This is a genomic window from Azospirillum thiophilum (assembly GCF_001305595.1).
GTDB lineage: Bacteria > Pseudomonadota > Alphaproteobacteria > Azospirillales > Azospirillaceae > Azospirillum > Azospirillum thiophilum.
The window spans coordinates 906094-961789 of record NZ_CP012401.1 but is presented as its reverse complement, the minus strand read 5'-3'; the positions used below and the strand labels follow the sequence as shown (position 1 = coordinate 961789).

Here is a 55696-nt window from a genome sequence, read left to right as displayed (position 1 = left end):
TATGAACTAACCGAGCGCATTAACTTTTCATTAACAAGCAACCGCGTGCAAGGCACTCTCCAGTCAATTCGGAGTTGTTGTAATTGTTCATGGTCTGGCGAATCTAATAGTGAAAACCCAAAAGGAATATGCTATCTCCTTTTTGCAATGAGGATTGACCGCAATGAGTCGAGCCAGCGACGTTTCATGCCGTCGTCGCCTCAGCTTGCGGTTCCGTGCAAAGCCGGCAGCACAGATGTGAAAGGGAAGCGCGATGATGGACGAACGACGCGACGTGGCCATGGCCATCAAGTCTTGCCTGGACAGCCTGTTGAGCGACGCGGCGCGTTGCGATCTGGATGACCTGGCGCGTTTCATCAGCCTCGCCGCGCTTGCCGCGGAAGAGGCGGCGGTCGCCCACGATCCCAAGACGATCCATCTGAAGGCCCTGATGGCCAGCGGCGCCGGTCACTGCTGACCGGCGTTTCCGCGATTTGGAGCCTTACAGTATTTCCGCGTTGCGGATGGCGTCGTCGATCCGGCCCAGCATCTCGGCGCAGGATTCGTCGCCATCCATCAACCCGGGCAACGCAAAGCTGAACATGGCGACCGCGGCGTCGTCGGAACGGTCCGCCCCGATCAGCCACAGGTAATGTGTTTCGGCCCGGCCATCCTCCAGCGTGCGCATCATCGCCTGGGCGATCACCGCACCATCGGCCCGGCTTTCCACGGACCGGTCGCCTGCCCGCGGGTCCTGCGGCCGGACGAAACGCACTGCCATTTCCCGCAGGGTGCCGGCCACGCCGCCGGAGTCCGGACGCGGCACCACCCGGTCGGTCACGAGGCGCAGCACCCCGGCGGCCGGCGGGGGCGGACGGAAGGTGCCGACGGGCTGTCCCTCATGCTCCTCCACATCCACAGCCCAGCCGGGCGGCAGGCGGAACCGCACCGTATCGGCCCAGCCGATGTCGGAGCCCGTCCCGTCGGCTCCTCCACCTGATCCCCCTTCTGCTCCAGGCGTGTCGTGCGCCATCGCTCGCTCCCGCGGTTGCCGCGCGCCTCGCAGAGGCGCGCCAGGGCCGGCACCATAGGCGCCGGCACCGGCCCCGCCAATGCCATAGGCAGCATCCGGCGCTGTGATTTCACGCGATCCGCCCGGAACCGCTCTGGGGAACCGGTCCTGGAACCAGCCGGAAGTCGCGGTTCAGGCCGTCATTCGGGGATCAGGAACTGCACGCCCAACCAGCGCCAGCGTCCGTCCGCGGTCGGCAGGGTGCAGTTGACACGGGCGCGGCCCGGTGGGAAGGCGTCCTTGATGCGGACCTCCACCCGGTCGTCGGCGATGCGCTCCAGTGCGGTACGGCCCTGGCCGGCGGCGAAACAAGCCAGCTTGGAGCTGTCGCCCACCCCGTCGGCGATGGTGAAGCCCAGCGGCGGCGGGTTGACGGTGACCAGCGGATCGTCGGGTGTCAGGTCCGACACCGGCAGCGGCAGGGCGTTGGCCGCCAACTCGAACCGGTCGGCGCTGCCATAGGTCTCGTTCATGACGAAGCGCGGCAGTCCCCAGGGGTCGGCCTGCGGATGCAGCACGCCCGATTGCTGGCCGAAGGCGGCGGTGAAACCCTGGTCCATCACCAGCTGGCGCACGGCAAGCGAATATTCGCCCTGCGGATAGGCGAAGACCGTCGGCCGCCGCCCCAGCTCCGTCTGGAACCGGTCGGACATCCGGCGCAGGTCGGCGGCCAACTGATCGGGGCTGCGGGCGAGCATCGACTGGGTCGAGGTGCCGAGCGCGCCGATGGTGACGCCGGACGCCGCCAGCTGCCGGATTTCAGTCCAGGTCATGTGGGCGGGGGAGCCGCGGTCGACCGCGTCGGTGGCGACGAAGAGGGTGAAGGGCAGGCCGGCGGCCTTCAGCCGGGGCCATGCCTCGGCGTAGGCGGACCGGCTGGCCTCGTCGATGGTGATCGCGACCGTGCGGTCGGGCAGCGGCTTGCCGGTGCGCAACGCCTCCAGGATCGTCGGCAGCGGCAGGACGCGGTACTCGCCGTCGGTCAACTCGTCCAGATGCGCCTCGAACTGGTCGATGCGGATGCTGATGGACGGGTTCTGGTCCTCGCCGAAGCGATCATAGGCGAAGACGACCGCGCTTGCGCCGGTCGGAGAGGCGGCGGCGGCCCGAGACGCCGGCGCGAGCACGGTCCAGACGGACAGCGCGGCGGCGGCAAGAACCCTGACGGCACGACGGAACGGCATGGCGGCCTGTGGAAACGGCTGGCCGGGGCGACCTCCGTCCCGACGCAAAGGATGTGCCATACTCCCCGCCGCTCGAACAAGCGCGGACCGCCGCTTTCCGGCTGAGGGCTGCGATGCGATGCGCGCGTGCAACAATGGACTGCCGCCACGGCGGAAAACCGCCCGGTGGCTGCTGCCAGCCGGCCCCTTTCCGGCGAGATCGGGGAGCGGTCCTACATCAGCCTCCCGCCCGCGGCGGCATCGGTCAGCAGCGGGTAGCGTTCGGCGTCCGGCAGCTGATAGTGCCACCATTCCGATGGGTAATGCTCCCAGCCGGCAGCGGTCATCACGCCCAGAAGCAGGGCGCGGTTGCGCTGCTGGTCCGCCGTCAGGTCGCTGCGGCCATGGTGGGACCGCTCGGTCATCGCATCGAACCCGGTGCCCATGTCCAGCGGCGTGCCGGCGGCGTCGACCAGCGTCAGGTCGATTGCCACGCCACGGGTGTGGTTGGAGCCCAGCCGCGGGTCGGCGATGTAGGTCGGGTCGGGAAAGGCGTGCCAAAGCCGCCATTGCGCCTCGGCCGGGCGGAAGGCATCGTACACCCGCAGCCGGCAGCCGATGCCGCGCGCCAGCCGGATGGCGTCGGCCAGCCGGCGGGCGGCGTCGGGATGCAGCAGGCACACGGGCGCGCGGTAGATCGGGGCGCCCGACAGGTTGTCGGCGGTGGCGTAAAGCAGCTCCAGATCGATGTCGAATGCCGGAGGCACGATTTCGGTCAGCATGGAATGGGCAGCCGTCGGCGTATTTATCGGGATGGCCGTCGTCTAGCATGGCTGCGGAGCCTTCTGCCATGGTCGCGGGGCTGCCATGCCCGCTGCGGCCTGCGCTGCGGGATTGTGCCCGGTCCGGGTTCTGTGATGAAGGGATGCCGCGGTTTGAGCGTTTGGGAAGATGGGGCGATGAAGGTACTGGGTCTGGATACGGCGACGTCCGGCTGTTCGGCCGCTCTGTGGGAAGGGGCTGCTGAGGGCGCCGGCCTGGGACGATCCGCGCGGGTGACCGTGCGGCGCAGCGCCCCGATGGCGCGCGGACAGGCGGAGGTGCTGGTGCCGCTGGCGCAGGAGGTGCTGGCGGAGGCCGGCGCCGGCTTCGCCGATCTCGATCGCATCGCCGTCACCATCGGACCCGGCGCCTTCACCGGGCTGCGCATCGCGCTGGCCGCGGCGCGCGGTATCGCCGTCGCTCGGGACATCCCTGTGGTCGGCATCACCAGCTTCGACGCCATCGCCCATGGCGTGCCGGAAACGGAACGCGCCGGCCGTCCCCTGCTGGTCGCCGTCGACAGCCGGCGGGCCGAACCCTTCCTGCAACTCTACGACGGGGCGCTGGCGCCGCTGGGCGACCCGGCGATGCCCGACCCGGCGGCGATCCCCGACTGGCTCGCCGCACTCTGCCCGCCCGGGCCGCTGCTGCTGGCCGGCGATGCCGCCGCGGCGCTGGCGCCGCTGCTGACCGGCCGCGCGGAACTGGCACTGGCCGCCGGTGACGGACTGCCGGATGCCGCTGTGGTGGCTGCGCTCGGGGCCTGCCGCCCGGCAGGGCTTCCGGTCGACCCTTTCTACCTGCGTCCGCCCGACGTCACGCTGCCGAAAGCGGGTGCGCAAGGCGGGAGAGCCGGGGCATGAGCGCCCATTCCGTCCCTGCCCCGCTCCCCTGCCCCGCCGCCATCCGTCTCCATTGCGCCGGTCCGCTGGAGGCCGTGGTGGTGGCGGCCCTGCAGCGGGCCTGCTTTCCGGAAGACCCGTGGGACGACGCCTCGGTCGCTACCCTGACCGCCCCACCCACCGGCTTCGCCGTCATCGCGCTGGATGGGCAGGAGCAGCCGGTCGGTTTCGCGATGGCCCGTGTCACGGCGGAGGATGCGGAGATCCTTGCCATCGGCGTGCTGCCGCAGGCCCGGCGGGGCGGCATCGGCCGGTGTCTGGTCGAGGCGGTTGCCGCCGGGTCGCATGGACGGGGAGCGACTGCGCTGTTTCTTGAAGTCGCCGAAGACAACCAAGAGGCTTGGACTCTATACAAGGTCTGTGGCTTCTTTTCGGTCGGCCGACGTCCCGGATACTACAGGCGGCGCGACGGCCGGGTTGCGGCGCTTGTCCTGCGCCGCAATCTCGACGGGGCATAGGGGTTAATTTTTCCGCACGATCAGGCGGTGGATACCCTCCGGTTCATCCTTTCGTTCGGGTTGGACAGACAGAATGCTGTGTCCCAATTCCGACAAGGATCGTGGAACGTTTTCCAAGGGTTCACCCGCATTGAGCCGGACTTCGAGGGTCTGCCCCGCGTCCATCCGTTCCACCATCAACTTGGTCTTGACGAAGGTTAACGGACAAACCTGCGAGGTGATGTCGAGAAACAAGTCTGTGGAGCTTTTTTCAGCCACCGATTCCTCTTTGTTTCAAAGGATGGATATTGCACGCGGCAGAAAACCTCTTTATATGGAGAGGTACGAATGCCGCGGAGCAAGCTTACATGAGCAACGGGTCCCCTTCCAACGCGCTGTTGTCTCTGACCACGGAGATCGTGGCGGCGCATGTCTCCAACAATACAGTCGCACTGACCGATCTTCCGACACTGATCGAACAGGTCTACAAGTCGCTGGCCAACGTCGGCACCGAACCGGTGGTGGCGGAAGAGCGGCCACAGCCGGCCGTGCCGATCAAGAAGTCGGTCACGCCCGACTATATTGTGTGCCTGGAAGACGGCAAGAAGCTGAAGATGCTGAAGCGCCATCTGAAGACGGCGTACAATATGACCCCAGAAGAATATCGCGATCGCTGGGGCCTGCCGGCCGACTACCCGATGGTGGCGCCGAACTATGCCCGCCAGCGCAGCTCGCTGGCCAAGCAGATCGGCCTCGGCACCCGCGCCCGCCGCGGCGCCTGAGCTTCGAAGCCGGCCGCCAGGGGCGGCTGCATGGCGGCCGGGCTCCGGAACGGGTTCCTTGCTCCATGCCCGCTTCCCGCCCGCCGCGACTTCCGGCGGGCTTCCGGCTGTTGAGGCATCCCTTGCGGCAGCGTGCCTTGTGTGGCGGCAGGCATGACCGGATCGAGACGCTGCATGATGCCGGTTGACCGGCAACCGGCGGATCGTGTTATGCCTTGCGTTGCGTGCGACGCAGATCGTTCCGACGCGGCCGCCCCGGCCCGGCGGCGGCCGGCGTGGCGCATCGTCCCGAACCATCGCAGCGGACCGTCGACATGGCTGATGCAAGCTTGGACCAGCCGGACCTGACCCGGACGAGCCCTGAGCGTGGCGAGGAGTCCGTACCGGAGGCTCTTGGCGCCAAGGTGACGGACGGCATCCGGCTGGGCACCCTGGAGGTGCGGCTGGCGCAATCCGCTGCTGAGATCGACTGGGCGCAGGCTTTGCGCTATCGCGTCTTCTACGAAGAGATGGCGGCGGTCCCCTCTCCGGCGATGCAGGCTGAGCGCCGGGATTTCGACGATTACGACGGCGTTGCCGACCATCTGCTGGTCATCGACCACGCCCGCGGCAACGGTCCCGACATGGTGGTCGGCACCTACCGCCTGATCCGGCGGCCGGCCGCCGAGAAGGTCGGGCGCTTCTATTCCAGCGACGAGTACGACATCGGCCCGCTGCTCGCCTACCCCGGCGAGATCCTGGAGCTGGGGCGGTCCTGCGTCGATGCCGGCTACCGCTCGCGCGGCAGCATGCAGCTGCTGTGGCAGGGCATCGCCGCCTATGTCTTCCAGCATGACATCGCCCTGATGTTCGGCTGTGCCAGCCTGCCGGGTACCGATCCCGATGCCCTGGCCGAGCCGCTGGCCTACCTGCACCATCATCATCTGGCCCCGCCGGATCTCCGGGCAAGGGCGCTGCCGGAGCGCTATGTCTCACTCGACCGGATGGCGAAGGATCGCGTCGACCCGAAGCGGGCTCTGAACGTGCTGCCGCCGCTGATCAAGGGCTATCTGCGCCTGGGCGGCTTCATCGGCGACGGCTCGGTCATCGACCACCAGTTCAACACCACCGATGTCTGCATCGTCGTGAAGACCGATCTGATCACCGACAAGTATTTCAAGCATTACGAACGTCGCAGCCGCGACAGTCAAACCGGCTGAGGACGTCATGAACCGAACCGCGCGCGCCCTCGGCTCGTCCGGACGCGGGGCTTTGCGCCTGACGCTGTACCTGGTGTGGACGCTGCTGCTGATCCCGCTCCAGGCGTTGGCGGTTGCGCGGGGCTGGCGGCTCTGCCGCACCCTGCCGCCCTTCTATCACCGGATCTGCACCCGGTTGATGGGGCTGGACGTGGTGGTGCGCGGCGAGCGGGCGGCCGGGGGGCCGGTTCTGTTCGTGTCCAACCATTCCTCCTACCTGGACATCACGGTGCTCGGCTCGCTGATCCCGGGGTCCTTCGTCGCCAAGACGGAGGTCGGGAGCTGGCCCTTCTTCGGCGTGCTTGCCAGGTTGCAGCGCACGGTCTTCGTGGAGCGCAAGGCGCGCTCGACGGTCGACAAGCAGCGCGACGACATGGGTGGGCGGCTCGATGCCGGCGACAGCCTGATCCTGTTCCCGGAGGGCACCTCCAGCGACGGCAACCGTACCCTGCCCTTCAAGACCGCCCTGTTCGCCGTCGCCGCCCGGCGCATCGACGGCCGTCCGCTGACGGTGCAGCCGGTCAGCATCGCCCCGACCCGGCTGGACGGCATCCCGATGGGCATCGCCTTCCGCCCTTTCTATGCCTGGTACGGCGACATGGATCTGGTGCCGCACCTGTGGCAGGCCTTCCGCCTGGGCGGCATGACGGTGGAGGTGGAGTTCCATCCGCCGGTGACCATCGACGGCTTTTCCAGCCGCAAGGCGCTGGCCGACCATTGCCAGCGCGTGATCAGTCAGGGTGTGGCCCGCGCCATATCCGGCCGTACCGACGTTCAGCCCCCTGCCAAAGGAGCCGCGCCGCCCGCTCCCGCTCCCGCTCAGCCCGCCAGGGATCCGGCGCACGGGAGTGCTTGATTCCGCTCTTGTGTCCGCCGGGGCAGTCGCCTATAAACAGCGGGCGCGCGGGTGTAGCTCAATGGTAGAGCAGAAGCTTCCCAAGCTTACGACGAGGGTTCGATTCCCTTCACCCGCTCCAGATGTCGCGCTGACCTGCGGCTTTTTCCTTCTCTTGAAATTTTGTGCCGAAAAAGAGCGGTTCGCGCCGATGGGCGTGAATGGGCGCTCTCTTTTGCGTTGGTGTCTTCTCCGATGGGGCGGTTGCCGGGGGTGGGCAGGATCGCTGAGGCTGGGTGGGGTCGTCCGCCGTCCGGAAGGCCGCCATCCGGAAGGGAAACACCCATGCCGCCCATCGAACGAGCCCGACGCCTGAGCCGGTCCCTGCAGGCGCGCTTCCGCATCGACCTGTTCTCGGCCCTGGTGGAACGGGATTTCGAACGCCGGCTGGCGGAAGTCATCCTGGAGGCCGAGCGCGAGGCGTATCGGCGGGGATGCGAGGCGGCCTTGGCCGGAATGGCCGGCCCCGCCACTGCCAATCCCGGGGAGGATGCGGCGGTCAATCCATCTCCGGCAATGGATAAGGGTGCGCGGGCGGCTGGGATGCCCATGACCATGTGAGGCCGGCCCGTTCGGCGCAGCCGTAATGCCAGGGGCGCTGGTCGCCGTGCCCGGCCCAATGCGGGTCGCCGACACGGATCGGCCGCCCGCAGCCACAGCAGGGCGGGCCACTCCGCCCGGTCCGTCCGCCGGATGCGCGCACAGCCCCGGTCTTCGCTGGCTTTGGTTCCCATCCCAGGGACGCGGGATGCCGTCCATACAGCGCCATTCTCGAATTCCCCGTTTTCGACGATCCTCCGATCTCGACCCGAACACATCGATGACAATGCGATCGTGGCGGAGTGAGAATGCCTATGCGAGGCCATATTGCCAACGGCAAGGATGGACAGGATCCAACCCGAAATCGCCTATCCGGTTCGTTATCAGGCGGTGTCTTCCTGTGGCCGGATCCGGAACGGGCCGAGAGTTAGAACAATAATCACGGCGTCTTTCGTGTGACCTTCCGTGATCGATCGGTCCGGCCGTCGAAGATCCGGCTCCAGTCGTCTTTCGGTCCTTTTCCAGTCATACAACTGTCACCACCCGGTCGACGGCTCCGGCCTTGTGCCCGCCCTGCCCCCTGCCCTGGCCGCTCCCGCCGCATGGCGAAGGCCGGGCCTGTCCCGATTGCCCCCGGCGACCGGCGGGAACATTCGGGCCGGCGTCCGGGTTGTGGCAACGACGGGGATGCATGGGAGGACCTGCCGCTATGGAAAAAGACGCGATCGTCGATACGCTCAACGATCTGATCCGCATCGTCGAGGACAGCCACGAAGGCTACCGGCAGGCGGCGGAGTCCGCCCAGGACGAGGACCTGAAGGCCTTGTTCAACGATCTTGCCGCGCAGCGCGGCGCCATCGTGCGCGAGATCCAACGGCTGGTGGCCGAACAGGGCGGGGCACCCGACATGGGCGGCACCATGATGGGCGGAGCCCACCGCTTCTTCCTCGGGTTGAAGTCGGCCGTTCTCGGCCATGACCGTGCCGCCATCATCGCCGAGGTCGAGCGCGGCGAGACGGAGTGCCTGCGCCGCTATGACGAGGCGATGGCGAGGGAGCTTCCCCTGCCCATCACCGCGGTGATCGCCCAGCATCTCGACCGCATCCGGGTCGACCGTGATCGCATGGCGGCCCTGCGCGGGGTGGTGGCGTGATGGTGCGTCGCAGCATTGCCGGGGGTCGGGAGCGGGCGTAGGCTTTCCCGGTGTGGTCCTGCCACAGCACCACCGCCCATCCGGCTTTGGTGGCCGGATGCCGGTTCCACCTGGACATGGATTGATGAACAGCGAAAAACCGAACACAGACCCGGTTGCCAACGAACTGGTCACGAAGGGCGCCTTCGCCCTCTACCACGCCGAAAACGCCCACCGCGTGGCCGAGTTCAAGAAGTCCAAGAATGCCGAAGCGGCGATCGCCGCCGATTTCGACGCCTACCGCTCCCGCTATCTGCGGAAGTTCAGGGACGTCTTCGACAGCCTGTCCGAACAGGGCCTGACCGTCACCCGCGCAGTGTGATCCGGGGCCAAGCGCGCCAGTCCGGCCCCGTTCGTCCCGGCCTCATTCACCCTGACGTCCCGGCCCCCCGATCCCCGCCGCTGCCGCACGGCGCCGGTCCGCCGCGGCCAGCACCGCGAGGCGCCCGGCGGGGTCGAGCACCCTCCAGGCGATGATGTCGTCGAGCTTGCGGTAACAGCCGACGCAGACGTCCGACTGGTCCAGCGTGCAAAGCCGGATGCAGGGGGACGGCACATGGTCGCCGGGCGGCGTTTCAGGCGGTGCTTGCATCATGGCGCGACTGTGCCAAAGAGCGCGCCGTCGCGGCAAGCCCTCCGCACCCAGTTCGAAATCGAATGGGAAAGCGGCCGGCTGGCCGCTATACTGCGCGCCATGGCCCGCATGCTGTTCCTTCGCGACATCGACGCCGACGTGCAACTGCGCTGTTGCGCCTGTGGGCATGGCGGCGTGCTGCCCCGTGCCATGCTGGAACGGCGTTTCGGCCCCAACTACCCGGTGTTGTCGATCGCGCCGCATTACCGCTGCTCGCGGTGCGACTCCCGCGACACCGAAAGCCGGCCGATCGTGGCCGAACCACCGGCCGCGGCGAACGGGGAGCCATCCTTCGACGCTCCGCTGGCAGCGCTGAACGGCCTGCTCGCATCGCTGCGAGGCGAAACCGGCGATGCCGAGCCGGAGGCGCCGCGCGGCAAGCCGGCCCACCCGCTGTCCGACCTTCCACTGTCTGACCTGGTCGCCGACGGCCCGGCCGGGGATGGGGCCGATCCGCTGTGGGAACCCGTCTCGCTGGCCGACATGGCGGCCCGCCTGGGGGATGCCCGGCCCTCCGACGAGGATGCGGCAGGTTGGGACGATCTCCCGGCCAAGGCGCCCGTGCGGCACATCTCGAAGGCCGCCGCTGCTGCTGCCGACGACGAGGACGAGGCACTGACGGCGATGCGCCGGTTGCTGGATCAGGCCGATTGGTCGGACGAAGCGCCGGACGAACGGGACGTCGCTGACGGCCCCTTCGGCGGCGAGGATGCCGGCGAGGAGCCGCTGGCGGCCTTTTCGCACAAGGTCCTGGTGCGCAACGATTTCGAGGATGAAGCGGCGGACGAGGACTTCGCTCCCTGGCGGAGGATGGTCGCCGGCGGTGTCCCGGACGAACCGGAAGAGGACGATCCGGAGGACGAACACGGCGACGACGAACATGACGGCGAAAACGGCGAGGACGAGCCGTCCGATGACGATATCCTGTCCTTCGCCATCCGCGACCCGGAAAGGCCCGTGCAGCGCCCGGCCGGGCCGGTGGGGAAGCCGCCTGCGCAACGACCCGGCGCCGGTGAACCGCTCGACTTCGACCAGCACCGCGCCGAACGGCGCGCCCAGCGCCCGCCCCCGCCACCCGAGGACGAGGGCGGCTTCGACCGGACACTGGCGGCACTGCGGTCGATGATCGAGGATGCGGCGAACGATTCCGACGACGAGGCGCCTCCCATGCCGCGCAAGATGCGTGGTGCCGGGAAGACGGCCGATAAGGCAGCCGGAAAGACGGCTGGCCGGGAGGAGGCTGACCGGGGGAAGGCTGATCGGGAGGAGGCTGGCCGGGAGGACGGGGAAAGCCTGCGGCCCGGCCGGGATGCCGCCGGCGATGGCTGGCCGGTGGCGAAGGCCGATCCGGAACCGGAGGAACTCCCCCCGGAGCCGGCGCCGTCCGGCCGCCGTTCCGCCCAGGAACGCGAAATCGAAGAGGCGATGAGGGCTCTGCGCGGGCTGATCGAGGAAGAGATGCCGCTGGAACCGCCACCGCCGCCGCCGCCGGCACCGTCGAAGCCCCGTGCCGGCAAGCAGCGCCCACCGGCCCTCCCCGAGCCGACGATGACGGAGAATGATGTTCCTCCGCATGGCGGCAAGCCGGCCGCCGAACCGACTCCCCTCAGCAAGACCATCGCCGCCCTGCGCGGCATGCTGGAACTGGACGGCCGCCGCAAGCGGTGACACCGGCAGGCGCCGGCCGGTAGGTGGTTCCCTGAAAGTTCTGCCGGGCCTGCGGCAGAGGACGGCCGTTCACCTCCGCAGGCGCTTTTCCTGCATGATCTCCAGCTGGAGCTGCTGGATTTCGGTCAGGCGCTGCCATTGGCGCTGGATCAGGTAATCCATCTTCTCGTGCAGGTGCCGGATTTCCAGCTCGGCCTTCAGATTGACGCGGTAGTCGTTTTCGGAGCGCAGGCGGTCCTTCGATTCCTGCCGCTTCTGACTCATCATGATGACCGGAGCCTGGATGGCGGCGAGGCAGGACAGCACCAGGTTCAGCAGGATGAAGGGATAGGGATCGAAGGCCCGTGTCTCGCCTTCGATCATGTTGACGATCATCCACAAGCCGAGGAAGAAGCCGAAGGAGGTCAGGAAGGCCCAGCTGCCGCCGAAGCTGGCGAGGCCGTCGGCGAGCCTTTCGCCCAGCGTGCGGTGGTCGTCATATTCCTCTTCCGGATTCTCGGCCAGGGTGTCATGGCGGGCGAGGCTTTCGGCGACCTCGCGGTCCAGCTCGCTCAGCTCGCCATGCTCGGCCTGCAGCAGTTCGGCGACATAGAGTGAGCGGTAACGCGCCAGCTCCTGCCGGCTGATCTGGGCGTCAGGCTCAAGATGCGGGTGGTCGAGGCGGATGCGGTCGGCCAGGTTGGGGCGCAGGGCGTCCAGCGCGATCAGGTCGCGCTTGGGGCGCCGCTTGCCGCTGACTGCGCAGGACTGCCGCTTGGACAGGGTGTCGGCAGCATCCTCGTGGTTTTCGGCAGCGAGGTTCGGCACGACGGATTCATCGCCGTCCTGCGGTGGATCCTGATGATCGGTCATGATGTCGCCCCCCTGGCATGTGCGATCCGGCGCGGGCGACTTTATGCCCGATCATTTTGACAAGCCGGTTAAATCGCTGAAAGACAGCGGAGCCGGACCAAGGGAAAAACTATTGGGAAGGCTGGGGACTCGTCCCGCCGCTGGAACGGCCGGCCGGCCGGCTGCCGGGAAAGGATGACGGCGCGTTCATCATCGCCCGCCAAAGGAAAAAGGGGCCGCCTTGCGGCAGCCCCCTATCCTTACCTGTGTGGTGTTTTCCGGCCGGGACCGGTGTCAGCCGATGCGCCAGACATCCGGGCTGGTTTCCAGACGCTTCAGGACGGCCACCCGCTGCTGCTCGATCTCCTCGGGCAGACGGTCGCCGAAGCGGTTGAACAGCTCCTCCTGGTCCTTCGCCTCGGCTTCGGCCTCCTTGCGGTCGATGTCCATGATCTTGGCGAACTTGTCGGCTGGGAAGTTCAGGCCCGACCAGTTCAGATCCTGGTAGCGCGGCGAGTAGCCGAAGGGCGATTCGGCGACGTCGCCGGCCCGCCCGCGGACGCGGTCGACGATCCATTTCAGGACGCGCATGTTATCGCCGAAGCCCGGCCAGACGAACTTGCCGTTCTCGTCCTTGCGGAACCAGTTGACGCGGTAGATGCGCGGCAGGTTTTCCACCTTGTCTTCCATCGACAACCAGTGGTTCCAGTAATCCGCCATGTTGTAGCCGCAGAAAGGCAGCATGGCGAACGGGTCGCGCCGGATGGCGGCCTGGCCGACGGCGGCGGCGGTGGCCTCCGAGCCCATGGTCGCGGCCCAATAGACGCCCTCGCGCCAGTTGTAGGCCTCGAACACCAGCGGGAAGGTCTTCGACAGGCGGCCGCCGAAGATGAAGGCGCTGATCGGAACGCCGGCCGGATCCTCCCAGGCCGGGTCGATCGACGGGCACTGTGCCGCAGGCGCGGTGAAGCGGGAGTTCGGATGGGCGGCGGGACGGCCGGACCCCGGGGTCCAGTCCTTGCCCTGCCAGTCGATCAGGTGTTCCGGCGCCTCGTCCGTCAGGCCTTCCCACCACACGTCACCGTCGTCGGTCAGCGCGACGTTGGTGAAGATGACGTTGTGGTCCAGCGTCTTCAGCGCGTTCGGGTTCGACTTGACGCTGGTGCCGGGGGCGACGCCGAAGAAGCCGGCCTCCGGGTTGATGGCGCGCAGCGTGCCGTCCGGCTGCGGCTTGATCCAGGCGATGTCGTCGCCGATGGTGCGGACCTTCCAGCCCTCGAACTCCTTCGGCGGCACCAGCATGGCGAAGTTGGTCTTGCCGCAGGCCGACGGGAAGGCGGCGCCGACATAGGTCTTCTCGCCGGTGGGGCTTTCCACGCCCAGGATCAGCATATGCTCGGCCAGCCAGCCCTGTTCGCGGCCCATGGAGGACGCGATGCGCAGCGCGAAGCACTTCTTGCCGAGCAGCGCATTGCCACCATAGCCGGAGCCGTAGGAGACGATGCGGTGCTCTTCGGGGAAATGGACGATGTACTTGTTCTGCGCGTTGCAGGGCCACGGCACGTCGGCCTGGCCGGGCTCCAGCGGGGCGCCGATCGAATGCAGGCAGGGAACGAAATCGCCGTCGCCCAGGATGTCCAGCACCTTCTGGCCCATGCGGGTCATCAGGCGCATGTTGACGGCGACATAGGGGCTGTCGGAGATCTGCACGCCGATATGCGCGATGTCGGAGCCGAGCGGACCCATGCTGAACGGCACCACATACAGGGTGCGGCCGCGCATGCAGCCCTCGAACATGGCGTCCAGCTTGGCCTTCATCTCCTCCGGGGCCATCCAGTTGTTGGTCGGACCGGCCTCCTCCCGCGTGCGCGAGCAGATGTAGGTGCTGTCCTCGACACGGGCGACGTCGCCCGGATCGGAGCGGCAGAGGAAGGAGTTTTGGCGCTTGGCCTCGTTCAGGCGGATGAAGGTGCCCGCTTCCACCATCTCGTTGCAGAGACGGTCATATTCCTCCTGCGAGCCGTCGCACCAGTGAACGCGCTCCGGTTGGCATTTCAGCGCGATCTCCTCGACCCAGGCCAGGAGCTTCTTGTTCCGCGTCCGCGTATGTCCAGTCATGTCGTCCCTCTCGAAGGCTGGGCCGGTATCGCCGCGCCGGGCGCGCCCTCTGCGGGCTCCCGCAGCCGATCCGGCCGTTCTTTCGTCCGTAGTCGTGTCAGATGGAAAGCAGTCGCCGCGTCAGCGCGGCGCCGGTCCGAACGGGCGGCCGGGCCGGCAGCCCGCCGCGGCCCGCGGCACCGGAAGGGCGCGGTGACGATACGGTGCGAAAGGCGGTCCTGAAGCGACAGGTCTGGGGGCCGATGGCCCGGACGGGAAACGGGTCGATCCGTTATGGTCCACTGAAGTGTTCTCCTGGTTGCGCTGGTCGCACGCCGCTTTCTTGTTTTTGGTGCGGCGTCCGTGAGATGTCGAAGCGACCTCTCGGCTGGTCGTTCGGGCTGACGGTTGGCTGCTCGTCTCTCTCGGTCTTCGGTTCTTTTTTCGTCGGCCGTTCTGTCGTTTCTTGTCGGTCGGCGTTTTTTGTCGCTTGCCGTTTCTTGTCGGTCACCGGCCCCGGTCACCGGCCTTGGTGGCGGGGGCCGTCAGGGCCCTCCGTCTCCCCGGCTGTTGCGATCCCGGATGTTGCGTCTCCGGTTGGTCCCGATCCGTCCTGCGGCCCGGCCAGCAAGTGCAGCGCCAGTTTAGCCGATTCGGGGTCCTGGATTCTCTGCTCAAAATCGACGCGGGCGACGTACCCCCCGCGTCGCAGGTCGCATCCCTCCGGATCCACGCCGGTCACGCTCCAGCCGTCCGCCGCTCCGTTTGCGGAGGGGGCCAGCCGGGAGCCGTACCCCTCGGCATTCAGGCGGCCGATCAGATCGGCCTCCGCCGCCGCCAGGGCGGGAGCGGCGCCGGGGAAATCCAGCTCGGCAGCGGACAGCCAGTGGATGCGGCCGAAGCCGGCGACCAGATGGGCGCGTTCCACCGAGACGCGGTAGATCGCGAAGTCGGCGAAGCCGGCATAGAGGGCGGCATCGGGATGGCGTCGCAGGTAGCGGGCGCGGTGTGCCGGATCGTCCGACCGGGTGGCCCGGCCCAGCACCGACAGGCGGGCGCCGGTCAGCGGCCGCTCCAGCCCGGCGGTGCCGTCGAACAGCAGGCCGACCCGGTCATCGGCCAACAGGTTGCGCGTATGGTCGGCAAGCGTCGACAGCAGAAGCAGCGGGCTGCCGTCCTGGTCGAGAGCCACCAGGACCAGCGAGGGGTAGGGCCAGCCGGCGGCATCGGCCGGGCTGTCCACATCGGCCGGGCCGTCCGCCGTCCGCTGCGCGGTCGCCAGCGCGGCGCGGTCGCAGGCGCGCATCAGGCGCCGGGCGCGCTCGGCCGGTGACGGGCCGGCAGGCAACGACGTCGCGCCCTCTCTCCCGTCGGAAGCAGTGCCGGACGGAGATGAGGCAGGAAGGGCGTTCGAAAAACTCATGCCGAAACGAGTGCGTTCTCCCGAGCAGCGCCGTTGTCCGGTGCCGCATTGACGCCATATTGGACCATGCAAATGCTGCGGGAAAAGAGAAAACTGCCGCTGCAGGCCGGACTCTGGCATAAGTATTGGAAAGACCACTCGTCCTATGCCTGATGTTTCCGCTAACATTACTGGCTCCTCCCGCAACCCTCCCTTCCCGCCCCATCAGGAACCCATTACGACCATGGCCCACACCGTCGCCCTGGTGGATGACGACCGCAACATCCTGGCCTCGGTCTCCATCGCCCTGGAAGCCGAAGGATTCGACGTGCGCACCTATACCGACGGCGCCGAGGCGCTGCGCGGCCTGACGCAACGCCCCCCCGACCTCGCCGTGCTCGACATCAAGATGCCGCGTATGGACGGGATGGAGTTGCTGCAACGTCTGCGTCAGACCAGCCAAATGCCCGTCATCTTCCTGACCAGCAAGGACGACGAGCTGGACGAGCTGATGGGCCTGCGCATGGGCGCGGACGACTACATCAAGAAGCCCTTCTCGCAGCGCCTGCTGATCGAGCGCATCCGGGCGCTGCTGCGGCGCGAGGCGCTGCGTGGCGAGACCGCCGACGCCGATCCAGGCCAGATCGTCACCCGGGGTCCCCTGCTGCTGGACGGCGCCCGCCATGCCTGCAGCTGGAACGGCCAGCCGATCGACCTGACGGTGACCGAATTCCTGCTGGTCCGGGCGCTGGCCCAGCGGCCGGGGCATGTGAAGAACCGCGACCAGCTGATGGACGCGGCCTATGGCGAGCATGTCTATGTCGACGACCGCACCATCGACAGCCACATCAAGCGGCTGCGCAAGAAGTTCAAGGCCGTCGACCCCGACTTCGCCCAGATCGAAACGCTCTATGGCGTCGGCTACCGGTACAAGGAGTAGCGCGGTGCCGGCGGCCGGCGGCGGCCGGTGGCGGCGCGGCGTGTCGCCGCTGACGCTGCGCATCCTGGCGGTCAACGTCCTGGCGCTGCTGGTGCTGCTGGCAGGCCTGCTCTATCTCGGCCGCTACCAGGACCGGCTGATCCAGGCCGAGACCGAGGCGCTGGCGACCGAGGCGCGCATCTTCGCCTCCGCGCTCGGCGAGGGGGCGGTGAACCGCATCCTGACCGCCCCGTCCCCCACCGGCGACGAGAGCGGCGAACGGTTCGAGCTGGCGCCCGAGCTGGCCCGGCCGATGATCCGCCGGCTGGCCGAGGCGACGGCGACCCGGACCCGGCTGTACGACATCGAGGGGCACATGCTGTCCGATAGCCGCGTGCTGGTCGGATCGCAGGGGCGCATCGAGATCCGCGAGCTGCCGGCCCCCCCGGCGGGCGACCCGGTGTCGCGCGCGATCAACGACCTCTACACCCGCTTGATCGACGTGGTGCCGAGCCGCGAAGGGCTGCCCGCCTACCGGGAAGCGCCCGGGCAAGCCAACCCGGACGTGGAGCGGGCGTTGGGTGGCGAGGCCGCAGCCACCGTCTGGCAGGTGGAGCGCGAAGGTGCCGGCGACGGGGTCGGGCCCGAACTGCTGCTGACGGTGGCGGTGCCGGTGCAGCGCTACCGCGAGGTGTTGGGCGCGGTGCTGCTGACCCGCGGCGGCGGCGAGATCGACCGCGCCATCCGCTCCGTCCGCTTCGACATCCTGCGGGTGTTCGGGGTGGCGCTGCTGGTGACGATCGCGCTGTCCTTCTATCTGGCCGGCACCATCGCCCGGCCGATCCGCAGGCTGGCCCAGGCCGCCGACCGGCTGCGCACCAGCCACGGCCGCCATGCCGGCATCCCCGACCTGACCCGCCGCGGCGACGAGATCGGCGAGCTGTCCGGCGTGCTGCGCGAGATGACCGACGCGCTGTGGACGCGGATGGACGCCATCGAACGCTTCGCCGCCGATGTCGCCCACGAGATCAAGAACCCGCTGACGTCGCTGCGCAGCGCGGTCGAGACCGCCGGCCGCGTCAGCGACCCGCGTCACCGCGACCGGCTGATGGCGATCATCGCCGACGACGTGCAGCGGCTGGACCGGCTGATCAGCGACATTTCCAATGCGTCGCGCCTCGATGCCGAGCTGTCGCGCGCCGAGCCGGAACCGGTGGACATCGGCTTGCTGCTGACCATGCTGGCCGAGATGCGCCAGACGATGGCGGAAACCGTCGATGACGCGGCGGACGGCGGGGCCGGTGGACATCGGCTTGGCCCGCCGCCGGCGCCGCGCGTGGTGGTGGAGGTGCCGGCGGGCGAAAAGCTGGTGGTGCCGGGGCTGGAAGGACGGCTGACCCAGGTGTTCCAGAACCTGATCGACAACGCCCTGTCCTTCTCGCCGCCCGAAGGCACCGTGCGGCTGAGCGCAAGGCGCCATGGCCGGACCGTCACGGTCGTGGTGTCGGACCAGGGGCCCGGTATCCCGGCGGGTAAGGAAGAAGCGATCTTCGACCGCTTCTATACCGAGCGCCCGGCAGGCGAAAAGTTCGGAACCCACTCCGGTCTCGGGCTCTCGATAGCGAAACAAATAATCAGTGCCCACAATGGTTCGATCTATGTGCGAAATCGTCATGCGCAGGAGGGGCGGATCGACGGTGCCGACTTCGTGGTGAGCCTGCCATTGCTGTAATCCGCATCGCGGAAAGACGGACAACATTGCAACTGGGCAGTGGACAAGCCGGCTATATCCACCGATCATGCCCAAGGTCGTTCTCGCTTGCCGGCTGATGCGGCGACCGGGCCATGGCGGTCCGGTTGTTCAATCCTCGCTCCATACGGTGACCGACGGGTGTCCATCCCCAGGACTCAAAAGATGTGGGGTTGCCATGCCTGATCCAGTTCCGCCCGAGTCGCCTGAGGCCGTTTTTCCCACATCCGTTCCATCCATATCCGGTTTGCTCCCCACCGGCCGCGATCCCTTGCGCTCCTTCCCGGACAAGGCATCCGGAGACAAGGTGTCCGGAAACGCCGAGGTCGTCGACCTGCGCCGCTACCGGCTGGCCCGGCTGATCCGCGATGCCGGGCGGCAACAGGGGGAACTGGCGCGCCTGATGCGGGAATCCGCACAGGAGCGGACCCAACTGGCGGAAGCGCTCCAGGGCGCGCAGCGCCACCTCGCCAGCATCGCGGACAACTACAAGGTCCTGCTGGTTCGGCTGAAGCGGGAAAAGGACTTCCGCGATGCCTGCCAGGAGGCGACGGAATTGGACGATCTGGACGAGATGATCCGCCGCCGCGACGCGCTGGCCGAGGAGCTGGAGGCCATCCGCCGCACGGCCCGCGGGACGGCCAGCGCCTGAGTATCGGTCTTGGCCGGGTAAGCTGGCGATCCGCGTGCCCGACCGGTGTGCTCGATGTGTGCATTCTATGCCTGCGTTCCATGGACGTGTCGGCGAAGCCTCCGCCGATGCCGAAAGAACGGTCGGAAGCGGATGGGGGATCCCGGTCAGGTTTCCCCGCCTGACCCGCCGGATGACCGTTCCGTTTCCATTGACAGAACCGGCGGCACGTCTCACCTTCGCCAGACTATGGTGACGATTCACGGCACCTGCGTCTTGCTCTCCGATATCGGCGTGCTGCTGCGCGGGGAGTCCGGACGAGGAAAATCCGATTTGGCCTTGCGACTGATCGACGGTGGCGCCCGGCTGGTCGCGGATGACCGGGTCATGCTGTCCGGCGATTCCGGCCGCTTGACCGCTTCCGCCCCGCCGGCCCTCGCCGGGCTGCTGGAGGTGCGCGGCGTCGGCATCCTGCCGGTTCCGTCCGCCGCATCGGCCGAAGTCGGGCTGGTCGTCGATCTCGTGCCCCGCGATGCGGTCGACCGCCTGCCGGAGGCGGAGGTCGACACGCTGCTGGGTATCGCCATGCCGCGCCTGGGCCTGCACGCCTTCGACGCTTCCACCCCCGCGAAGATCCGTCTGGCGGTTGCCTGTCTGCGCGACGGGCGGCTGAACAGGGTTCCCGCCAGCCAGCCGGCCCTGTCATGACCCCTGACGCGGCGTCCGATTCCGCTGCTGCCGATGCTGGCGATGCCGCGGTCACCGCCCGCGGGCGCGTCGTGCTGGTCACCGGCCTGTCGGGCGCCGGCATGTCGGTGGCGCTGAAGGCGCTGGAGGACCTCGGTTACGAGGCGGTGGACAATCTGCGCCTGTCGCTGGTCCGGGCCCTCATCCGGCAGGCCGACCCCAGGCGCCGGCCGCTGGCCCTGGTGATCGACAGCCGCACCCGTGACTTCTCCGCCCAGAATTTCCTGGATGAACTGGAGGAACTGCGCCGCCGCGACGACCTGGAGGTCAGCCTGGTCTTCCTGGATTGCGGCGACGAGGTGCTGCAGCGCCGCTTTACCGAGACGCGCCGCCGCCACCCGCTGGCGGAGGACCGCACCGTTCCCGACGGCATCCAGCGCGAGCGCGCCCTGCTGTTCCCGTTGCGGGAAGAATCCGACGTCACCATCGACACGACGCAACTGTCCATTCATGATTTGCGGCGCATCCTGTCCGGGCATTTCAAGCGTGACGCCCATGCCGCATTGCAGGTGTTCGTGACCTCCTTCTCCTTCCGCCAGGGCCTCCCGCGCGAGGCCGACCTGGTCTTCGACGTGCGGTTCCTGGTCAACCCCCACTACGACCCGGAGCTGCGGCCGCTGACCGGCCTCAATCCGGCCGTCGCCGCACGGGTGGAGAGCGATCCGGATTTTCCCGCCTTCTTCCGCAACCTGACGGAGTTGCTGCGTCCGCTGCTGCCGCGCTACAACCAGGAAGGCAAGAGCTACCTGACCATTGCGATCGGCTGTACTGGCGGCAAGCACCGCTCGGTCTTCGTCGCCGAACGGCTGGCCGGCTGGCTGAAGGAGCAGGGGCTGCGGGTCAATCTGAGCCACCGAGAGCTCGACCGGCAGGGCCTGCGGACCGGTGCGGGGCCGGCAGGCACGGCGGGCGGCAACCTTGGATGATGCAAATTGCGCCTTGACGACCATACGTCCAACCAACGATCCAGAAGCGATGCGGGTAGCAGCCGCACGGCGCAGGTCTCCGGGGAGGACCCAACCTTGAAGGATGTCCCATGATCGGTATGGTTCTTGTCACCCACGGACGGCTGGCCGAGGAATTCATCGCCGCATTGTTCCATGTGGTGGGCGAACAGCAGCAGGTGCGTGCCGTATGCATCGGTCCGGAGGACGACATGGAACAGCGCCGCCAGGACATCCTGAACTCGGTGGCGGAGGTCGACGACGGCTCTGGCGTGGTGGTGCTGACCGACATGTTCGGCGGCACGCCGTCCAACCTCGCCATCTCCATCATGGACAAGGCGAAGGTCGAGGTGATCGCCGGCGTCAACCTGCCGATGCTGATCAAGCTGGCCAGCGTGCGGAAGACCGAACCGCTCGACAAGTCGGTGATCGCCGCCCGCGACGCCGGCCAGAAATACATCAACGTCGCCTCCACCCTCTTGTCGGACTGAAGCCGCCTGCAATGAGCCACCCGGACGACACGGCGCCCGCCGACGGCGAACTCCGCCGCACCGCCACCATCACCAACCAGCGCGGCCTGCACGCGCGCGCCTCGGCCAAGTTCGTCAAGCTGGTCGCCACATTCGACGCCGAGATCTCGGTGCGCCGCGGCGAGTCGGTCGTGTCGGGCGAGTCGATCATGGGGCTGATGATGCTGGCCGCCGGCCCCGGCACCACGGTGGAACTGCGCGCCATGGGCGTCCAGGCCGACGCGGCGATGGCTGCCCTCCTTGACCTGATCAACCGCAAGTTCGATGAAGAGTGACCTGCCCCCGGCCGGCCCGGCCAACGGCCCCGTTGCCGGTCCCGACCGCGGCGGCCCTAGCGGCGGACACGCGCCCTCCCCGTCCGGCGAAGGCTTCGGCGGCGGCGGCGGCGGCGTTGCGCGCGCGCTGCGCGGGCTGGGCGTGTCGCCCGGCATCGCCATAGGCCCCGCCCATGTGGTGGAAAGCGGCGCGGTCGCCATCCCGGAATACAGCGTCGAACCCGATGCGATCGAGGCCGAGGTCACCCGCTTCAACGAGGCGGCCACCAAGGCGCGGCGCCAGATCAAGAAGCTGAAGAGCAAGGCGCTGGTCCTGCCCGACTCGGCGTCGGAGGAAATCGGCTTCCTGCTGGACGCCCACCTGTCGATGGTCACCAACTCGCGGCTGACCCGAGGGGTCGAGCACCGCATCAAGAAGGAGCGCATCAACGCCGAGGCGGCCATCCAGGCGGAGATCGCCGCCATCGCCGCGACCTTCGCCGCCATGGACGACGCCTATCTGGCCGGCCGCATCGACGACATCCGCGAGGTCGGGCGGCGGCTGACCCGCAACCTGATGAAGCAGGAATACCGGGCCTTCAGCACCCTGCCCCCCGGCAGCATCATCCTGGCGGAGGAGCTTACCCCCGCCGACACCGCGCTGCTCGACCCGACCGTCGTCGTCGGCTTCGCCGCCGTGCTGGGCGGGGCGGAGGGCCACACGGCCATCCTCGCCCGCTCGCTCGGGCTTCCGGCGGTGCTGGGCGCGCCCGGCCTGCTGGCCGGCGTGCGCAACGGCGTGACGGTGATCGTCGACGGGCTGCAGGGCCGCGTGCTGATCGATCCGCCGGCCGATGTCCTGGCCGATTACAGCGAGCGCCGCGCCGCGCGCGAGCGCGAGCGCCAGGGATTGAAGAGCTTGCGCAAGCTGCCCGCCGTCACCCGCGACGGCACCGCCGTGACGCTGATGGCGAACCTGGAGCTGCCCCGCGACCTGGACCACGCGCTGGAGCATGGCGCCCAGGGCATCGGCCTGCTGCGGACCGAGTTCCTGTTCATGAACCGCGACCATCTTCCCGACGAGGATGAGCAGTACAACGTGCTGCGCACCATGATCGAAGGGATGGGAGGCCGCACTGTCACCGCCCGGACGATGGATCTGGGCGGCGAGAAGCTGGCCGGCTGGATGGCCGGTCGCTATGGCGAGCCCGCCAATCCGGCGCTCGGCCTGCGGGCCATCCGGCTGGGGCTGCGCGAACCGAAGCTGCTGGAAACCCAGCTCGCCGCCATGCTGCGCGCCGGTGCCCACGGGCCGCTGCGCATCCTGCTGCCGATGATCGCGTCGGTCGCCGAGGTGCAGAAGGTGCGCGAGATGATGGGGCAGGCCGCTCGCCGGCTGCGCCGCCGCGGCGTCGCCATCGCCGACCCGCTGCCGCCGGTCGGGGTGATGGTGGAGGTGCCGGGAGCGGCCTTGTCGGCCGACGCGCTGGCCTATGCCGCCGACTTCTTCGCCATCGGCACCAACGACCTGACCCAATACACGCTGGCGATCGACCGTGCCGACGAACAGGTTGCCACCCTCTACGATCCGCTGCACCCGGCGGTGCTGCGCCTGATCCAGTTCACCATCGAGGCGGCGCTGCGTGCCCGCATCACCGTGTCGGTCTGCGGCGAGATCGCCGGCGATCCGCGCTACACCGCGCTGCTGCTGGGCCTGGGCGTGCGCGAACTGTCGATGGCCCCGCTGGCGGTTCCGGCGGTCAAGAAGCGCATCCGCTCCATGGACCTGATGGAAGCCAGCCGCCGCGCCCATGTCATCATGGACCAGAGCGACAGCGGGCGCATCGCCACCCTGCTGGACGATTTCAACGCCATGGCGTGACGCTCGTCATGCGAGGGGGCGAATGCCCCTTCACATGCTCTTCCGTCCGGCCATATGTCCCAGATAGGCGATGACGCGGTCCAGGTCGGCATCGTTCAGCATCGCCGGATCGAAGGCCGGCATCTGCTGGCCGGGCCATGTCCGGACGGACCGCGGGTCGCGGATCAGCCGCTTCAGTCCGGCGGGCGTGAGGTATTCGGTCGGGTTCATCGGCCGGTTCAGGTCCGGGCCCATCGTGGCGCTGCCGGCGCCGTTCAGGGTATGGCAGGCCATGCACTGGGTGAGGAACACCGCCTGCCCGGCCCGGGCGGGCGAGTCGGCGGCCAGTCCCGGCTCGACCGCCAGCTGCGGCCAGCGCCGGAGGGGATCGTCCGAGCCGACGATGCGGGCCAGCTGGTAGGGCCATTGCTCGCTGCGCACCCCCGAGGCCTCCGGCCGCACCCACACCAGATAGAAGGGACCGGCGGACACCTCCTTGCCCGGAAGGTTGGGCCAGGGCTGTTCGGCCGGCTCCACCGCCAGGAAGGCGACGGCGCCGTCGGGACCGGTGCGCAGGCACAGCGCCGGCGGCAACTGCGCGGTGAAGCCATCCGACGCCACGCCCTCAAGCACGGCACCCGCAGGGAAGTCGGCAGTGCCCAACAGGCTGGCGAGCGGCACGGCGCGGTAGCGCATCGGCCGGCCATAGGACACGTCGGCGGGGATGTCGACGCTCACCGCGTCGGGCCGGGCCAGCAGGGTATCGCGGTCGAAGACCCGTTCCGTTCCGGCGACGGCGATCGTCAGCTCCGGCCCTCCGGCCAGTGCCGGACAGATCCACAAGGCGGCGAGCAGAAGGGACAGGGTGGCGGGCAGGCATCCGGCCATTCGCCCGGCCATGCATCCGATCGACAGCTTCATCATTCAGATTCATCCTCCGGTTCGTCGTCCGCTTCGTCCTCGTCCCACAGGCCGTCGCCGTCGGGCCTCGGCGGGGTGGCGGACGGTTGCCCGCGTTCCAGCCTTTCGATCTGCTCGGGGTGGGTGATCTCGATCATCGGCCCGTTGCGCAGCGTGATCCAGCCCCGCACGCGAACCCGCCGCCCCTCGAAGGAAAGCGGGTCGATGCCGGCACGGGTAACCTCGCGCATGGCGGTGCGGCCGATATGGACGGTGACGTCGCTGCGCCAGTCGGCGCCGAAGTCCAGATAGGTCTCGCCGCCACTTTTGGAGACGGCCAGAACGATCCCCTCCACCAGCTGGAAGCCGTCGCGGTCGCGGACCAGGGTCTCCGGATCGGCGGCGTCGCGCACGGCGTAGACCCGGCTGCGCCACATCCCGCGCCCGGCATCGCGCGCCTCCTCCTCCCCCGCCAGCAGTTCGGCGGCGTAGGCGCGGGAGTCCGGGCGGGTGTGGACGCGGGCAAGACCGCGCACCAGCAGCGCCGATTGCAGCCAAAGCCCGTCGTCCCGCACCAGATGGGCGAGCAGCCGGCCATGCCGGTCGACCGGCGCCGGCCCATGCAGCACGACGCGGCGGCCGAGCGCCAGATCGGCCAGTGCCGCCGTCGCCGCCTCCGCCAGCGGCCAGCCGCGGGCGTCGCCTGGATTGGTAAGGGAATTGGCGCTGCGTGGCGGCTTGGCCGCCTCGATCCCGGCCAGCCGGACGCGGCGGCCGTCCTCCAGTTCCAGCGTGTCGCCGTCCAGCACCGCGCTGACGCGCAACGGCTCCGCCGTGGCGCCGCCGACCGGCGGAAGCCCGCACATCAGCAGGGCCGTTAGCAGCAGGCGCGGAAGCGGAAGCAGGGCAATTCGCATGGAGAGGCACGGCCCTCGCGGAACATCCGCCGTCGGGCGGGGTTTTGTCCGGTATGCCGACCTATGCCCGCTTCCGCAAGCCGTTCCCGTCCGACCTGGCCCGAACCGCCCTGGCCGTCCTGTGGCTGGCCGTGGCCGCCCCCGCCCTGACCGCTCCCGCCCCGGCTTCGGCCGGGCTGCTGGATACCGTGTTGTCCGGTGGCGACGAGGCGTCGCTGGGCGCGCAGGAGCATCCCAAGATCCTGGCCCAGTTCGGCGGCGCCGTGAAGGACGCCCGGCTGCAGGGCTATGTCGCGGAGCTCGGCCGCAAGCTGGCATCCACCACCGCCCGGGCGCGCGATCCCTGGACCTTCACCGTGCTGGACAGCGACGTGGTCAACGCCTTCGCCCTGCCCGGCGGCTACGTCTATGTCACCCGCGGGCTGCTGGCGCTGGCGAAGGACGAGGCGGAGGTGGCCGGCGTGCTGGCGCACGAGATCGGCCACGTCACCGCCCGCCACTCCGCCCAGCGCCAGACGAGGCAGACCCTCGCCGGGCTGCTTGCCGCCGGGGTGGGGGTGGTTTTCGGCAGCGACACGCTGGCGCAGATCGCCGGGCTGGGCGGCACCGCGATGGTTGCCGGCTACTCGCGCGAGCAGGAGCTGGAGGCCGACCAACTCGGCGTCGACACCCTGCGCCGTACTGGCTACGATCCCTTCGCCATGGCGACCTTCCTGGAAACCCTGCGGCGCGACGGCCAGTATCAGGGCCTGCGCGCGGGCGGCAAGGGAGAGGGCGGCTTCGATTTCTTCGCCAGCCATCCGCAGACCGAAGACCGCGTCCGCCGCGCCGCCGATCTGGCCCGCGCCATGCCGCCGGGGGGCGCCCGACCGCGCGAACCCTATCTGGCGGCCGTCGATGGCATGATCTATGGCGACAGTCCGGAGAACGGCTATGTCCGCGACCGGACTTTCGCCCACCCGCAATTGGGCATCGCCTTCACCGTGCCGAAGGGCTATGCGCTGCTGAACGGGGCGGAGCAGGTGATCGCCAAGGGGACGAACGGCACCGCCATGGCCTTTGACGGCGGATCGGCGGCCGGTGTGCCCGACCCTGCCGCCTTCCTGAGCGATGTCTGGGGCAAGGGCGCCACGCTGGGCAATCTCCAGCGCATCACCATCGGCGGCATGCCCGCGGCGACCGCCACGACCCGCGGCGAAGCCGAGGGCGAAAGCACCGACATCCGGCTGGTCGCGATCCGCGCGCCGGATGGGCGGATGTACCGCTTCACCTTTCTGGCGCCCGCCGGATCCCTGTCTCGTTTCGATGCCGATTTCCAGGCGGCGGCCAACAGCTTCCACCGGCTGACCGCCGAGGAAGCCGCGCGCTACCGCCCCCGCCGCATCCAGCTGGCGACGGTACGGCCCGGCGACGGCGTGGCGGGCTTCGTCCGCCGCATGCCGCAGGAACCCTATGCCGAAGAATTGTTCCGGATCATCAATGACCTGCCGCCCGGCACACCGCTGGAGCCCGGCCGCCGGGTGAAGGTTATCGTCGGAGAATAGCGGCGGCGGAAGCCCGGGCCGATCGCCATGAAATCCATGTAAGGATACCGCCCGGCGGGTTGCCGCCGGGCGGGCGGGCGGGTAGGCTGCCGCGCATGCCCGATGCCCCTTCCGCGCACACACCGACGCTCCCGTCCGCTCCGGCGCCGGCTGCGAAGCCGGCTGGCGACGCGGGGGCGGCCCCGGTGACGCCGGCGCCGCAGTCGGCGCTGAAACCGGCGCCGAAACCGGCTGGTCGCCGCCGGCTGCGGCTGCCGATCGCCGCGGTGCTGGTCGCCGGATTCGGGTCGCTGATGCTGGCGGCGGTCGCCAGCGTCCTGGTCCTGGGGCTGGTCAGCGCCGGCACCAACACCTTCGCCCTGCTGAACGACAAGGCCGATCTGGCGCTGGCGGGGGTGGAGGTCCGGGTGCGCCACCAACTCGACCCGGCGCGGGAGATGGCGCGCTTCGTCGCCGGCCTGATCGAACGCGGCGAATTGCGGGCCGGCGACGCTACTGCGATGGGCGACACGCTGCGCGGGGCGCTGGCCGGCGCCCCCGACGTCACCGGCCTGGCCTTCATCCGGCCCGACCTGACGGGCGTGCAGGTCGGCCGGCTGAACGGCGACCTGTCCGTGACGGCGATCGATCTCCAGGGCGAAAGCGACGTTCCGCCGGAGGTGCTGGACGGCCCCAACCGCAGCGCGGCCAGCTGGGCCGATCCGCGCTGGCTGAAGGAGGCGCAGAACAGCTTCGTCACCCTGTATCAGCCGGTGCGGCGCGACGGCCGTTATCTGGGGCAGGTGGCGGTCGGCGTGTCGCTGGGCGACCTGTCGCGTTTCCTGTCGGTGCTGTATGTCGAGCAGGGGCTGAATGCCTTCGTGCTGTACGACCAGACCCATGTGCTGGCGCACCCGGCGCTGGTCGGGCGCAGCTTCGATTTCTCCAACAAGCTCGACGGGCCGCCGCTGCCGCGCATCGATCAGGTGGACGACCCGCCGCTGGCGGCGCTGTGGACCAGCGGCGTGCCGGTGCAGTCGTTGAAGAAGCGGGTGGAGGCGCGCGGCGTCAGCGTGCTCGGCAGCGATTACATGTTCCTGACCCGCAGCATGTCCGGTTACGGCCAGCAGGATTGGATCATCGGCATCGGCTATCGCGATGGCGAGATGGGCGTCGAGATCCGCCGGCTCTACATCACCGGCGCGGTCGGCTTCGCCATCCTGCTGGTGTCGGTCGGGGTCGCGCTGCTGGTCGGGCGTCGGATCAGCCGGCAGGTGGCATTGCTGGCCGAGGCTGCCGACCGCGTCCGCGCCTTCGAATTCCGCGCCATCGCCGAGCTGCCGGACTCCCGCCTGCGCGAGATGGCGCGCGCCGCCGCCGCCTTCAACGCGATGGTCGCCGGCCTGCGCTGGTTCGAGACCTATGTGCCGAAGGCGCTGGTGCTGCGCCTGATGCGCCAGCGCGAGACCGAAGGCGGCATCGCGTCGGTGCAGCGCGAGGTGACGGTGATGTTCACCGATATCCGCGGCTTTTCCCGCATGGCCGAGCATATGGCCGCCGCCGACATCGCCACCCTGCTGAACGAGCATTTCACCCTGCTCGCCGCCTGCATCGAGGCGGAAGGCGGAACGGTGGACAAGTTCATCGGCGATTCCCTGATGGCCTTCTGGGGAGCGCCCGAGGCGCAGGAGGACCATGCCGCCCGCGCGCTGCGCGCCGCCCATGCCATCCACCACGCCATCCGCGCCGACAACCGCCGCCGGGTGACCGCAGGACAGGCGCCGATCCATGTCGGCGTCGGCCTGCACAGCGGGCCGGTGGTGGTGGGCAACATCGGCTCCGACAGCCGGATCAACTACACCATCGTCGGCGATACGGTGAATGTCGCCGCCCGCATCGAGGAGCTGTCGGCCGCCCTGCAAGGCGATGCGGAGGTGATCGTGCTGACCAGCGGCGTCACCGTCGCCAAGGGCAAGGACGCCGCCCCCCTGGTCCGCCAGGGCGGCCGTTCGCTGCGCGGCCGCACCGGCATGACCGAACTCTGGCGGCTGGTGCCGGAGGACGAACGCAAGGAGGTGGTGAAGGCGGTACCGCCGGTCCTCAAGCCACCGCTTCCGGCGCCCGCCCCATCGGCCGACGCGGACTCCACGGTATAAAGTCCATAGGTAAGGATAGAGCCGGGTGTGAGGGCAGATTTATCGATAAATCATTGATAAATATAGATAACGCTCCGCCCGTATCCTTACCTTAACGCCGGCCGCGCCGGCCGCCGCGGCGGTCATCCTCGTCGAACAGCTCGGCCAGCTTGTTCATCATGGTGCCACCCAACTGCTCGGCATCGACGATGGTGACGGCGCGCCGGTAATAGCGGGTGACGTCGTGGCCGATGCCGATCGCCACCAGCTCGACCGGCGAGCGGGTCTCGATCTGGTCGATGGTCTGGCGCAGGTGACGTTCCAGATAGTTGCCGGCATTCACCGACAGGGTGGAATCGTCCACCGGCGCGCCGTCGGAGATCACCATCAGGATGCGGCGCTGTTCCGGCCGGCCGAGCAGGCGGTTGTGCGCCCATTGCAGCGCCTCGCCGTCGATGTTCTCCTTCAGGATGCCTTCGCGCAGCATCAGGCCCAGATTCTTGCGGGCCCGGCGCCAGGGCATGTCGGCGGCCTTGTAGACGATGTGGCGCAGGTCGTTCAGGCGGCCGGGATGGGGCGGCTTGCCGGCGGCGACCCAGGCCTCGCGCGCCTGGCCGCCCTTCCAGGCGCGGGTGGTGAAGCCCAGCACCTCCACCTTCACCGCGCAGCGTTCCAGCGTGCGGGCGAGGATGTCGGCGCTCATCGCGGCGATGGAGATCGGCCGGCCGCGCATGGAGCCGGAATTGTCGATCAGCAGCGACACCACCGTGTCGCGGAAGTCGGTTTCCTTCTCCGCCTTGAAGGACAGCGGCAGCACCGGGTTGGCGACGACGCGGGCCAGCCGGGCGGCGTCGAGGATGCCCTCCTCCAGATCGAAGCTCCAGGAACGCTGCTGCTTGGCCATCAGCCGGCGCTGCAGCCGGTTCGCCAGCTTGGAGATCACGCCCTGCACATGCTGCAGCTGCTGGTCCAGCAGGTGGCGCAGCCGTTCCAGCTCCGCCGGGTCGCAGAGCTCGGCGGCGTCCACCACCTCGTCATACTGGGTGGTATAGGCCTTGTAGGCGTTGGGGTCTGGCTCGTTGCGGCGGTTGAGGTCGTTGCGCCAGGGCTGGCCGGGACCGGCGGGCTCCTCCGCCCCCTCGCCCTCGCCCATCTCCGTGTCGCCTTCCTCGCCGGCGCCCTCCTCGGCGCTCTCGCCGGCCTCGGACGAGTCCTGCATCTCCGACGAGGCCATGGATTCGGAGTCGGACTGGTCCTCGTCCTGGCCGCGGGTCTGGCCGTTCTCGGGCGAATTCTCGTCCTCGGAGGACTGGGTCTGCTGGTCCTCCTCCTCTTCCTGGTCGGCCTCCTGGCCGACTTCCATGTCGAGGTCGGCCAGCAGCCGGCGGGTGGCCTTGGCGTAGGCGTCCTGGTCGCCGGCGAAGGCGGCCAGCCCCTTCATGTCCTTGCCCAGCCGTTCCTCGATCCAGGGGCGCCACAGCTCGACCGCATGGGCGGCTGCGGGCGGCGGCGCGGCGCCGGTCATCGCCTCGCGCGCCATCAGCCGCAACGCTTCGGCAAGCGGAACCTGCCCGCGATCCTCGAACCGGTCGAAGCCCTGCCGGGTGTAGCGGTCCTCCAGCGAGGCTTCCAGATTGTGGGCGATGCCGGCCATGTCGCGGCTGCCCAGCGCCTCGCACCGGGCCTGTTCCAGCGCATCGAAGGCCTGGCGCGCGGCATCGCCCAGCGGCATGCGGTGGGCATGGACAGTCGCGTCGTGATGGCGCAACCGCAACGCCACGGCATCGGCCGCCCCGCGCAGCTTGGCGACATCGACGGGATTGAGGTCGCGCGCCGGCAGCGGCACCCGAACCCGCTGGCCCGACAGCCCCGGCGGATCGGACGAGAATCCCACCTGCACCTCCGCCCGCCGGGACAGGGCGCGCACCGTGGCGGTGGTGGACCGCTTGAAGGCCTCGACGGGGGTGTCGTTCTGGGTGGTCATCGCGGGGCGTCTTTGTTCTTGGGAAGGTTACGGCGCGGTGGGCGGGATGGGCACGGCGCGGGGCATGGCTCTCGCGGGCATGCCGGGGACTTGTACCGCAGCTGCAAGCCCTGCCCGCAAAAGCCGTCCCGATCCGCGTGACTCCTTGTGTTCCGCGCCCCAACCCCAGGTGAAGGGCGGGGCGCGGGACAGGTCACACCAGGGTCGCCTGGACCCCCGTCTCCGGCAACTCGACGCCGAAGCAGCGCTGGTAGTATTCGGCCACCGTCGGCCGCTCCACCTCGTCGCACTTGTTGAGGAAGGTGATGCGGAAGGCGAAGGCGACGTCGTTGAAGATGCGCGCGTTCTCGGCCCAGGTGATGACCGTGCGCGGGCTCATCACGGTGGAGATGTCGCCGTTGATGAAGCCGGCACGGGTCAGGTCGGCCAGACGCACCATCGAGGCGACGGTGTCGCGGCCCTTGGCGTCGTCATAGGACGGAACCTTGGCCTGGACGATCTGCATCTCGGCGTCGACCGGCAGGTAGTTCAGCGTCGCCACGATGTTCCAGCGGTCCATCTGGCCCTGGTTGATCTGCTGGGTTCCGTGATACAGGCCGGTGGTGTCGCCCAGGCCGACGGTGTTCGCGGTGGCGAACAGGCGGAAGGCCGGGTGCGGGCGGATGACGCGGTTCTGGTCGAGCAGCGTCAGCTTGCCTTCCACCTCCAGCACGCGCTGGATCACGAACATCACGTCGGGACGGCCGGCGTCATACTCGTCGAACACCAGGGCGCAGGCATGCTGCAGGGCCCAGGGCAGGATGCCCTCGCGGTATTCCGTGACCTGCACGCCGTCGCGCAGCACGATGGCGTCCTTGCCCATCAGGTCGATGCGGCTGATGTGGCTGTCCAGGTTGACACGGATGCAGGGCCAGTTCAGGCGTGCCGCCACCTGCTCGATGTGGGTCGATTTGCCGGTGCCGTGATAGCCCTGGACCATGACGCGGCGGTTGTAGGCGAAGCCGGCGAGGATGGCCAGCGTCGTGTCCCGGTCGAACCGGTAGGCGCTGTCGAGGTCGGGCACATGCTCCGAGCGCTGGCTGAAGGCCGGCACCTGCATGTCGCTGTCGATGCCGAAGACCTTGCGCACCGAGACCGTCGTGTCGGGCTTGTGGTCGAACAGGGCCGAGCTGGCCTGGGTCGCTCCTTGGGAAGCCATGGGTGGTTTCTTACGTTCCAGCGAGTGTCGGTTGTCCGGCGGCCGCGGGTATGACCCGGCCCGCCAACGGGGGTTCAGGCAGCATAACAGGCTTTCAGCGTATTGTAGGCCTGATTGATTTCTTTCAGGCGTTCTTCCGCAGCCTTGTCGCCGCCATTGGCATCGGGATGGTGCATTTTCGCCAGTTCCCGATAGCGTGCCTTGATGCGCGTGAAGTCCACAGGCGGCGTCAATTCCAGAACCGCCAGCGCCTTTTCCTCCTCGGTGCGGGCGTGGTTGCGCCGGTGCGCCTTTTCCTCGTTCTTCGTCTTGCCGTTGTCGTGGCCGAATTCGAAGCTGAAGCCGTTGACCACGCGCTCGCGGATGAAGCGTTCCTGCGTGGCCCATTTGCCGAGCGGCCAGCTCGGCCGCTGCCAAGTGGTGTCGCGCCGCACCTCCTGCTCGATCTGGTCGGTGGACATGCCGGCGTAATAGTCCCAGGCACGGTTGTATTCCCGTACATGGTCAAGGCAGAACCACCAGTATTCGTTGAGGCTGCCGCGGCTTTTCGGCGCACGGTACTCGCCCGCGGCGACACACTCCGGGTGGTCGCAGACACGGGTCGCCGTGCGCGGGCCGGCATAGCTGTCGTAACTGGAGCGGGTGCGGTTCCTGGTCATCGCGCAAGTATGGGAAGAGCCGAAGCCTCTGGCAAGCGTGCCGAACCGGGCTTCCGTCATCCGCAATCCGCGGGTCGCGGCGCTTGACAGACAGGGGTCCGCCATCCTCTCCTTTCCGGGGCGGACCGTTCGGGGGAAGGGTGGCGTCCCCGCCGCCTCTCCGTCCCCGAACGCCCCCGATCGCCCTTACAGACATCGGACATCGCCATGGAATACGCCACCCGCATCCGCGAAAAGCTGACCGCCGGACTGGCTCCGGAGCGGCTGGAGATCGCCGACGAGTCGGCCCGCCATGCCGGTCATGCCGGGGCGGACGCCGCGGGAGAGACTCATTTCCATGTCACCGTCGTGTCAGCCACCTTCGCCGGCAAGTCCCGGGTGGAGCGCCAGCGGCTGGTCTATGCCCTGCTGGCCGACGAACTGCGTGAAAGGGTGCATGCCCTGGGCCTGACCACCCATGCCCCTGGCGAAGCGGGGGCCTGACGATCGTCGGCCGTCGGACGATACCCGGCAGTCGGGCGTTCGAAATAACATACATACGAATGCAATCAGTAGTAGTTTTTCCTCTTCTCCACAACATCGAAGAACGCGAGCGTGGTTGCATTTCTCGGCACGTTTAGTAGAGTGCCATATATGCAACCATTTATCGCGCCGGGGCGGACACAAACTTCGCATGTCTGCCGGCGGCTTCGTGGAAGGGGCTGCGGATGGCGAAGCGTGGGCCGAAGAAAAAGCGGGTGAACACTCCCCAGGTGGGGGTGGAACCGTTGAAGAGCCAGAACATCATGATCGGCGGGCACCGCACGAGCATGCGGCTGGAACCGTCGATGTGGGACGCTCTGGAGGACATCGGCCGTCGGGAATGCCTGACCGTCAACCGTCTCTGCACCCAGATCAAGGAACGGATCGAGGAACAGGCACGCCGCCGCGGCATCACGCCGGAGGAGACGGACGTCACGCTGACCTCCGCAGTCCGTGTCTTTATCGCCGCCTATTACCGCCGGGCCTGCACCGAAGACGGTCACATGCGCGCCGGCCATGGCGGTAGCGACCCGTTCGTCGGCACACCCTTCGAATTGCCGGCGAGATCGGACGATGCCGATACGGTGCAGTCGACCCTTCAATCCTCGGCCGAGTCCCCGGGCGTCGCCGGCAGTGCCTTCCCTTCCACCGGGCTGTCCGGCTCGCCGGACCCCCGTCCGGAGGTCTGATCCCGGCCTCCTGATCCCGCGATGGCAGCCGGTCCCGTCCGGTTGCCGCAGCCTCACTCGGCCGCTTCTTCGCGGGCCGTTCCCTCATGGAGCGCGTCGCGCTCACCGGTGTAGTGAGCGGGCCAAGTTTTCCGCACCACGTCGCCGCTGCTGTCAAAGATGTGGCACATGTTCAGCAGCACCGGCCGCTTGCCGTCGCCGCCTGCCGGCCTGCCGGCGGCCTTGGCCCGCTCGGCCGCCTCGCGGGCCAGGATCGGGTAGATCGTCTGGAAGGCGGTGGTCGCCAGCGGCCCCAGCAGCTCGACCAGATGGGTGCAGCCCTTCGGTCCGCCCAGCCGATCCTTCACCGCTCGGGTCCAGCCCGGACCGATGCGAAGCCCGACCAACTGCTGGTAGCGCGGCGTGATGGTGCCGCAGGCACGGTAGGGACTGTGCTGGGTCACCGCCTCCACCGCCTTGACGGTCAACTGGTCGTCGACGGTCAGGCGCATCCACATCTGATGGATCGGCGTTCCGGGTTCAAGCTGTCCGCGCTCCTCGGTGTGGAAGCCATAGCTCTTCACGTCGGTCAGGTGGCCTTCGATGTCCCACAGTCCGTCGGCACGCCGGAAGCCCTGGCAGGTGACGCGACGGGTGTGGATCGGCTCGCGCGCGGCGGGGGCGGACAGCGAGGTCGCGGACATTGGGCTTTCCAGTTCAGCAGGTCAGGATGGCTCACCCTGAACTATCGGCGGGGCCGGGCGCCCGGTCAACCCGACCCCGCCGCAACGCAGCGTTACCTATGGGTCAACCATCGGCCGCGGGCCGCCACCCGCCGGCTTCATCCCGCTGTCGCTTCCGCGGAATAGCCGCTGCCGAACATGTAGGCCTCGCGGCTGCGGATCTCGTCCTCCAGATGGGCGCGGACCACGGCGAACAGATCGCGGATCGACACCATGCCGACCGCTTCGCCATCCACGGCAATCGGCAAATGGCGGTAATGGTGGCGTTCCATCAGGTCGAGTGCAGCCAGTGCCGAGGCCGAGGGTTCCAGCGTGTCGGGATCGGCGGTCATCACGGCCGACAGCGGCGTCACGGCGGGGTCGAGCCCGGCGGCCACCACGCGGACGGTCATGTCGCGTTCGGTGACGATCCCCCTCAGCATCCGCCCTTCGGTGACCAGAACGGCGGCGATGCGCCGTTCGGCCATCAGCAGGGCGGCGTTCCGAACGGTGGCGTCCGGTGGCAGGCAGGACAGGTCCTGGTTCTTGATGACGTCCGGCATCAGTCGGCGTGTCGGCATGTGTCCCATCTCCCTCGTGATTGCAGGTTTTGTGGACGAACGATGCACTCGTCCGCGATGTGGCACCGCGGCATACCGATCCTGTCAGCTTGATCTGCCAATCGTCAATAGAACTGATCGTCAGTGATTTCGCCCGTATGCCAGTCCGCCCGATTTCTGCGGCGATTCTACTGAGCGGTATCCAGCCGCTTGCGCAGCCCGTCGAATCCGCTGGTATAGATGCCGGCGATGGCCTTGCGCGCCTCGGTGTCCGACGCGCCGCTGGCCTCGAAGCGGGAAGACCAGGTGATGCGGGTGGTGCCGGCGTCCACCGCGCTCAGCCGGATGGTGGAGTCGTAGTTCTTCACCGGCAGCGGCCCGCTCAGCAGTGTGTAGCGCAGGCGGTGCTTGGCGGCGGAGACGGACATCAGCCGTTCCTGGATGTCGCCGCCGCCCTTCAGGGCGATGTCGCGCTCCTGCATGCCGGCGGAGTTGCGCAGGGTGCAGCCCTCGACCGCCGGGTGCCAGTCGGCGATGGCGCAGAAGGGAGCGATCTGTTGCCACACCTGCTCGATTGGCGCCTTGATCGTCGCCTGCTCGCGGACCTCCAGTGCCAGTGCCAGGGCCGGCGCCGCCGCCAGCAGGACCGCGCCCATCGCCGCCATTCCCGATATCGCCTTCATCGTCGCCTCCCCGTTGTGCCGCGGCGGAAGGGCCGCGGCTTCGGGAAGCGAGTATGGGCCGGCAGGCGGCGCGGCGGCTATCGTGCGATAGGCTGATTGTCAGTGGTGTTCGGAGTCAGGCAGGAGTTACCGCTTCCTCCAGCACCGCACGGACGGCGGCGGCGTCGACGTCGCGGCGGGTGAAGGCGTTGCCGATGCGGTCGGCCAGGATGAAGGTGATGCGGCCGTCCTGGACCTTCTTGTCCTTGGCCATCGACCGCACCAGCCCGTCGACGTCCCAGGCGACGCCGGGGATGTCGGCCGGTCGCACCGGCAGGCCGACGCCGGCCAGATGGGCGCGGGCGCGGGCTGCATCCGCCGCCGGGCACGATCCCAGCCGGACCGACAGGTCGAAGGCCAGCACCATGCCGATCGCCACCGCTTCGCCATGCAGCAGGGTCTGGCCGAAGCCGGTCGCCGCCTCCAGCGCATGGCCGAAGGTGTGGCCCAGGTTCAGCAGCGCCCGGTCGCCGCTCTCGCGCTCGTCGACGCCGACGATGTCGGCCTTGGCGCGGCAGCTGACGGTCACCGCATGGCGGCGCGCGTCGCTGTCACCGTCGACCACGCGCCGGCCGTTCCGTTCCAGCCACGCGAAGAAGTCGGGCTGGCGGATCAGGCCGTACTTCACCACCTCGGCATAGCCGGCCAGCACCTCGCGCCGGGGCAGGGTGTCGAGCGTCGCGGTGTCGGCGATGACCAGCCGCGGCTGGTGGAAGGCGCCGACCAGGTTCTTGCCGTGCCGGCTGTTGATGCCGGTCTTGCCGCCGACCGAGCTGTCGACCTGGCTCAGCAGCGTGGTCGGCACCTGGATGAAGTCGATGCCGCGCAGCGCCGATGCCGCGGCGAAGCCGGTGATGTCGCCGATCACCCCGCCGCCCAGCGCCAGCAGCACGGTGGACCGCTCGATCCCGCGGCCCAGGATGTCGTCCATCAGCTGCTGGAAATGGCCGAAATCCTTGGTCTTCTCGCCGGCCGGCAGGATGATGGCGGGCTGGGGAGCGATCCCCGCCTCCAGCATCGCGGCATTGAGCGTGTCCAGGTGCAGCGGTGCCACGTTGGCGTCGGTCACCACGATCGGCGCCCGGCCGCGGGTGACGGCGGCGATGCGCTCGCCGGCATCCGCCAGCACGCCGTCGCCGACCAGGATGTCGTAGCTGCGGGCGCCGAGCTCCAGGCGGACGGTGTCGATGGGGGCCGGAATGGCGTCGGAGACGGAGGTCATCGGAGGATTCCGCGAAGCTGGCGTTGCAGGATCAAGGCTGGGTTGAGGCTGGATTGAGGCTGGATCAAGGGATGGACGGGTGGATCAGGGCGTTTCGGCCTTGGCGTTCCGCCCCCCGCGGTGGGGGAGCTGGATGCCGAAATGCGCTTCGAGCGCGTCGATCACCAACTCCACCGTCACGTCGGGCGGCCGTTCGTCGCTGACCACTTCCAGGTCGGCCTCGGCATAGACGGGATAGCGCTGTTCCATCAGCCGGCCCAGGATGGCGCGCGGGTCGCCCTGGTTCAGGATCGGGCGGTGGGTGCGCCGGGCGGTGCGGGCGACCAGAACGTCGAGTTCGGCGCGCAGCCACACCGACAGGCCGTGCTCGCGGATCGCGGCGCGGGTCTCCGCATCCATGAAGGCGCCGCCGCCGGTCGCCAGGATATGCACCGGCTCGTCCTTGACCAGCCGGGTGATGATGCGGCGTTCGACGGAGCGGAAGACCGGCTCGCCGTCGCGGGCGAAGATCTCGGCGATGGTGCAGCCGGCCGCGGCCTCGATCTCGGTGTCGGCGTCGCGGAAGGGCAGATGCAGGCGCGCCGCCAGCCGGCGCCCGATGGCGCTCTTGCCGGCGCCCATCAACCCGACCAGCACCACGGTGCGCGGCAGCAGCGGCTGCGCGGCTTCCGCCATCCGTGTGCCCGGAACCTGGGCCGTCATCGCTTTGCGCAGTCCCATCGCATCCATCCGATCCGCCACCCGACCCTTCACCCCGTCCACCCGCGTCCCGCCATCCGCGGGAAGCGGCCGTCATGCCGCTGCAACAGACAACACTCATACCTGCCGGAACCAAGCCGGCACAAGCGCGCCGGGCATCGCCGGCACCCGATCGCCTTGCCGGGCGGCTCCGGGAAACCCAGGAGGGCGGGTTGCGTGGCGGTCCAACCTGTGGCTACACTGCGCCACCGCCCGGCGGTGTCCCAGATCGGGCGATGTCCCAGATCGCCGGTCGCCGCCTGCGCGGCCGGGGTGCGGATGCTTTAGCAGAAAAGCCCTTGCTTGTCCCAAGCCCTGCGGTCGCCGGGCGTGGTAGCTCCGCCCCGATCCGCTGCTTTTCCGACACAACGCGTCCTTGGTGCCATGAGCCGGTTTCTTTCCATCATCGTCGTCCTGCTGTTGCTGGTGATCGCCGGCGGCATGGTCTTCCTTGCATCGTGGGACCTGCCGGCTCCATCGAATACGGTGGAGAAGGTTCTGCCCGATGAGCGCTTCCCGCGCTGAACCGGGACCGCCGCACGCCGCCGGGCTGCCGGCCGGGTCGCCGGCGGCGGGCTGGCTGGGGGCTGGCTGGCCGGGGGCTGGCTGGATTGCCGGCGGCTTGGCCATGCTCTGCTGGTCCGCCGCCGCCGGAGCCCAGGCCCTGGGTCCGCCCGTCCGGCTGACCCCCGATCCCGTCCGGCCGGAGATGGCGGCGCCCGCGTCTCCGGTCCCCGTACCGGCACGCGTGGCAGCGCCCCCCGCCGCGCCATCCGTCCCACCGGTTGCCCCGCCATCGTCCGCCCTGCCATCGTCCACTCCGCCATCGGTCGTCTCTCCGGTGGTGGCGCGGCCGGTGCCGGTCGCGCGTGAGCCGCTGGGGGCGCCCGATCCGGACGGGGCCGGCCTGCTGAGCGGCGTGCAGGGGTTGGGGGCGGAGCCCTGGCGCGGCCTCGGCCGGGCGGAGCTTCTACCGTTGATCGCCGCCCTGCCGGTCGATACCCCGTCGCCCGCCACGAAGGCGCTGGAACGCCGCCTGCTGCTGAGTGCCGGCTCGCCCGCCATCGCGACCGGCGAAGCGCCGCCGCCTCGCGGTTTCGGCGCTCTGCGCATCGAGACGCTGTCACGGATCGGCGACCCCGCCGGGGCGGCCGGTCTGGCGGCCCTGCTGCCGGCGGCGCTGGCGGCGGACGAGTCGGCGGCGCGGGCGCTGACCGATGCGGAACTGACGCGCGGCGGCCTCGATTGCCCGCGCGCCCTGGCGCGCGGCAAGGGATTTGCCTCGGACTATTGGACCAGGCTCGCCCTGTTCTGCCACGCCCGCGTCGGCAACCGCGCCGGCACCGACGAGGCGCTGGCGGCCCTGCGCAGCAGTGGTGCCCGCCGCTCCGACCCGTTCCTGATGGTGGCCGACGCGCTGGCCGGGGCCGCCCGGCCGCCGGCGCGGGCCCTCGCCCTGCAAGGCGGCGGCGACGGTCTGGCGCTGACGCTCGCCGCCATGCGGACGGCGCGGATCGCCGTGCCGCCCGACCGGCTGCCGCTGGACAATCCGCAGGCGCTGGCCGCGGTCGCCACCAACCCCTCCACCGATCCGACCACCCGCGCCGCCGCCGGGGAGCGGGCGGCGGCGGCCCTGTTCCTCGACGGCCGGCAGCTTATCGACCTCTATGTCCAGGTGCAGCCGCGCGGTGACGAGCTGTTGCGGGTGAAAGACATCGCGCAGCGCGACCGCACCGCCCGCAGCCGTGCGCTGGTCCATCAGGCGATGGCGGCGGCGATGGACGGGCAGCGGCGCGTCGGGCTGGCATCCCTGGCGGTGGAGCTGGTCGACCCGCGCCTGCGTGCCGGGCCGGTGGGCGCCGCCGCGGCCGGGCTGCTCGACACCGTGTCGCCCACCGGCGATGCCGCGGCGTTGGCTCCGGCGGCGGCACGGCTCTATTACGCACTCGGCCGGCTCGACCAGGGGCGGCGCTGGCACGATCTGGCTCTGCGCAGCGGACGGAGCGCTGACACCGCCTGGCTGTGGCCGCTGGCCGTGGTGGCGACCGGGCGCGGCGGCGACGATCCCCGCGGGCTGGCCGCATGGCTGGACGAGGCGCTGCGCGGTGCCGACACCCCTGCCCGTGCCCGCATCGCCGGCCAGCTGGCGCTGCTCCAGGCGCTGGGCGTCGCCGTGCCGGACGAGGCGTGGCTGACGGTGACGGACGGCGCCGGGCCGCCCACCGGCAGCGATGCGGGGGTCGATCCGGCGCTGTGGCAGCGCCTGGGCGACGCCGCGGCCGGCGGACGCATCGGCGAGACGGTGGTCGCCGCCCTGCTGCTGCTGGGGGAGGCCGGCCCTGCCGGGGTGCCTCCGGTGGTGACGGCGCGGGTGGCCGCCAACCTGAAGGCGGTCGGGCTGGAGGCGGACGGCCGCGCGCTCGCCCGCGAGGCGATGGCGGCGCTGGCCGGCCCCGCCGTCGCCACCGCTCCGGCGGCAAGCCCGCCTTGAAGCCCGCCATGAATCCCGCCAACAAGCTTGGCATGAACTCGAGTCCGGGGAGCCTGTCGACATCATGAGCGGATCGGGCATGGCCGTAAAACGCGCAGCCAAGCGCCGGGGCCGGCCGTGCAAGCCACGACCGGTCGCCACCTCGCCGCATCTCGACGCCTTCCTCGACATGCTGACGGCGGAGCGCGGCGCGGCGGTCAACACGCGGCTGGCCTATGAGCGCGACCTCGCCGATCTCGGCCGCTGGCTGGCGCAGCGCGGCGTGCCGCTGGAGGCGGCGGGGACCGAGGATCTGAGGGCCTATCTGGCGGTGCAGGGCAAGGACGGTGCCCCCCGCACCGTGGCGCGGCGGCTGTCGGCGATGCGGCAGTTCTACCGCTTCCTGTTGTCGGAGGGCCGGCGGGCCGACGATCCGGCCTCCCCCCTCGACAGCCCCAAGCAGGGCCGGCCGCTGCCCAAGATCCTGACGGAGGCGGAGGTCGGCGCCATGCTGGCCACCGCCGAGGAGCGCGGCGGGCCGGAGGGGCTGCGGCTGGTCGCGCTGCTGGAGGTGCTGTACGCCACCGGCCTGCGCGTGTCGGAACTGGTCGGCCTGCCGATGACCGCCATCATGCGCGACGGCCGCGGCCTGCTGGTGCGCGGCAAGGGCGGCAAGGATCGGATGGTCCCGCTGTCCGACCCGGCGCTGGCGGCGCTTGCCGCCTACATTCCGTTTCGCGGTCACTTCATCCCGCCTGTTGCGGGGGCGGATGCCGGGCACAGCCCCTTCCTGTTCCCGTCACGCATCTCCGCCGAAGGGCACCTGACGCGCCAGCGCTTCGCGCAGCTGCTGAAGCAGCTCGCCATCGACGCCGGCATCGACCCGGAAAAGGTCAGCCCCCACGTCCTGCGCCATGCCTTCGCCACCCATCTGCTGGACCATGGCGCCGACCTGCGCTCCGTCCAGATGATGCTGGGGCATGCCGATATCGCCACGACGCAGATCTACACCCATGTGGTGACGGAACGGCTGAAGCGGGTCATGCACGACCATCACCCGCTCGCCCGCCGCAAGCCGGAGGAGCCGTCGTCGGGGGATTGAGGACGCCCAGGTAAGGATGATGGGGAGAACGGCGTCGAATGCATCTGCCAGACTCTCCCGTCCAGTGAAGAGTATGGAAAATTATCGTTCCATATTAATTACTTAATAAAATGCCTGCGCGATCCGGGATGGAGTGAGGGATGGGGCGAGGCCCTCCATCCTTACTTCTTCTCCAGCATCATCGTGCCCTGGCGGGTCACCTTGTTCCTGATCTTGTCGGCCAGCAGGGCCAGCGCCCAGGGCAGCTGGACCTCCATCTCGACGCTGTCGTCCAGCACGTCGATATGACCGGCGATGGTCTGGGCCAGCGCCACGACGCGGAAATCCAGACGGTCGCCGGTCCAGCTGTCGTCGATGCTGGTCGCGACGGCACCGAGGCGGGCCCGGACCTCGCCCATGCCGTCGACCAGCCGGCGCCTTGCCTCCGCCCGGCCGAGCGAGTGGGGGATCGACAGGGTCAGGGGCTTCGTCATCGTCGGCAGCTCCGCAGGGCACGGGGTCGGGTGGGACAGGGATAACGCGGGCGGCGGGAATTGGGTTCCGCCGGCGCCCACCCCTAAACCCCCGCCCTGCCCGCTCAGGCCCGCACCCCGTTGACCGGCGCGCGCACCGGCATGACGCAACGGACATGGGCGCCGCGATAGATGCCGGGTCCGCCGGTCTCGTCCAGCTCCAGCCGGCCGCCATGCAGCTCCATCACGTTGCGGGCCAGCGAGATGCCCAGGGCCGCCGCGCCATGCGGGTCGGCATCCGGGGCGGCGGCACCGCTGACCGACAGGGTGACGCTGCCGTTCAGCCTTTCGCCGGCCAGGCGGATGCGCCGGTCCGGCGGCGGGTTGCGGATGGCGCCGACCACCAGCGTGAACAGCGCCTGTTTCAGCCGCTTGCCGTCGCCCTCGATCTCGCCCAGCGCCTCGGGAGCCACGACCTCCATGCGCAACCCTTCGCGCCGCGCCCATTCGCGGGTCAGCCCGGCAACCGAGTCGAGCAGGTCAGGTAGGTTGACTGCTCCGCGGTCGAGCGTGGTCACCCCGGCGCCCAGGCTGGTCAGGTCGACCACGTCGTCGATCAGCTCCAGCAGGCGCTGCCCGGCCGCCAGCATGCTGCGGACATACTCCATCTGCCGCGGGTTCAACTCGCCGAAATACTGGTTCGCCAGCACCTCGGCGAAGCCGATGATGCCGTTCAGCGGGGTGCGCAGATGGTGGGAAACATTGGCGATGAACTCGCTCTTCAACTGGTCGGCGGCCTCCAGCGCTGCGTTGGAGGCGCGCAGCGCCGTCTCCAGCCGGGCGCCGTCGGTGACGTCCAGGTAGCTGTTCAGCACCGCCCCGTCCGGGAGCGGCAGGGTGGAGAACTCCACCACCGACCCGTCACTGCGCTCCACCCGGCCGGAACGGACGCTGCGTTCCAGCGTGGCGCCGATCAGCTCCTCCTTCAGCGCGTCCCAGATGGAGGCGGAGTTCGCGGTGCCGTCGGCCGGGGTGCCGGCCGGTGCGCCTGTCGCGGCGCCGGCCGTTTCGCCCGACCGCTCGGGCGGTGGGCTCTCCAGCAGCGGGCGCATGCGTTCGATCACGTCGGCGATGTGCGGCTCGCCGTACAGGTCGCCGTCGGCCAGATCCCAGATGCGGGCGAAGGCCGGGTTGGACAGCTTCAGCCGGCCGTCGCCGCCGAACACCGCGATGCCCTCCGCCAGATTGTCCAGCGTCTCCTGCTGCACCGCCATCAGCGTGTTGTAGGAGGATTCCAGCGCCAGCGTGTTGGTGACGTCCTCCAGGATGGTGATCAGCCCGCCCTGCGGATGGGGGGCGGCCAGATGGCGCAGGGTGGTGCCGTCGGGTAGATGCAGCATCTCCTCCAGCGGCTCCACCAGATGGGTGTAGCGGGTCAGCCGCTCGCGCTTGAAGGTCTGGTAGTCGGCATATTCCGGCAGGCGGCGGCGGGCGCGCAGTTCCTCCAGCAGCTCGGCGTTGGTCGGCTCGCCGCGCAGCCACGCCTCGTCCAGGTCCCACAGGCGGGCATAGGCTTGGTTGAAAAAGGTCAGCCGGGTGTCGGGCCCGAAGATGGCGATGGCGGTGCCCAGCCGTTCCAGCACCTCGGCATGGGCGGTCAAATGGCGGTCCAGCTCGCCGCGCAACTCCTCCAGCGGGGTGAGGTCCATGGCATAGCCGACCACCAGCGTGCCGCCGCCGTCGGTCAGCGGCAGCGGCGCCTCGGTCACCTCCAGCATGCGACGTTCGGTACCGATCACCACCGGGGTGCGGTCGGACTGGGCGAAGCCGCCGCTGCGCGCCCGTTCGGCCAGAGACGGGCCGGCGGCGGTCAGCTCCCGTCCCTCCGCCACCACGCCGTCGGGATCGCCGTCGACGGCGCGGGCATAGGCGCGGTTGCACCAGGACAGGCGTAAGGACCGGTCGCGCATCCACATCGGGATCGGCAGGGCGTCTGCCGCCGCCTGCAACTCGGCGAGGCGGGAGCGGGCGGCGCCCGTCTCCTTCTCCTGCCGGCGGGTTGCGCTGCGGGCGGCGTCGTGCGCGGCGGTGACGTCCTCGATCCAGACGACGTCGCAGCGCTCGGCCCCGGCGGAGCCGCGCCGGCCGGTCAGGACGAGCCGCCGCCCGTCGCGCGCCGATGCCTCGCATCGGAAGGGCTCGCCATCGCGGCGCAGGCGGGCAAGGGCGGAAGCGAATTCGGGTGTCGGCAGGGCGGTGGCCAGTTCGTCGGCCGTGGCGATGCCGATCAGGGATGCCGCCTGGTCCGACAGCAGGGCCTCGCCCGAGCCGTTCCAGGCGCACCAGGGATGGGGGGCAGCGGCCAGAAGCGCCCGCCAGCGGTCGCGGTCTGCGGCTGCATGATCGGCCTCGCGCCGGGTTTCCTTGTTCCAAAAGAAGCCAGCGAAACCGACCACGCTTTCCACCCCCCGGGGCCGGGACCAGCGCTATGCGGATGGTCCGGCCGAATCTATCGAAATGAGTCAAGAGGCGCAGAGTAGTTCACCCGTCCTCCACCGACAAGCAACACCCGCCTGCCGTGCGCCTTTTCGGGAAAGCCTTCCCGCCCAGGTAGATTTCGCTCCGACACGGCCGGTTACGCCATGGTCTCTTCCGGACGGTGCATCGTCTCTTTCGTGTGGCGCAAAGTACTTATCGCCTTTTCGACTTCGGGAAAGGCTGCGGCCATTGCGCCGGCATGGCGTTCCAGCTCCGTCTCGCATCCGTCGACGATGGCGCGTTCCAGGCCTGTGCAGGCGGCGGCCAGCGCCTGCGCCCCGGCGGTCCGCGCCGCCCCGGCCGCCGAATGGGCGGCGGCCCGCGCCTCCTCCATGTCTCCGGCCGCCAGCGCCTCCAGCGCCCGGTCCAGTGTGGGCCGCGTCGTCTCGATGAAGAAATCCATCATGTCGAGCGTAGCGCCGTCGAGGCCGCCATCCTCCATGCCGCCGAAGATCTCCCGCACATGGTCGAGGTCCAGCACCGGCAGCGCCTTTTCCGGCGGCGGCGGCGGGGCGGCGGGATGCGGCGGGGCGGCATCGAGCCGGCGGGCCAGGACCCGGGCGAGCTGTTCCAGCGTCACCGGCTTGGCGAGATAGTCGTCCATGCCGGCGGCCAGGCAGCGCTCCATCTCGCCCGACAGGGCATTGGCGGTCATGGCGACGATGGGCGTGCGCTCCCTTGCGGTTCCTTCCTCGGCGCGGATGCGGCGCGCCAGTTCGTAACCGTCCATGACCGGCATATGGCAGTCGGTGACGACCAGCCGGTGGCGGCCGCTGCGCCAGGCCGCCAGCGCCTGTGCTCCGTCGACCGCCAGTTCCGCCGCATAGCCGAGCCGGTGCAACTGGCGCAGGATCACCTGCTGGTTGGTCGGATGGTCCTCCGCCACCAGGATGGGGCCGAGAGCGGCGACAGGCGGAGCGGGGAAGTGCCCTTTCTCCGGCGCCGGGGCGGGAGCCGCGTCCTGCGCGGCGCGGCCGGTCAGGATGGCGGCGGCGCGAACCAGGGCGGCGCGGTGGACCGGCTGCGCCAGCCACGCCGGCGGATGGGGGCCGGCGGCGTTGGTGAAGGCATGGGGCGAAGCGGCCGGATGGCCGTTTTCCCGTCCATCGCCCAGCAACAGCCGCGGCAATCCGGGGCTGCAGGCGTCGGCCAGCGGCTCCAGCCGGGGGGCCAGCGCCATGGTGGTCACCAGCAGCCCCAGGCCGCCGCGCCCCAGTCGCGTCGCCGCGTCGGCCACCGTGGCGGCAGCCGTCACCGTGGCGCCGCCCTGTTCCAGGTAGCGGGCCAGCACGGCGCGTTGCACCTCGTCCTCGTCGGCCAGCAGAATGGACAGGCCGGCGAGCGGCGCCGGATCGGGCGGCAAGGATCCGTCGGTGCGCGGCAGATCGACCGTGAACCAGAAGGTGGAGCCGATGCCCGGTACGGACTCGATGCCGATCCGCCCGTCCATCCGTTCGATCAGCCGGGTGCAGATCGCCAGCCCCAGGCCGGTGCCCCCGAAGCGCCGGGTGGTGGAGCTGTCGGCCTGGCTGAAGGGCTGGAACAGACGGGCCTGTCCTTCCGGACCGATGCCGATTCCGGTGTCCTCCACCGCCACATGCAGGCGGACATGGCCGGGCCGGGCCGTGCCGGCGGCGTGGACGCGCAGAACCACCCGGCCGCGGTCGGTGAACTTGATGGCGTTGCCGGTCAGGTTGAACAGGATCTGGCGCAGCCGGCCCGAGTCGCCGCGCAGCCGCGCCGGCACCGACGGGTCTATGTCGCAGATCAGGGCCAGATCCTTCTGGTGGGCCTGGGGCGCCAGCAGGTCGGCCACGCCCTCCACCAGTTCGACCGGGCGAAGGTCGATCTCCTCCAGCTCCAGCTTGCCGGCCTCGATCTTCGAGAGGTCCAGGATGTCGTCGATGATCCGCAGCAGCGCCGCCCCGCTCTCGCGCATGGTGGCGACCAGCGTGCGCTGTTCCTCGTCCAGCGGGGTCAGGGCCATCAGTTCCAGCATGCCCAGCACGCCATTCATCGGGGTGCGGATCTCGTGGCTCATGGTGGCGAGGAACTCCGCCTTGGAGCGGGCGGCGATCTCCGCCTGCTCCTTCGCGGTGCGCAGCGCCTCCTCCGCCCGCTTGCGGGCGGTGATGTCGTAGCTCCAGGCCAGCACCGCCGGCTCGCCTTCGAAACTGGTGCGCTGGAGCGTTTGCAGGGCCCAGACCCGGCTGCCGTCGGGGCGGTCGACCGCCACCTCCGCGTCGCGGATCACCACGCCGCCGGCCTCCCGCCCCTCTTCCGGTCCCATCCCCTGGCCCGGCCCCTGGCCCGGCCCGATGCCGCGCCCGCGGATGGTGGCGCCGGGCAGGGCCAGGGCATGGCTGCTGCCGACGAAGGCGTCCAGGGACCGGCCCGCCAATTCGGCGGCGCGGGCGTTGGCGAAGGCGACGGTGCCGTCGGCCCGGCCGATCGACACGCCGACCGGGCTCTGCTCCAGGATGGTGCGCAGCCGGCGCTCGCCGTCGGCCAGGGCGGTTTCGCGGGCGCGGATGGTGGTGACGAAATAGGCCAGCGCGCGCGCCATCTCGCCGATCTCGTCCCGGCTGCCGGCGGCGCCGGCGGCGGGCGGGTCCAGTTCCGGTATCTCGGCCGGGCCGCCGGTCTCCACCGCCTGCATGGCGCTGCGCAGCCGGCGCAGCCGCGCCACCACGTTGCGGTGGATGTAGGCGAAGATCGCGGCGGCCCCCAGGATCGACAGCAGCGCCATGGCGATCACCGCACGCTCGCCGTCGCGGATCACCCGCTCGAACTCGGCGGAGCGGCGGGCGACATCCTGCTCGACCGCCAGGAAATAGTCCGACACGATGGCGACGAGCTGGTCCGAAACCGCCTGGTTGCGGACGGCCGAGCGCTTGATCGCCCGCTGCAGCGAAAGCTCGGCCTCGCGCAGGGCGAACAGGGGCGAACGCCCGAAGGCGGCTTCCTCCAGTTCGCGCTGCAGCGGCTCCAGCCGGGCGGCGTGGTCCGGCGGCAGGGCGGCCAGCGCCGTGGCTGCTGCGTTGAGCGAGGCGCGCGCGTCGGCCCGGAGCCGGTCGAGCTGGTCGTCGCCGTCGGCCCGCAGCGCCGCCAGCAGCGTCGTGGCGGTTCCGGTCAATTCATTGTGCCAGCGCGTCAGCATCGTGCGGTCGCGGTCGGCCGATCCCTCGCCGGGGGGGCCGGACCCCGTCTCCGCGGGCCGGACCGGATCCACCTCCTGCCCGTCCACCTCGTGCCCGTCCTCCTCCCGCCCCTGCTCGGTGCCGAGGCGGACGGCCAGGGCGGCCAGCGCCTGGGCGCGGGCATTGGTGTCGGCGATCAGGGAAAGCTGCTGCTGCACCTGGGCGTTCAGCGTCAGCAGGGTGCCGACCAGCTCGTTCTTGCGGCGGTCCAGTTCGCCCAGGTCGCCGCCGCTGTCGGTGCGGCCGCCGCCGCGGGTGCTCCCGTTGACGTTCCGGATGCCGCCATGGGCGATCAGCCGGGCCATCAATTGTTCCAGAAGGACGATCTGGTCCCCCATCCGCGCCATCACCGCCTCGCGCGCGGCCTGGTCCTGGGCGGCGATCAGGGCGGGGGCGATGGCGGCGACGGCGCCGCTCTGCTGCACCAGCTGCGCGGCGGCGACCAGTCCCGGCACCTTGGCGGTGGCGATCTGCTCGTAGCTCCGGTGGAAGCGGGAGAACAGCGAGACGGCGACCACGCTGGTCGCCGCGGCCAGCCCGCCGATGACCGTCAACCCTGCCAGGATGCGGAACGCCACGCTCCGCCGGGGACACCGCATGACCACCCCCTGTCCACCATTCCCGCCGGAACGGGTATCCCCGCGATCATGCCACGGATCGGCGGGCGCGGGGGCGCCGTTGTGCGCGGCGGAGTTGCGCGCGGCGGAGCCGGGTGCCGCCGGCCCTCAGGCAGTACTGGCCCTCAGGCGATGCCGGTGGACCCGAAGCCGCCCGCCCCGCGCGCCGTGTCGTCCAGCGAATCGACCTCGACCAGCGCCGCCCGGGGGGCCGGGGCGATCACCGCCTGGGCGATGCGGTCGCCGCGGGCGATGGCGAAGGGCTCGTCCCCCAGATTGACCAGGCAGACGCCGACCGGTCCGCGATAGTCGCAATCGACCGTGCCCGGCGTGTTCAGCACCGTCACCCCATGCTTCACCGCCAGCCCGGAGCGCGGCCGGATCTGCATCTCCCACCCCGCCGGCAATCCGACGGCGAAGCCGGTCTGCACCAGCATCCGTCCGCCCGGTGCCAGCATGGCCGGTCCGCCGGGCGGTACCGCGGCGCGCAGGTCGAATCCGGCCGCTCCTTCGGTGGCGTAGGACGGCAGCGGCAGGTCGTCGTTGCCGGGCAGGCGGAGAAAGGCGACGGTGGGCGTGGTCGGCATGGATGTTTCCCTGTGTCCTGGTGTCGGCTGGCGGCTGCAGCCGGTCAAATACGCTCGAAGTACGCCGCGGCCGCCTCCGCCAGCCGGGCGGCGACGGCTTCCTTGGTCATGGTCGGCCAGGATTCGACGGCATCGGCGCGGATCAGATGGACGGTGTTGTCGCTGCCGCCGAAGGTGCCGGTGCCGGGCGAGACGTCGTTGGCGACGATCCAGTCGCAGCCCTTGCGGGCGCGCTTGGCGGTGGCGTAGGCCAGGACGTCGCCGGTTTCCGCCGCGAAGCCGATCACCAGCGCCGGCCGCCGGCCGCCGGGGGCGGACAGGGTGGCGAGGATGTCGGGATTCTCGGCGAGCTCCAGCGCGGGCGGGCCGCCGCCGTCCTTCTTCAGCTTGCGGTCGGACGGGCCGGCGACGTGCCAGTCGGCGACCGCGGCGGCGCAGACGGCGATGTCGGCGGGCAGGGCCGCCTCGCAGGCGGCCAGCATCTCGCGGGCGGTCTCGATATGGCGGACTGTGCAGCCGGGCGGATCGGGCAGCCGGGTCGGGCCGCTGACCAGCGTCACCTCGGCGCCGAGCTGCGCCAGGGCCGCGGCGATGGCGTGGCCCTGCCTGCCGGACGAGCGGTTGGCGATGTAGCGCACCGGGTCGATCGGCTCATGGGTCGGGCCGCTGGTGACGACGGCGCGTCTGCCGGCCAGCGGCTTGCGCAAGTCGCCGGCCAGGATCCTGGCGATGGCGTCGACGATTTCCATCGGCTCGGCCATGCGGCCGGGGCCGTACTCGTTGCAGGCCATCGCGCCCTCGTTGGGGCCGACGCGCCACACGCCGCGGCTTTCCAGCAGTGCCAAATTGGCCTGGGTCGCGGCGTGCTGCCACATGCGAACATTCATGGCGGGGGCGACAAGCACCGGCTTGTCGGTGGCCAGCAGCACGGTGGCGGGCAGGTCGTCGGCCATGCCGGCCGCCATGCGGGCCAGCAGGTCGGCGGTGGCCGGCGCCACGACCAGCAGGTCGGCCTCGCGCGACAGGCGGATATGGCCCATCTCCGACTCGTCGGTCAGCGACCACATGTCCTGATAGACGGTATCCTCGGTCAGCGCCTGCACCGACAGCGGCGTGACGAAGCGGGCGGCTGCGGCGGTCATCACCGCGCGCACCGACGCCCCGCGCTCGCGCAGGCGGCGGATCAGCTCCAGGCACTTGTAGGCGGCGATGCCGCCGGCGATGACCAGCAGCACACGCTTGCCGGCCAGAATGGCATGATCGGCCATGGCGGCCTCCCTCTTCCGCGCTCCCGTCCCCGCTGCTGATAGTTCATCGCGGTGCCTCCGGCAAGCGGCGGTGCGGCAAATCGGGACCTTCGAGCAGCGATCTTCCCTGCGACATATCCGGTCCGGCTGGGATTTCGATGCGTTCGTATCGCCGACACATGCGCAGGGGGTGGGATTCCCGGAATTATCTGTTAGACAATAGGACGAACCCTGCCCCTACCTCTCGCGTGTCGCACACAGCATGCCGCCCGGTTCCATTCCCGTCCTGCTGATCGAAGACACCCCGTCCCTGGCCCGTGTCTACGCGGAATACCTGAAAAAGGAATCCCACACCGTCATCGCCGTCGAAACGGGGGCGGAGGCGTTGGTGCAGTTGAACGACGGCGCGCCGAAGGTGGTGCTGCTCGATCTCCAGCTGCCGGACATGAACGGGATGGAAGTGCTGAAACGCATCGACGCCCAGGCCCTGCCCTGCGCCGTCATCGTCATCACCGCGCATGGGTCGGTGAAGGCGGCGGTGGAGGCGATGCGCTACGGCGCCTATGATTTCCTGGTCAAGCCCTTCTCCGCCGACCGGCTGGTGGTGACCGTCCGCAACGCCATGGAGCGGCTGCGGCTGGCCCAACTGGTCGACACCTTCGAGAAGGATCTGAACCGCGCCCGCTACCACGGGTTCATCGGCTCGTCGCTGGCGATGCAGGCGGTCTACCGCATCGTCGACAGCGCCGCATCGTCGCGCGCCACCGTCTTCATCACCGGCGAGTCCGGCACCGGCAAGGAGGTCTGCGCCGAGGCGATCCACCGCCAGAGCCAGCGGGCGGCCCGCCCCTTCATCGCCATCAACTGCGGCGCCATCCCGAAGGATCTCATGGAAAGCGAGATCTTCGGCCATGTGAAGGGCAGCTTCACCGGGGCGGTGTCCGATCGCGAAGGGGCCGCGGCGCGGGCCGACGGCGGCACCCTGTTCCTGGATGAGATCTGCGAGCTGGCGCCCGACCTGCAGACCAAGTTGCTGCGCTTCATCCAGACCGGCACCTTCACTCCCGTCGGCGGATCCAAGCTGGAGAAGGTCGACCTGCGCATCGTCTGCGCCACCAACCGAGATCCCCTGCGCGAGGTGGAGGAGGGGCGGTTCCGCGAGGATCTCTATTACCGCCTGCACGTCATCCCAATCCATCTGCCCCCGCTGCGCGAGCGCGAGGACGACGTGCTGGAGATCGCCCGTCACTATCTGGCCGAATTCGCGCAGGAGGAGAAGAAGGGATTCAACCGCTTCTCCCCGGAGGCGGAGCAGGCGCTGCGCCACTATCATTGGCCGGGCAATGTCCGGCAGTTGCAGAACGTGGTGCGCATCGTCGCGGTGCTGCAGGATGGCGACACGGTGACGGCGGAGATGCTGCCGTCACCGCTCGGCACGCCGCCGCACGCCGCATCGGCATCCCCGCCTGCGTCGCCGCCGGCCGCTGCGGCACCCGTTCCGCGTCCGCATGTGCCGCCCTCGCCGGACTCGATCAAGCCGCTGTGGGAGGTCGAGAAGGACGCCATCGAGGACGCCATCGCCGCCTGCGACGGCAACATCCCCCGCGCCGCGGCGCTGCTGCAGATCAGCGCCTCGACGATCTACCGCAAGCGCCTCGCCTGGCAGGCGGAAGGCAAGCTCTAAGCCTTTATTGCGACGTGGTCTCTCGGTCGGCCGGGAGAATTCCTCAAGAAAAGGGCTAGTACCCTTCGACGAAGAACCGTCGCCTTCGTCGTACTTCCTCTCCGGTCTTCGGCATCGTTGGTCCTATGCCGTGAGACGGAATTGCCCGCAACCACAGCATGCGGCTAGCCTCCCCGCACAATGTCTTGGTTCCGCTTGTCCGGCAGACCTCATGGCGCAGCCGATGCCGGCGTTTCCGGACCCATCCGTTTCGCAATATCCAGGGGGAGGCCCATGACCAACGGTACCGTCAAATGGTTCAACACGACCAAGGGATACGGCTTCATCGCGCCGGAAGCCGGTTCGAAGGACGTGTTCGTGCATATCACCGCGGTGCAGCGATCCGGCCTGCATGCCCTGTCGGAAGGCCAGCGGGTCCAGTTCGAGGTCGCCCGCGGCACCAACGGCAAGGATTCGGCGGTGAACATCAGCGTCGTCGAGTGACGCGCGTCCGCCACCGGTCCCGGCCGGTCGGGATGGGGCGGTCAGATCAGGCCAGGTATCCGGCGGCGCGGTAAGCTGTGATGGCGTCTCCGGCCAGACGGGGAATGTCGCCGCGCAGCCGCTCCACCGTGTCCGCTCCGTCCTTTCCCGCCCCGCCCTCCACCGCCGGCGAAGCGCGGCAGGCCATCTCCAGGGCCCGGGCGGCGTTGCACAGGGAACGGGCGCCGAAAGTACCGGCAGTGCTCTTCAGCGTGTGCGCTTCGCGTGTCAGGATGGCACGGTCGGTCTCGACCACGATGCGGTCGACCCGCTCCCGCGTCTCGTCCACGAACTGCCGCAGCACGTCGGCCAGCAGATCCGCATCCAGATCCTGGGCCAACTGGTCCAGCACCTCGCGGTCCAGCACCTCGTCCGCCGTGCCGCAGGCGGACGGGGCGCAGGAGTGGAAGCCGGCCGACAGGCCGGATGCATCGGACGCGCGCAGCCATTTTTCCACCGTTTCCAGCAGTTGGGAACGGTCTACCGGCTTGGCGACATGGTCGTTCATGCCGGCGTCCCGGCAGCGGATGCGGTCGGCCTCGTCGGTGTCGGCGGTCATGGCGATCACGGGAATCCGGCCGGCCGCTCCCGGCAGATCGCGCAACAGGCGGGTGGCGGTCAACCCGTCCATCTCCGGCATCGACAAATCCATCAGGATCAGGTCGTAGCCGCCGGCCTGGGCCGCCATCAGCGCTTCCAGCCCGTTGTCGGCGGTGTCGGCCCGGTGGCCGGCCTGGGCCAGGATGGCGGTGACCAGCATCCGGTTCAGCGGACTGTCCTCCACCACCAGCACGCGGCGGGTTGCGGGCTGAACATCCGTGGGGAGAGGCGACGGCGGCATCCGCGGCGGCATCGGAATGGCTCCGGAAAGGGGAAGCGGCAGTGTAGGGGCGTTGCCTTGCCGCTGCAAAGCTTCGCTCCATCTTTCGAGGGCGGGCGGAATTCACGGAATTCCATGGCCGGCGCTTCAAATCGGCGCGTCGCACCGGTATGGTGGCGCGCTTGGCCGGCATCCGGATCGGAATGCCGTCCGCAAGACAGAGCCCCCTCGACCCCGGGCCCCCCTCGACTCTAGGCAGTGTCGCAGACGATGACCAAACTGAACACCTACCGCTCCGGTCCCGACGAGCGCGGGCATTTCGGCATTTTCGGCGGGCGCTTCGTCGCCGAGACGTTGATGCCCCTGATCCTGGAGGTCGAGAAGGCCTATCGCGAGGCCCGCGCCGATCCCGCCTTCGAGGGCGAGATGCGCCTGCAGCTCAAGCAGTATGTCGGCCGCCCCAACCCGCTCTACTACGCCCAGCGCCTGACCGAGCGGCTGGGCGGGGCCAAGATCTACTTCAAGCGCGAGGAGCTGAACCACACCGGCGCGCACAAGATCAACAACTGCATCGGCCAGATCCTGCTGGCCCGGCGCATGGGCAAGACCCGCATCATCGCCGAGACGGGCGCCGGCCAGCATGGCGTGGCGACCGCGACGGTCTGCGCGCTCTACGACATGCCGTGCGTCATCTACATGGGCGAGACCGACATCGCCCGCCAGCAGCCCAACGTCTTCCGCATGAAGCTGCTGGGGGCGGAGGTCCGCGCCGTCACGTCCGGCGGGCGGACGCTGAAGGACGCGATGAACGAGGCGCTGCGCGACTGGGTCACCAACGTCGCCGACACCTTCTACATCATCGGCACCGCCGCCGGCCCGCACCCCTACCCCGCCATGGTGCGCGACTTCCAGTCGGTGATCGGCGACGAGGTGCGGACCCAGATGCAGGAGCTGGAGGGCCGCCTGCCCGACAGCCTGGTCGCCTGCGTCGGCGGCGGGTCGAACGCCATCGGCATGTTCCATCCCTTCCTCGACGATCCGTCGGTGCAGATGATCGGCGTCGAGGCCGCCGGCCGCGGCATCGAGAAGGGGCCGCTCGACCATGCCGCCTCGATCAACGGCGGCCGTCCCGGCGTGCTGCACGGCAACCGCACCTATCTGCTGCAGGACGAGGACGGACAGATCCTGGAGGGCCACTCGATCTCCGCCGGGCTCGACTATCCCGGCATCGGGCCGGAGCACAGCTGGCTGCACGAGGTCGGCCGCGTCGAATACGCCTATGCCACCGACCAGGAGGCGCTGGACGCCTTCCAGCTCTGCGCCCGCACCGAGGGGATCATCCCGGCGCTGGAATCCGCCCACGGCCTGGCCGAGGTGATCAAGCGCGCACCGAAACTGCCCAAGGACCACCTGATGGTGCTGTGCCTGTCGGGCCGCGGCGACAAGGACATCTTCTCCGTCGCCAAGCATCTGGGAGTGGAACTGTGAGTGCCGCTGTGAAGAGCGCCGACATGAAGAGCGCCGACATCCTGGCCGATGGCCGCATCGCCCGCCGCTTTGCCGCGCTGAAGGCGGAGGGGCGCGCCGGCCTGGTCACCTTCGTCACCGCCGGCGATCCCGATCCGGCCGTCTCGCAGGCGGTGCTGAACGGCCTGCCGGCGGCGGGCGCCGACCTGATCGAACTCGGCATGCCCTTCACCGACCCGATGGCCGACGGCCCGGCGATCCAGGCCTCCTCGCTGCGTGCGTTGAAGGCCGGCATGACGGTGCGCAGGACGCTGGAGATGGTGCGCGGCTTCCGCAAGCTGGATGCCGACACGCCGATCATCCTGATGGGCTATTTCAACCCGATCCATGCCTTTGGGGTGGAGCCCTTCCTGGCCGCCGCGCGCGAAGCCGGGGTCGACGGGCTGATCGTCGTCGACCTGCCGCCGGAAGAGGACGAGGAGCTTTGCCTGCCGGCGCTGGAGGCCGGCGTCAGCTTCGTCCGCCTGACGACGCCGACCACCGACGAGGCGCGCATGCCGACCGTGATGCGCAACACCTCGGGCTTCGTCTATTACGTGTCGATCGCCGGCATCACCGGCACCGCCAGCGCGTCGAACACCGCCATCGATGCGGCGGTCGCCCGGCTGAAGCGCCACACCGGCCTGCCGGTCGCCGTCGGCTTCGGCATCAAGACGCCGGCCCAGGCCGCCGAGGTCGCCCGCGTCGCCGACGCCGCCGTGGTCGGCTCCGCCATCGTCACCCGTCTGGCCGATGGGATCGACGCGGCGGGTACGGTCAAGCCGGGCACGGTCGAGGATGTTCTGGGCTTCGTCGGCGAACTGGCCGCCGGGGTGCGCGCGGCGCGGGGGTGAGCCTATATTGAGGGGGCGGCGCCACCGGGAGACCTGCCATGGCCTATCTCTACATCGTCGACGATGACGAACCGCCGAAGCCGCTCCCCAGCCGGGAGGAGGCGGAGGCCGAGATCGCCGACTGGCAGCGGCGGATCGACGCCCTCTATGACGAGGTCGTCGGTTGGCTGCCGCCGGGAGAAGGCTATGAGGTCGACCGCTCGCGCCTGCTCCCGCGGCATGAGAACATGCAGAAGATCCTGGAGCTTCCCGGCTACGAGATCCCGCTGCTGCGGATCCGCCGGGACGGCAGGGACATCCTGATGTTCCAGCCCGACGCCCGCTGGGTCCTGTTCAC

General features: G+C 69.5%; 54 protein-coding genes and 1 tRNA gene (1 of these 55 cut by a window edge). 31 read left to right on the top strand and 24 right to left on the bottom strand.

All coding sequences use genetic code 11. The annotated features are described in order from the left end of the window. The first annotated feature begins 253 nt into the window (after window positions 1-253). Entirely contained in the window at window positions 254-457 is a 204-nt protein-coding gene (locus AL072_RS04355; RefSeq protein ID WP_045581362.1) for a hypothetical protein, read from the top strand. Window positions 458-481: 24 nt separating this feature from the next. Here the strand turns inward: AL072_RS04355 and AL072_RS04350 are convergent, their stop codons facing one another. The 3 genes from AL072_RS04350 to ddpX form a co-directional block, all read right to left on the bottom strand. Then, complete coding sequence (locus tag AL072_RS04350; RefSeq protein ID WP_045581363.1) at window positions 482-1012, bottom strand: hypothetical protein; 531 nt, start codon at window positions 1010-1012, stop codon at window positions 482-484. Between the two features lie 179 nt (window positions 1013-1191). Next, window positions 1192-2235: a polysaccharide deacetylase family protein gene (locus AL072_RS04345; RefSeq protein ID WP_045581364.1), complete on the bottom strand. Its 1044-nt coding sequence runs from the start codon at window positions 2233-2235 to the stop codon at window positions 1192-1194. A 212-nt stretch (window positions 2236-2447) separates the two neighbouring features. Then, window positions 2448-2996: a D-alanyl-D-alanine dipeptidase gene (gene ddpX, locus AL072_RS04340; protein ID WP_045581365.1), complete on the bottom strand. Its 549-nt coding sequence runs from the start codon at window positions 2994-2996 to the stop codon at window positions 2448-2450. A gap of 177 nt (window positions 2997-3173) precedes the next feature. Here ddpX and tsaB point away from each other — a divergent pair, with 177 nt between their 5' ends. Continuing rightward, window positions 3174-3899, top strand: coding sequence for a tRNA (adenosine(37)-N6)-threonylcarbamoyltransferase complex dimerization subunit type 1 TsaB (gene tsaB, locus AL072_RS04335; protein WP_045581366.1), 726 nt, complete (start codon window positions 3174-3176; stop codon window positions 3897-3899). Continuing rightward, window positions 3896-4396, top strand: a complete 501-nt coding sequence (locus AL072_RS04330) for a GNAT family N-acetyltransferase (RefSeq protein ID WP_045581367.1) — start codon at window positions 3896-3898, stop codon at window positions 4394-4396. Before tsaB ends, AL072_RS04330 begins: the two co-directional genes overlap by 4 nt. Window positions 4397-4399: 3 nt before the next feature. Here AL072_RS04330 and AL072_RS04325 read toward each other — a convergent pair whose 3' ends face one another. After that, on the bottom strand, window positions 4400-4654 hold the full coding sequence (locus AL072_RS04325; RefSeq protein ID WP_045581368.1) for a sulfurtransferase TusA family protein: 255 nt from the start codon (window positions 4652-4654) through the stop codon (window positions 4400-4402). An 89-nt stretch (window positions 4655-4743) separates the two neighbouring features. On the opposite strand from AL072_RS04325, the gene AL072_RS04320 reads away from it, so the two are divergent. The 7 genes from AL072_RS04320 to AL072_RS04290 all read left to right on the top strand — a co-directional run bounded on the left by AL072_RS04320 (window position 4744) and on the right by AL072_RS04290 (window position 9344). Continuing rightward, on the top strand, window positions 4744-5157 hold the full coding sequence (locus AL072_RS04320; protein WP_014249126.1) for a Ros/MucR family transcriptional regulator: 414 nt from the start codon (window positions 4744-4746) through the stop codon (window positions 5155-5157). A gap of 314 nt (window positions 5158-5471) precedes the next feature. Continuing rightward, entirely contained in the window at window positions 5472-6356 is an 885-nt protein-coding gene (locus AL072_RS04315; protein WP_082108859.1) for a GNAT family N-acetyltransferase, read from the top strand. 7 nt (window positions 6357-6363) lie between these two features. Continuing rightward, on the top strand, window positions 6364-7251 hold the full coding sequence (locus AL072_RS04310; protein ID WP_045581369.1) for a lysophospholipid acyltransferase family protein: 888 nt from the start codon (window positions 6364-6366) through the stop codon (window positions 7249-7251). Between the two features lie 47 nt (window positions 7252-7298). After that, window positions 7299-7372, top strand: a tRNA-Gly gene (locus AL072_RS04305). 203 nt (window positions 7373-7575) lie between these two features. Beyond that, on the top strand, window positions 7576-7851 hold the full coding sequence (locus tag AL072_RS04300) for a hypothetical protein (protein ID WP_045581370.1): 276 nt from the start codon (window positions 7576-7578) through the stop codon (window positions 7849-7851). 688 nt (window positions 7852-8539) lie between these two features. Beyond that, on the top strand, window positions 8540-8983 hold the full coding sequence (locus AL072_RS04295; RefSeq protein ID WP_045581371.1) for a ferritin-like domain-containing protein: 444 nt from the start codon (window positions 8540-8542) through the stop codon (window positions 8981-8983). Between the two features lie 124 nt (window positions 8984-9107). Further along, on the top strand, window positions 9108-9344 hold the full coding sequence (locus AL072_RS04290; protein ID WP_045581372.1) for a hypothetical protein: 237 nt from the start codon (window positions 9108-9110) through the stop codon (window positions 9342-9344). Between the two features lie 42 nt (window positions 9345-9386). Here the strand turns inward: AL072_RS04290 and AL072_RS04285 are convergent, their stop codons facing one another. Further along, the gene (locus AL072_RS04285) at window positions 9387-9617 is read right to left on the bottom strand and encodes a DUF1289 domain-containing protein (protein ID WP_045581373.1); all 231 of its coding nucleotides are present in this window, start codon (window positions 9615-9617) and stop codon (window positions 9387-9389) included. 9 nt (window positions 9618-9626) lie between these two features. On the opposite strand from AL072_RS04285, the gene AL072_RS04280 reads away from it, so the two are divergent. After that, window positions 9627-11324 carry a hypothetical protein gene (locus tag AL072_RS04280; protein WP_144428147.1) on the top strand — a complete coding sequence of 566 codons (1698 nt, stop codon included), beginning with the start codon at window positions 9627-9629 and terminating at the stop codon, window positions 11322-11324. A 69-nt stretch (window positions 11325-11393) separates the two neighbouring features. On the opposite strand, the gene AL072_RS04275 is transcribed toward AL072_RS04280, so the two are convergent. The 3 genes from AL072_RS04275 to AL072_RS04265 form a co-directional block, all read right to left on the bottom strand. Further along, window positions 11394-12176, bottom strand: a complete 783-nt coding sequence (locus AL072_RS04275) for a DUF1003 domain-containing protein (RefSeq protein WP_052709944.1) — start codon at window positions 12174-12176, stop codon at window positions 11394-11396. 273 nt (window positions 12177-12449) lie between these two features. Further along, window positions 12450-14273: a phosphoenolpyruvate carboxykinase (GTP) gene (locus AL072_RS04270; RefSeq protein ID WP_045581375.1), complete on the bottom strand. Its 1824-nt coding sequence runs from the start codon at window positions 14271-14273 to the stop codon at window positions 12450-12452. 499 nt (window positions 14274-14772) lie between these two features. Next, a complete protein-coding gene (locus tag AL072_RS04265) occupies window positions 14773-15600 on the bottom strand; it encodes a HugZ family pyridoxamine 5'-phosphate oxidase (RefSeq protein WP_245636757.1) in 828 nt (275 codons plus the stop codon). Window positions 15601-15898: 298 nt separating this feature from the next. On the opposite strand from AL072_RS04265, the gene AL072_RS04260 reads away from it, so the two are divergent. The 8 genes from AL072_RS04260 (at window position 15899) to ptsP (ending at window position 23311) form a co-directional block, all read left to right on the top strand. Beyond that, window positions 15899-16594, top strand: coding sequence for a response regulator transcription factor (locus AL072_RS04260; RefSeq protein ID WP_045581377.1), 696 nt, complete (start codon window positions 15899-15901; stop codon window positions 16592-16594). Further along, window positions 16566-18305, top strand: coding sequence for a stimulus-sensing domain-containing protein (locus AL072_RS04255; RefSeq protein ID WP_045581378.1), 1740 nt, complete (start codon window positions 16566-16568; stop codon window positions 18303-18305). Before AL072_RS04260 ends, AL072_RS04255 begins: the two co-directional genes overlap by 29 nt. A 325-nt stretch (window positions 18306-18630) precedes the next feature. Beyond that, a complete protein-coding gene (locus AL072_RS04250) occupies window positions 18631-18975 on the top strand; it encodes a hypothetical protein (protein ID WP_245636755.1) in 345 nt (114 codons plus the stop codon). 228 nt (window positions 18976-19203) lie between these two features. Next, complete coding sequence (locus AL072_RS04245; RefSeq protein ID WP_045581379.1) at window positions 19204-19662, top strand: HPr kinase/phosphorylase; 459 nt, start codon at window positions 19204-19206, stop codon at window positions 19660-19662. Continuing rightward, window positions 19659-20627, top strand: a complete 969-nt coding sequence (gene rapZ / locus AL072_RS04240) for an RNase adapter RapZ (protein ID WP_045581380.1) — start codon at window positions 19659-19661, stop codon at window positions 20625-20627. Before AL072_RS04245 ends, rapZ begins: the two co-directional genes overlap by 4 nt. Before the next feature lie 110 nt (window positions 20628-20737). Beyond that, window positions 20738-21136, top strand: coding sequence for a PTS sugar transporter subunit IIA (locus AL072_RS04235; protein WP_012972697.1), 399 nt, complete (start codon window positions 20738-20740; stop codon window positions 21134-21136). 11 nt (window positions 21137-21147) lie between these two features. Then, window positions 21148-21450, top strand: coding sequence for an HPr family phosphocarrier protein (locus AL072_RS04230; RefSeq protein ID WP_045581381.1), 303 nt, complete (start codon window positions 21148-21150; stop codon window positions 21448-21450). Further along, window positions 21440-23311 carry a phosphoenolpyruvate--protein phosphotransferase gene (gene ptsP / locus AL072_RS04225; RefSeq protein WP_045581382.1) on the top strand — a complete coding sequence of 624 codons (1872 nt, stop codon included), beginning with the start codon at window positions 21440-21442 and terminating at the stop codon, window positions 23309-23311. Before AL072_RS04230 ends, ptsP begins: the two co-directional genes overlap by 11 nt. Window positions 23312-23341: 30 nt before the next feature. Here the strand turns inward: ptsP and AL072_RS04220 are convergent, their stop codons facing one another. Together AL072_RS04220 and AL072_RS04215 are read right to left on the bottom strand one after the other, a co-directional pair. Continuing rightward, complete coding sequence (locus AL072_RS04220; protein WP_082108860.1) at window positions 23342-24214, bottom strand: cytochrome c; 873 nt, start codon at window positions 24212-24214, stop codon at window positions 23342-23344. Continuing rightward, entirely contained in the window at window positions 24211-25107 is an 897-nt protein-coding gene (locus AL072_RS04215) for a thermonuclease family protein (RefSeq protein WP_052709945.1), read from the bottom strand. Before AL072_RS04215 ends, AL072_RS04220 begins: the two co-directional genes overlap by 4 nt. Before the next feature lie 53 nt (window positions 25108-25160). Between AL072_RS04215 and AL072_RS04210 the strand changes: the two genes are divergently transcribed. Next, window positions 25161-26651 (top strand): M48 family metalloprotease, encoded by a 1491-nt coding sequence (locus tag AL072_RS04210; RefSeq protein ID WP_045581383.1) that lies wholly within the window; start codon window positions 25161-25163, stop codon window positions 26649-26651. Window positions 26652-26836: 185 nt separating this feature from the next. Then, window positions 26837-28786 carry an adenylate/guanylate cyclase domain-containing protein gene (locus tag AL072_RS04205; RefSeq protein WP_245636754.1) on the top strand — a complete coding sequence of 650 codons (1950 nt, stop codon included), beginning with the start codon at window positions 26837-26839 and terminating at the stop codon, window positions 28784-28786. Window positions 28787-28877: 91 nt separating this feature from the next. Here the strand turns inward: AL072_RS04205 and cobT are convergent, their stop codons facing one another. From cobT to AL072_RS04190, 3 genes are all read right to left on the bottom strand, one after another. Beyond that, window positions 28878-30749, bottom strand: coding sequence for a cobaltochelatase subunit CobT (gene cobT / locus AL072_RS04200; RefSeq protein ID WP_045581384.1), 1872 nt, complete (start codon window positions 30747-30749; stop codon window positions 28878-28880). A gap of 193 nt (window positions 30750-30942) precedes the next feature. After that, complete coding sequence (gene cobS / locus AL072_RS04195) at window positions 30943-31947, bottom strand: cobaltochelatase subunit CobS (RefSeq protein ID WP_045581385.1); 1005 nt, start codon at window positions 31945-31947, stop codon at window positions 30943-30945. Window positions 31948-32021: 74 nt separating this feature from the next. Beyond that, window positions 32022-32606, bottom strand: coding sequence for a J domain-containing protein (locus tag AL072_RS04190; RefSeq protein ID WP_045581386.1), 585 nt, complete (start codon window positions 32604-32606; stop codon window positions 32022-32024). A 207-nt stretch (window positions 32607-32813) separates the two neighbouring features. Between AL072_RS04190 and AL072_RS04185 the strand changes: the two genes are divergently transcribed. Beyond that, on the top strand, window positions 32814-33089 hold the full coding sequence (locus AL072_RS04185; protein ID WP_045581387.1) for a BolA family protein: 276 nt from the start codon (window positions 32814-32816) through the stop codon (window positions 33087-33089). A 254-nt stretch (window positions 33090-33343) separates the two neighbouring features. Next, a complete protein-coding gene (locus tag AL072_RS04180) occupies window positions 33344-33817 on the top strand; it encodes a ribbon-helix-helix domain-containing protein (RefSeq protein ID WP_245636752.1) in 474 nt (157 codons plus the stop codon). Between the two features lie 53 nt (window positions 33818-33870). Here the strand turns inward: AL072_RS04180 and AL072_RS04175 are convergent, their stop codons facing one another. The 5 genes from AL072_RS04175 to AL072_RS04155 all read right to left on the bottom strand — a co-directional run bounded on the left by AL072_RS04175 (window position 33871) and on the right by AL072_RS04155 (window position 37751). Further along, complete coding sequence (locus AL072_RS04175; protein WP_045581389.1) at window positions 33871-34500, bottom strand: DUF2889 domain-containing protein; 630 nt, start codon at window positions 34498-34500, stop codon at window positions 33871-33873. A gap of 137 nt (window positions 34501-34637) precedes the next feature. Next, window positions 34638-35099, bottom strand: coding sequence for a CBS domain-containing protein (locus tag AL072_RS04170; RefSeq protein WP_045581390.1), 462 nt, complete (start codon window positions 35097-35099; stop codon window positions 34638-34640). Between the two features lie 167 nt (window positions 35100-35266). Further along, window positions 35267-35761, bottom strand: coding sequence for an SRPBCC family protein (locus AL072_RS04165; protein WP_045581391.1), 495 nt, complete (start codon window positions 35759-35761; stop codon window positions 35267-35269). 115 nt (window positions 35762-35876) lie between these two features. Further along, a complete protein-coding gene (aroB, locus tag AL072_RS04160; protein ID WP_045581392.1) occupies window positions 35877-37022 on the bottom strand; it encodes a 3-dehydroquinate synthase in 1146 nt (381 codons plus the stop codon). Between the two features lie 84 nt (window positions 37023-37106). Further along, window positions 37107-37751: a shikimate kinase gene (locus AL072_RS04155; RefSeq protein ID WP_082108861.1), complete on the bottom strand. Its 645-nt coding sequence runs from the start codon at window positions 37749-37751 to the stop codon at window positions 37107-37109. 393 nt (window positions 37752-38144) lie between these two features. Here AL072_RS04155 and AL072_RS34150 point away from each other — a divergent pair, with 393 nt between their 5' ends. From AL072_RS34150 to AL072_RS04145, 3 genes are all read left to right on the top strand, one after another. Then, window positions 38145-38285 carry a hypothetical protein gene (locus AL072_RS34150; RefSeq protein WP_245636751.1) on the top strand — a complete coding sequence of 47 codons (141 nt, stop codon included), beginning with the start codon at window positions 38145-38147 and terminating at the stop codon, window positions 38283-38285. Then, on the top strand, window positions 38266-40251 hold the full coding sequence (locus AL072_RS04150; RefSeq protein ID WP_045581393.1) for a hypothetical protein: 1986 nt from the start codon (window positions 38266-38268) through the stop codon (window positions 40249-40251). Before AL072_RS34150 ends, AL072_RS04150 begins: the two co-directional genes overlap by 20 nt. 79 nt (window positions 40252-40330) lie before the next feature. Further along, window positions 40331-41332 carry a site-specific tyrosine recombinase XerD gene (locus AL072_RS04145; protein ID WP_060721711.1) on the top strand — a complete coding sequence of 334 codons (1002 nt, stop codon included), beginning with the start codon at window positions 40331-40333 and terminating at the stop codon, window positions 41330-41332. A 161-nt stretch (window positions 41333-41493) separates the two neighbouring features. On the opposite strand, the gene AL072_RS04140 is transcribed toward AL072_RS04145, so the two are convergent. From AL072_RS04140 to coaBC, 5 genes are all read right to left on the bottom strand, one after another. Next, on the bottom strand, window positions 41494-41805 hold the full coding sequence (locus AL072_RS04140) for a polyhydroxyalkanoic acid system family protein (protein ID WP_045581394.1): 312 nt from the start codon (window positions 41803-41805) through the stop codon (window positions 41494-41496). Window positions 41806-41909: 104 nt separating this feature from the next. After that, window positions 41910-44240 (bottom strand): PAS domain-containing sensor histidine kinase, encoded by a 2331-nt coding sequence (locus tag AL072_RS04135; protein WP_245636750.1) that lies wholly within the window; start codon window positions 44238-44240, stop codon window positions 41910-41912. Window positions 44241-44419: 179 nt separating this feature from the next. Next, window positions 44420-48100: a hybrid sensor histidine kinase/response regulator gene (locus tag AL072_RS04130; protein WP_245636749.1), complete on the bottom strand. Its 3681-nt coding sequence runs from the start codon at window positions 48098-48100 to the stop codon at window positions 44420-44422. 164 nt (window positions 48101-48264) lie between these two features. Next, window positions 48265-48726, bottom strand: coding sequence for a dUTP diphosphatase (dut, locus tag AL072_RS04125; RefSeq protein ID WP_045581397.1), 462 nt, complete (start codon window positions 48724-48726; stop codon window positions 48265-48267). Between the two features lie 44 nt (window positions 48727-48770). After that, window positions 48771-49994 (bottom strand): bifunctional phosphopantothenoylcysteine decarboxylase/phosphopantothenate--cysteine ligase CoaBC, encoded by a 1224-nt coding sequence (gene coaBC / locus AL072_RS04120; RefSeq protein WP_045581398.1) that lies wholly within the window; start codon window positions 49992-49994, stop codon window positions 48771-48773. 241 nt (window positions 49995-50235) lie between these two features. On the opposite strand from coaBC, the gene AL072_RS04115 reads away from it, so the two are divergent. Together AL072_RS04115 and AL072_RS04110 are read left to right on the top strand one after the other, a co-directional pair. Beyond that, on the top strand, window positions 50236-51657 hold the full coding sequence (locus tag AL072_RS04115) for a sigma-54-dependent transcriptional regulator (RefSeq protein ID WP_045581399.1): 1422 nt from the start codon (window positions 50236-50238) through the stop codon (window positions 51655-51657). A 273-nt stretch (window positions 51658-51930) separates the two neighbouring features. Then, window positions 51931-52140, top strand: coding sequence for a cold-shock protein (locus tag AL072_RS04110; RefSeq protein ID WP_014249082.1), 210 nt, complete (start codon window positions 51931-51933; stop codon window positions 52138-52140). A 46-nt stretch (window positions 52141-52186) separates the two neighbouring features. On the opposite strand, the gene AL072_RS04105 is transcribed toward AL072_RS04110, so the two are convergent. Next, on the bottom strand, window positions 52187-53032 hold the full coding sequence (locus AL072_RS04105; RefSeq protein WP_045581400.1) for a response regulator: 846 nt from the start codon (window positions 53030-53032) through the stop codon (window positions 52187-52189). A gap of 237 nt (window positions 53033-53269) precedes the next feature. Here AL072_RS04105 and trpB point away from each other — a divergent pair, with 237 nt between their 5' ends. The 3 genes in view from trpB to AL072_RS04090 are tightly spaced (at most 38 nt apart) and all read left to right on the top strand, a layout consistent with a single transcriptional unit that may run on beyond the window. Continuing rightward, window positions 53270-54487, top strand: coding sequence for a tryptophan synthase subunit beta (gene trpB / locus AL072_RS04100; RefSeq protein ID WP_045581401.1), 1218 nt, complete (start codon window positions 53270-53272; stop codon window positions 54485-54487). Window positions 54488-54510: 23 nt separating this feature from the next. Beyond that, window positions 54511-55359, top strand: coding sequence for a tryptophan synthase subunit alpha (trpA, locus tag AL072_RS04095; protein WP_045582515.1), 849 nt, complete (start codon window positions 54511-54513; stop codon window positions 55357-55359). Window positions 55360-55397: 38 nt separating this feature from the next. Further along, window positions 55398-55696, top strand: the 5' portion of a protein-coding gene (locus AL072_RS04090; RefSeq protein WP_045581402.1) for a hypothetical protein. It continues 175 nt past the right edge of the window; the window shows 299 of its 474 coding nt (coding positions 1-299); it begins with the start codon at window positions 55398-55400; its stop codon lies off the right edge, out of view.

Coding starts and splice junctions, on each gene's coding strand:
- cobS (WP_045581385.1), bottom strand. CDS start 31,947: ATGGCTTCCCAAGGAGCGACCCAGGCCAGCTCGGCCCTGTTCGACCAC.
- AL072_RS04220 (WP_082108860.1), bottom strand. CDS start 24,214: ATGATGAAGCTGTCGATCGGATGCATGGCCGGGCGAATGGCCGGATGC.
- AL072_RS04285 (WP_045581373.1), bottom strand. CDS start 9,617: ATGATGCAAGCACCGCCTGAAACGCCGCCCGGCGACCATGTGCCGTCC.
- AL072_RS04210 (WP_045581383.1), top strand. CDS start 25,161: ATGCCGACCTATGCCCGCTTCCGCAAGCCGTTCCCGTCCGACCTGGCC.
- ddpX (WP_045581365.1), bottom strand. CDS start 2,996: ATGCTGACCGAAATCGTGCCTCCGGCATTCGACATCGATCTGGAGCTG.
- AL072_RS04215 (WP_052709945.1), bottom strand. CDS start 25,107: ATGCGAATTGCCCTGCTTCCGCTTCCGCGCCTGCTGCTAACGGCCCTG.
- AL072_RS04355 (WP_045581362.1), top strand. CDS start 254: ATGATGGACGAACGACGCGACGTGGCCATGGCCATCAAGTCTTGCCTG.
- AL072_RS04110 (WP_014249082.1), top strand. CDS start 51,931: ATGACCAACGGTACCGTCAAATGGTTCAACACGACCAAGGGATACGGC.
- AL072_RS04255 (WP_045581378.1), top strand. CDS start 16,566: ATGGCGTCGGCTACCGGTACAAGGAGTAGCGCGGTGCCGGCGGCCGGC.
- AL072_RS04310 (WP_045581369.1), top strand. CDS start 6,364: ATGAACCGAACCGCGCGCGCCCTCGGCTCGTCCGGACGCGGGGCTTTG.
- AL072_RS04290 (WP_045581372.1), top strand. CDS start 9,108: ATGAACAGCGAAAAACCGAACACAGACCCGGTTGCCAACGAACTGGTC.
- trpB (WP_045581401.1), top strand. CDS start 53,270: ATGACCAAACTGAACACCTACCGCTCCGGTCCCGACGAGCGCGGGCAT.
- AL072_RS04300 (WP_045581370.1), top strand. CDS start 7,576: ATGCCGCCCATCGAACGAGCCCGACGCCTGAGCCGGTCCCTGCAGGCG.
- AL072_RS04145 (WP_060721711.1), top strand. CDS start 40,331: ATGGCCGTAAAACGCGCAGCCAAGCGCCGGGGCCGGCCGTGCAAGCCA.
- AL072_RS04260 (WP_045581377.1), top strand. CDS start 15,899: ATGGCCCACACCGTCGCCCTGGTGGATGACGACCGCAACATCCTGGCC.
- AL072_RS04155 (WP_082108861.1), bottom strand. CDS start 37,751: ATGGATGCGATGGGACTGCGCAAAGCGATGACGGCCCAGGTTCCGGGC.
- trpA (WP_045582515.1), top strand. CDS start 54,511: ATGAAGAGCGCCGACATCCTGGCCGATGGCCGCATCGCCCGCCGCTTT.
- ptsP (WP_045581382.1), top strand. CDS start 21,440: ATGAAGAGTGACCTGCCCCCGGCCGGCCCGGCCAACGGCCCCGTTGCC.
- AL072_RS04115 (WP_045581399.1), top strand. CDS start 50,236: ATGCCGCCCGGTTCCATTCCCGTCCTGCTGATCGAAGACACCCCGTCC.
- cobT (WP_045581384.1), bottom strand. CDS start 30,749: ATGACCACCCAGAACGACACCCCCGTCGAGGCCTTCAAGCGGTCCACC.
- AL072_RS04320 (WP_014249126.1), top strand. CDS start 4,744: ATGAGCAACGGGTCCCCTTCCAACGCGCTGTTGTCTCTGACCACGGAG.
- AL072_RS04150 (WP_045581393.1), top strand. CDS start 38,266: ATGAGCGCTTCCCGCGCTGAACCGGGACCGCCGCACGCCGCCGGGCTG.
- AL072_RS04175 (WP_045581389.1), bottom strand. CDS start 34,500: ATGTCCGCGACCTCGCTGTCCGCCCCCGCCGCGCGCGAGCCGATCCAC.
- AL072_RS04170 (WP_045581390.1), bottom strand. CDS start 35,099: ATGCCGACACGCCGACTGATGCCGGACGTCATCAAGAACCAGGACCTG.
- coaBC (WP_045581398.1), bottom strand. CDS start 49,994: ATGGCCGATCATGCCATTCTGGCCGGCAAGCGTGTGCTGCTGGTCATC.
- AL072_RS04330 (WP_045581367.1), top strand. CDS start 3,896: ATGAGCGCCCATTCCGTCCCTGCCCCGCTCCCCTGCCCCGCCGCCATC.
- AL072_RS04345 (WP_045581364.1), bottom strand. CDS start 2,235: ATGCCGTTCCGTCGTGCCGTCAGGGTTCTTGCCGCCGCCGCGCTGTCC.
- AL072_RS04230 (WP_045581381.1), top strand. CDS start 21,148: ATGAGCCACCCGGACGACACGGCGCCCGCCGACGGCGAACTCCGCCGC.
- AL072_RS04185 (WP_045581387.1), top strand. CDS start 32,814: ATGGAATACGCCACCCGCATCCGCGAAAAGCTGACCGCCGGACTGGCT.
- AL072_RS04105 (WP_045581400.1), bottom strand. CDS start 53,032: ATGCCGCCGCGGATGCCGCCGTCGCCTCTCCCCACGGATGTTCAGCCC.
- AL072_RS04315 (WP_082108859.1), top strand. CDS start 5,472: ATGGCTGATGCAAGCTTGGACCAGCCGGACCTGACCCGGACGAGCCCT.
- AL072_RS04165 (WP_045581391.1), bottom strand. CDS start 35,761: ATGAAGGCGATATCGGGAATGGCGGCGATGGGCGCGGTCCTGCTGGCG.
- AL072_RS04275 (WP_052709944.1), bottom strand. CDS start 12,176: ATGACCGATCATCAGGATCCACCGCAGGACGGCGATGAATCCGTCGTG.
- AL072_RS04270 (WP_045581375.1), bottom strand. CDS start 14,273: ATGACTGGACATACGCGGACGCGGAACAAGAAGCTCCTGGCCTGGGTC.
- AL072_RS34150 (WP_245636751.1), top strand. CDS start 38,145: ATGAGCCGGTTTCTTTCCATCATCGTCGTCCTGCTGTTGCTGGTGATC.
- AL072_RS04190 (WP_045581386.1), bottom strand. CDS start 32,606: ATGACCAGGAACCGCACCCGCTCCAGTTACGACAGCTATGCCGGCCCG.
- AL072_RS04245 (WP_045581379.1), top strand. CDS start 19,204: ATGGTGACGATTCACGGCACCTGCGTCTTGCTCTCCGATATCGGCGTG.
- AL072_RS04295 (WP_045581371.1), top strand. CDS start 8,540: ATGGAAAAAGACGCGATCGTCGATACGCTCAACGATCTGATCCGCATC.
- dut (WP_045581397.1), bottom strand. CDS start 48,726: ATGCCGACCACGCCCACCGTCGCCTTTCTCCGCCTGCCCGGCAACGAC.
- aroB (WP_045581392.1), bottom strand. CDS start 37,022: ATGACCTCCGTCTCCGACGCCATTCCGGCCCCCATCGACACCGTCCGC.
- AL072_RS04235 (WP_012972697.1), top strand. CDS start 20,738: ATGATCGGTATGGTTCTTGTCACCCACGGACGGCTGGCCGAGGAATTC.
- AL072_RS04350 (WP_045581363.1), bottom strand. CDS start 1,012: ATGGCGCACGACACGCCTGGAGCAGAAGGGGGATCAGGTGGAGGAGCC.
- tsaB (WP_045581366.1), top strand. CDS start 3,174: ATGAAGGTACTGGGTCTGGATACGGCGACGTCCGGCTGTTCGGCCGCT.
- AL072_RS04140 (WP_045581394.1), bottom strand. CDS start 41,805: ATGACGAAGCCCCTGACCCTGTCGATCCCCCACTCGCTCGGCCGGGCG.
- rapZ (WP_045581380.1), top strand. CDS start 19,659: ATGACCCCTGACGCGGCGTCCGATTCCGCTGCTGCCGATGCTGGCGAT.